General features: G+C 52.8%; 59 protein-coding genes and 2 tRNA genes (1 of these 61 running past the window's edge). 10 read left to right on the top strand and 51 right to left on the bottom strand.

Features of this window, described 5'->3' with window-relative positions; all coding sequences use genetic code 11:
* The first annotated feature begins 38 nt into the window (after positions 1 to 38).
* A complete protein-coding gene (locus BKP64_RS11150; protein ID WP_198402610.1) occupies positions 39 to 503 on the top strand; it encodes a Spy/CpxP family protein refolding chaperone in 465 nt (154 codons plus the stop codon).
* A 98-nt stretch (positions 504 to 601) separates the two neighbouring features.
* On the opposite strand, the gene BKP64_RS11145 is transcribed toward BKP64_RS11150, so the two are convergent.
* The 7 genes from BKP64_RS11145 to BKP64_RS11115 all read right to left on the bottom strand — a co-directional run bounded on the left by BKP64_RS11145 (position 602) and on the right by BKP64_RS11115 (position 9,284).
* Positions 602 to 3,097, bottom strand: a complete 2,496-nt coding sequence (locus BKP64_RS11145; RefSeq protein ID WP_070969873.1) for an efflux RND transporter permease subunit — start codon at positions 3,095 to 3,097, stop codon at positions 602 to 604.
* A 48-nt stretch (positions 3,098 to 3,145) separates the two neighbouring features.
* Positions 3,146 to 4,366 (bottom strand): methyl-accepting chemotaxis protein, encoded by a 1,221-nt coding sequence (locus BKP64_RS11140; protein ID WP_070969870.1) that lies wholly within the window; start codon positions 4,364 to 4,366, stop codon positions 3,146 to 3,148.
* 9 nt (positions 4,367 to 4,375) lie between these two features.
* Complete coding sequence (gene lipA, locus BKP64_RS11135; protein WP_070969867.1) at positions 4,376 to 5,425, bottom strand: lipoyl synthase; 1,050 nt, start codon at positions 5,423 to 5,425, stop codon at positions 4,376 to 4,378.
* Positions 5,426 to 5,553: 128 nt separating this feature from the next.
* Positions 5,554 to 6,831, bottom strand: coding sequence for an O-acetylhomoserine aminocarboxypropyltransferase/cysteine synthase family protein (locus BKP64_RS11130; protein ID WP_070969865.1), 1,278 nt, complete (start codon positions 6,829 to 6,831; stop codon positions 5,554 to 5,556).
* Positions 6,832 to 6,964: 133 nt separating this feature from the next.
* Complete coding sequence (locus tag BKP64_RS11125) at positions 6,965 to 8,179, bottom strand: serine hydrolase domain-containing protein (RefSeq protein ID WP_070969863.1); 1,215 nt, start codon at positions 8,177 to 8,179, stop codon at positions 6,965 to 6,967.
* A 121-nt stretch (positions 8,180 to 8,300) separates the two neighbouring features.
* Positions 8,301 to 8,702, bottom strand: coding sequence for a PACE efflux transporter (locus BKP64_RS11120; protein ID WP_070969860.1), 402 nt, complete (start codon positions 8,700 to 8,702; stop codon positions 8,301 to 8,303).
* A gap of 135 nt (positions 8,703 to 8,837) precedes the next feature.
* Complete coding sequence (locus tag BKP64_RS11115; protein WP_070969857.1) at positions 8,838 to 9,284, bottom strand: PACE efflux transporter; 447 nt, start codon at positions 9,282 to 9,284, stop codon at positions 8,838 to 8,840.
* A 355-nt stretch (positions 9,285 to 9,639) separates the two neighbouring features.
* Here BKP64_RS11115 and BKP64_RS11110 point away from each other — a divergent pair, with 355 nt between their 5' ends.
* Positions 9,640 to 11,280 carry a methyl-accepting chemotaxis protein gene (locus tag BKP64_RS11110; protein WP_070969854.1) on the top strand — a complete coding sequence of 547 codons (1,641 nt, stop codon included), beginning with the start codon at positions 9,640 to 9,642 and terminating at the stop codon, positions 11,278 to 11,280.
* Between the two features lie 365 nt (positions 11,281 to 11,645).
* Here BKP64_RS11110 and BKP64_RS11100 read toward each other — a convergent pair.
* Positions 11,646 to 11,722, bottom strand: a tRNA-Met gene (locus BKP64_RS11100).
* 326 nt (positions 11,723 to 12,048) lie between these two features.
* Here BKP64_RS11100 and BKP64_RS11095 point away from each other — a divergent pair.
* From BKP64_RS11095 to BKP64_RS11085, 3 genes are all read left to right on the top strand, one after another.
* Entirely contained in the window at positions 12,049 to 13,296 is a 1,248-nt protein-coding gene (locus BKP64_RS11095; RefSeq protein ID WP_070969849.1) for a site-specific integrase, read from the top strand.
* A gap of 117 nt (positions 13,297 to 13,413) precedes the next feature.
* The gene (locus tag BKP64_RS11090) at positions 13,414 to 13,896 is read left to right on the top strand and encodes a DUF4468 domain-containing protein (RefSeq protein ID WP_070969846.1); all 483 of its coding nucleotides are present in this window, start codon (positions 13,414 to 13,416) and stop codon (positions 13,894 to 13,896) included.
* A gap of 29 nt (positions 13,897 to 13,925) precedes the next feature.
* Complete coding sequence (locus tag BKP64_RS11085) at positions 13,926 to 14,351, top strand: J517_1871 family lipoprotein (RefSeq protein WP_070969843.1); 426 nt, start codon at positions 13,926 to 13,928, stop codon at positions 14,349 to 14,351.
* Between the two features lie 35 nt (positions 14,352 to 14,386).
* Here BKP64_RS11085 and BKP64_RS11080 read toward each other — a convergent pair whose 3' ends face one another.
* Positions 14,387 to 15,280 carry a hypothetical protein gene (locus BKP64_RS11080; RefSeq protein WP_157755427.1) on the bottom strand — a complete coding sequence of 298 codons (894 nt, stop codon included), beginning with the start codon at positions 15,278 to 15,280 and terminating at the stop codon, positions 14,387 to 14,389.
* A 539-nt stretch (positions 15,281 to 15,819) separates the two neighbouring features.
* Here BKP64_RS11080 and BKP64_RS19330 point away from each other — a divergent pair.
* The gene (locus BKP64_RS19330; protein WP_157755426.1) at positions 15,820 to 16,209 is read left to right on the top strand and encodes a hypothetical protein; all 390 of its coding nucleotides are present in this window, start codon (positions 15,820 to 15,822) and stop codon (positions 16,207 to 16,209) included.
* Positions 16,210 to 16,227: 18 nt separating this feature from the next.
* On the top strand, positions 16,228 to 17,505 hold the full coding sequence (locus BKP64_RS11070; protein WP_070969834.1) for a relaxase/mobilization nuclease domain-containing protein: 1,278 nt from the start codon (positions 16,228 to 16,230) through the stop codon (positions 17,503 to 17,505).
* A 308-nt stretch (positions 17,506 to 17,813) separates the two neighbouring features.
* Here the strand turns inward: BKP64_RS11070 and BKP64_RS11065 are convergent, their stop codons facing one another.
* The 3 genes from BKP64_RS11065 to BKP64_RS11055 form a co-directional block, all read right to left on the bottom strand.
* Positions 17,814 to 20,258 (bottom strand): DEAD/DEAH box helicase, encoded by a 2,445-nt coding sequence (locus BKP64_RS11065; RefSeq protein ID WP_070969831.1) that lies wholly within the window; start codon positions 20,256 to 20,258, stop codon positions 17,814 to 17,816.
* The gene (locus tag BKP64_RS11060; protein ID WP_070969828.1) at positions 20,255 to 21,049 is read right to left on the bottom strand and encodes a Hachiman antiphage defense system protein HamA; all 795 of its coding nucleotides are present in this window, start codon (positions 21,047 to 21,049) and stop codon (positions 20,255 to 20,257) included. The genes BKP64_RS11065 and BKP64_RS11060 overlap by 4 nt, the downstream gene beginning before the upstream one ends.
* Before the next feature lie 189 nt (positions 21,050 to 21,238).
* Positions 21,239 to 21,805, bottom strand: a complete 567-nt coding sequence (locus BKP64_RS11055; RefSeq protein ID WP_008937328.1) for a hypothetical protein — start codon at positions 21,803 to 21,805, stop codon at positions 21,239 to 21,241.
* 755 nt (positions 21,806 to 22,560) lie between these two features.
* Here BKP64_RS11055 and BKP64_RS11050 point away from each other — a divergent pair.
* The gene (locus tag BKP64_RS11050) at positions 22,561 to 23,676 is read left to right on the top strand and encodes a DUF3800 domain-containing protein (protein ID WP_083329207.1); all 1,116 of its coding nucleotides are present in this window, start codon (positions 22,561 to 22,563) and stop codon (positions 23,674 to 23,676) included.
* A 282-nt stretch (positions 23,677 to 23,958) separates the two neighbouring features.
* Here the strand turns inward: BKP64_RS11050 and BKP64_RS19325 are convergent, their stop codons facing one another.
* Entirely contained in the window at positions 23,959 to 24,102 is a 144-nt protein-coding gene (locus BKP64_RS19325) for a hypothetical protein (RefSeq protein ID WP_157755424.1), read from the bottom strand.
* A gap of 551 nt (positions 24,103 to 24,653) precedes the next feature.
* Positions 24,654 to 24,938 carry an MbcA/ParS/Xre antitoxin family protein gene (locus BKP64_RS11045; RefSeq protein ID WP_070969825.1) on the bottom strand — a complete coding sequence of 95 codons (285 nt, stop codon included), beginning with the start codon at positions 24,936 to 24,938 and terminating at the stop codon, positions 24,654 to 24,656.
* A gap of 912 nt (positions 24,939 to 25,850) precedes the next feature.
* Between BKP64_RS11045 and BKP64_RS11040 the strand changes: the two genes are divergently transcribed.
* Together BKP64_RS11040 and BKP64_RS11035 are read left to right on the top strand one after the other, a co-directional pair.
* Positions 25,851 to 28,379 carry an AAA family ATPase gene (locus tag BKP64_RS11040; RefSeq protein WP_070969822.1) on the top strand — a complete coding sequence of 843 codons (2,529 nt, stop codon included), beginning with the start codon at positions 25,851 to 25,853 and terminating at the stop codon, positions 28,377 to 28,379.
* A 469-nt stretch (positions 28,380 to 28,848) separates the two neighbouring features.
* Positions 28,849 to 29,556 carry a hypothetical protein gene (locus BKP64_RS11035; protein ID WP_070969819.1) on the top strand — a complete coding sequence of 236 codons (708 nt, stop codon included), beginning with the start codon at positions 28,849 to 28,851 and terminating at the stop codon, positions 29,554 to 29,556.
* A gap of 661 nt (positions 29,557 to 30,217) precedes the next feature.
* Here BKP64_RS11035 and BKP64_RS19320 read toward each other — a convergent pair.
* The 37 genes from BKP64_RS19320 to BKP64_RS10865 form a co-directional block, all read right to left on the bottom strand.
* Positions 30,218 to 30,319 (bottom strand) — tRNA-OTHER (locus BKP64_RS19320).
* A 231-nt stretch (positions 30,320 to 30,550) separates the two neighbouring features.
* The gene (locus tag BKP64_RS11030; RefSeq protein WP_070969816.1) at positions 30,551 to 32,677 is read right to left on the bottom strand and encodes a hypothetical protein; all 2,127 of its coding nucleotides are present in this window, start codon (positions 32,675 to 32,677) and stop codon (positions 30,551 to 30,553) included.
* Positions 32,678 to 32,738: 61 nt separating this feature from the next.
* Positions 32,739 to 35,396 (bottom strand): MoaD/ThiS family protein, encoded by a 2,658-nt coding sequence (locus tag BKP64_RS11025; protein ID WP_070969813.1) that lies wholly within the window; start codon positions 35,394 to 35,396, stop codon positions 32,739 to 32,741.
* Positions 35,386 to 35,784: a hypothetical protein gene (locus tag BKP64_RS11020; protein ID WP_070969810.1), complete on the bottom strand. Its 399-nt coding sequence runs from the start codon at positions 35,782 to 35,784 to the stop codon at positions 35,386 to 35,388. The genes BKP64_RS11025 and BKP64_RS11020 overlap by 11 nt, the downstream gene beginning before the upstream one ends.
* On the bottom strand, positions 35,784 to 36,263 hold the full coding sequence (locus BKP64_RS11015) for a DUF1833 family protein (RefSeq protein ID WP_070969808.1): 480 nt from the start codon (positions 36,261 to 36,263) through the stop codon (positions 35,784 to 35,786). The genes BKP64_RS11020 and BKP64_RS11015 overlap by 1 nt, the downstream gene beginning before the upstream one ends.
* Positions 36,264 to 36,273: 10 nt before the next feature.
* Positions 36,274 to 36,738 carry a hypothetical protein gene (locus tag BKP64_RS11010; RefSeq protein WP_070969805.1) on the bottom strand — a complete coding sequence of 155 codons (465 nt, stop codon included), beginning with the start codon at positions 36,736 to 36,738 and terminating at the stop codon, positions 36,274 to 36,276.
* On the bottom strand, positions 36,738 to 38,897 hold the full coding sequence (locus tag BKP64_RS11005; protein WP_070969802.1) for a hypothetical protein: 2,160 nt from the start codon (positions 38,895 to 38,897) through the stop codon (positions 36,738 to 36,740). Before BKP64_RS11005 ends, BKP64_RS11010 begins: the two co-directional genes overlap by 1 nt.
* 61 nt (positions 38,898 to 38,958) lie before the next feature.
* On the bottom strand, positions 38,959 to 39,267 hold the full coding sequence (locus BKP64_RS11000) for a hypothetical protein (RefSeq protein WP_070969799.1): 309 nt from the start codon (positions 39,265 to 39,267) through the stop codon (positions 38,959 to 38,961).
* A 40-nt stretch (positions 39,268 to 39,307) separates the two neighbouring features.
* On the bottom strand, positions 39,308 to 39,571 hold the full coding sequence (locus BKP64_RS10995; RefSeq protein ID WP_070969796.1) for a hypothetical protein: 264 nt from the start codon (positions 39,569 to 39,571) through the stop codon (positions 39,308 to 39,310).
* A 32-nt stretch (positions 39,572 to 39,603) separates the two neighbouring features.
* Complete coding sequence (locus tag BKP64_RS10990; protein WP_070969793.1) at positions 39,604 to 39,951, bottom strand: phage tail assembly chaperone family protein, TAC; 348 nt, start codon at positions 39,949 to 39,951, stop codon at positions 39,604 to 39,606.
* On the bottom strand, positions 39,951 to 40,679 hold the full coding sequence (locus BKP64_RS10985) for a phage tail tube protein (protein ID WP_070969791.1): 729 nt from the start codon (positions 40,677 to 40,679) through the stop codon (positions 39,951 to 39,953). Before BKP64_RS10985 ends, BKP64_RS10990 begins: the two co-directional genes overlap by 1 nt.
* 75 nt (positions 40,680 to 40,754) lie before the next feature.
* Positions 40,755 to 41,120, bottom strand: a complete 366-nt coding sequence (locus BKP64_RS10980; RefSeq protein WP_070969788.1) for a DUF3168 domain-containing protein — start codon at positions 41,118 to 41,120, stop codon at positions 40,755 to 40,757.
* Positions 41,117 to 41,401 (bottom strand): hypothetical protein, encoded by a 285-nt coding sequence (locus BKP64_RS10975; protein ID WP_070969785.1) that lies wholly within the window; start codon positions 41,399 to 41,401, stop codon positions 41,117 to 41,119. The genes BKP64_RS10980 and BKP64_RS10975 overlap by 4 nt, the downstream gene beginning before the upstream one ends.
* Positions 41,398 to 41,937 (bottom strand): HK97-gp10 family putative phage morphogenesis protein, encoded by a 540-nt coding sequence (locus BKP64_RS10970; RefSeq protein WP_070969782.1) that lies wholly within the window; start codon positions 41,935 to 41,937, stop codon positions 41,398 to 41,400. The genes BKP64_RS10975 and BKP64_RS10970 overlap by 4 nt, the downstream gene beginning before the upstream one ends.
* Positions 41,927 to 42,268, bottom strand: a complete 342-nt coding sequence (locus tag BKP64_RS10965; protein WP_070969779.1) for a phage head closure protein — start codon at positions 42,266 to 42,268, stop codon at positions 41,927 to 41,929. Before BKP64_RS10965 ends, BKP64_RS10970 begins: the two co-directional genes overlap by 11 nt.
* Positions 42,268 to 42,867, bottom strand: coding sequence for a head-tail connector protein (locus tag BKP64_RS10960; RefSeq protein ID WP_070969777.1), 600 nt, complete (start codon positions 42,865 to 42,867; stop codon positions 42,268 to 42,270). The genes BKP64_RS10965 and BKP64_RS10960 overlap by 1 nt, the downstream gene beginning before the upstream one ends.
* Positions 42,868 to 42,909: 42 nt before the next feature.
* The gene (locus tag BKP64_RS10955; RefSeq protein ID WP_070969774.1) at positions 42,910 to 43,146 is read right to left on the bottom strand and encodes a hypothetical protein; all 237 of its coding nucleotides are present in this window, start codon (positions 43,144 to 43,146) and stop codon (positions 42,910 to 42,912) included.
* Positions 43,147 to 43,575, bottom strand: a complete 429-nt coding sequence (locus BKP64_RS10950; RefSeq protein WP_070969771.1) for a hypothetical protein — start codon at positions 43,573 to 43,575, stop codon at positions 43,147 to 43,149.
* Between the two features lie 68 nt (positions 43,576 to 43,643).
* Positions 43,644 to 44,957, bottom strand: a complete 1,314-nt coding sequence (locus tag BKP64_RS10945) for a phage major capsid protein (RefSeq protein ID WP_070969769.1) — start codon at positions 44,955 to 44,957, stop codon at positions 43,644 to 43,646.
* 55 nt (positions 44,958 to 45,012) lie between these two features.
* Positions 45,013 to 45,882 carry a S49 family peptidase gene (locus BKP64_RS10940; protein WP_070969766.1) on the bottom strand — a complete coding sequence of 290 codons (870 nt, stop codon included), beginning with the start codon at positions 45,880 to 45,882 and terminating at the stop codon, positions 45,013 to 45,015.
* Positions 45,883 to 45,999: 117 nt separating this feature from the next.
* Positions 46,000 to 47,565: a phage portal protein gene (locus tag BKP64_RS10935; RefSeq protein ID WP_070969764.1), complete on the bottom strand. Its 1,566-nt coding sequence runs from the start codon at positions 47,563 to 47,565 to the stop codon at positions 46,000 to 46,002.
* Positions 47,562 to 47,711, bottom strand: a complete 150-nt coding sequence (locus BKP64_RS19315; protein WP_157755423.1) for a hypothetical protein — start codon at positions 47,709 to 47,711, stop codon at positions 47,562 to 47,564. Before BKP64_RS19315 ends, BKP64_RS10935 begins: the two co-directional genes overlap by 4 nt.
* Positions 47,708 to 49,408, bottom strand: coding sequence for a terminase large subunit (locus BKP64_RS10930; protein ID WP_070969761.1), 1,701 nt, complete (start codon positions 49,406 to 49,408; stop codon positions 47,708 to 47,710). The genes BKP64_RS19315 and BKP64_RS10930 overlap by 4 nt, the downstream gene beginning before the upstream one ends.
* A 3-nt stretch (positions 49,409 to 49,411) precedes the next feature.
* Positions 49,412 to 49,876 (bottom strand): P27 family phage terminase small subunit, encoded by a 465-nt coding sequence (locus BKP64_RS10925; RefSeq protein WP_070969758.1) that lies wholly within the window; start codon positions 49,874 to 49,876, stop codon positions 49,412 to 49,414.
* A 76-nt stretch (positions 49,877 to 49,952) separates the two neighbouring features.
* Positions 49,953 to 50,273 (bottom strand): HNH endonuclease, encoded by a 321-nt coding sequence (locus tag BKP64_RS10920; RefSeq protein ID WP_198402609.1) that lies wholly within the window; start codon positions 50,271 to 50,273, stop codon positions 49,953 to 49,955.
* Between the two features lie 86 nt (positions 50,274 to 50,359).
* The gene (locus BKP64_RS19310) at positions 50,360 to 50,530 is read right to left on the bottom strand and encodes a hypothetical protein (protein ID WP_157755422.1); all 171 of its coding nucleotides are present in this window, start codon (positions 50,528 to 50,530) and stop codon (positions 50,360 to 50,362) included.
* 117 nt (positions 50,531 to 50,647) lie between these two features.
* Positions 50,648 to 51,013, bottom strand: coding sequence for a hypothetical protein (locus tag BKP64_RS10915; protein WP_070969751.1), 366 nt, complete (start codon positions 51,011 to 51,013; stop codon positions 50,648 to 50,650).
* Positions 51,010 to 51,258, bottom strand: coding sequence for a hypothetical protein (locus BKP64_RS10910; RefSeq protein ID WP_070969748.1), 249 nt, complete (start codon positions 51,256 to 51,258; stop codon positions 51,010 to 51,012). The genes BKP64_RS10915 and BKP64_RS10910 overlap by 4 nt, the downstream gene beginning before the upstream one ends.
* Complete coding sequence (locus BKP64_RS10905; protein WP_157755421.1) at positions 51,245 to 51,526, bottom strand: hypothetical protein; 282 nt, start codon at positions 51,524 to 51,526, stop codon at positions 51,245 to 51,247. The genes BKP64_RS10910 and BKP64_RS10905 overlap by 14 nt, the downstream gene beginning before the upstream one ends.
* Positions 51,523 to 51,831 carry a hypothetical protein gene (locus tag BKP64_RS10900; protein ID WP_070969742.1) on the bottom strand — a complete coding sequence of 103 codons (309 nt, stop codon included), beginning with the start codon at positions 51,829 to 51,831 and terminating at the stop codon, positions 51,523 to 51,525. The genes BKP64_RS10905 and BKP64_RS10900 overlap by 4 nt, the downstream gene beginning before the upstream one ends.
* 70 nt (positions 51,832 to 51,901) lie before the next feature.
* Positions 51,902 to 52,117 (bottom strand): hypothetical protein, encoded by a 216-nt coding sequence (locus BKP64_RS10895; RefSeq protein ID WP_070969739.1) that lies wholly within the window; start codon positions 52,115 to 52,117, stop codon positions 51,902 to 51,904.
* Positions 52,118 to 52,249: 132 nt separating this feature from the next.
* Positions 52,250 to 52,762 carry a hypothetical protein gene (locus BKP64_RS10890; RefSeq protein WP_070969736.1) on the bottom strand — a complete coding sequence of 171 codons (513 nt, stop codon included), beginning with the start codon at positions 52,760 to 52,762 and terminating at the stop codon, positions 52,250 to 52,252.
* The gene (locus tag BKP64_RS10885; protein ID WP_070969733.1) at positions 52,762 to 53,073 is read right to left on the bottom strand and encodes a Ref family recombination enhancement nuclease; all 312 of its coding nucleotides are present in this window, start codon (positions 53,071 to 53,073) and stop codon (positions 52,762 to 52,764) included. Before BKP64_RS10885 ends, BKP64_RS10890 begins: the two co-directional genes overlap by 1 nt.
* Positions 53,074 to 53,085: 12 nt before the next feature.
* The gene (locus tag BKP64_RS10880) at positions 53,086 to 53,397 is read right to left on the bottom strand and encodes a hypothetical protein (protein WP_070969731.1); all 312 of its coding nucleotides are present in this window, start codon (positions 53,395 to 53,397) and stop codon (positions 53,086 to 53,088) included.
* Positions 53,394 to 54,068, bottom strand: a complete 675-nt coding sequence (locus BKP64_RS10875; RefSeq protein WP_070969728.1) for a DUF6475 domain-containing protein — start codon at positions 54,066 to 54,068, stop codon at positions 53,394 to 53,396. Before BKP64_RS10875 ends, BKP64_RS10880 begins: the two co-directional genes overlap by 4 nt.
* Positions 54,058 to 55,074: a replication protein O gene (locus tag BKP64_RS10870; RefSeq protein WP_070969722.1), complete on the bottom strand. Its 1,017-nt coding sequence runs from the start codon at positions 55,072 to 55,074 to the stop codon at positions 54,058 to 54,060. Before BKP64_RS10870 ends, BKP64_RS10875 begins: the two co-directional genes overlap by 11 nt.
* On the bottom strand, positions 55,071 to 55,321 hold the end of the coding sequence (locus tag BKP64_RS10865; protein WP_070969719.1) for a Rha family transcriptional regulator. The gene runs 493 nt beyond the window's last position; 251 of the gene's 744 nt are visible here — the last part of the coding sequence; its start codon lies beyond the right edge, outside the window; the stop codon is at positions 55,071 to 55,073. The genes BKP64_RS10870 and BKP64_RS10865 overlap by 4 nt, the downstream gene beginning before the upstream one ends.

Genomic DNA, 55,321 nt, shown 5'->3' with positions numbered 1-55,321 from the left:
GTTTTTCAGAACGTGCCACCTTGTTAACGGAGAAGTTTATGAAACTCGCAAAGCTCTTTGGTACTGCTCTTGTCGCAATCAGCCTGTCTGCACCGGCGCTGGCACAACAGGCCGCTGGTGGTCAGCCCGACCAGGTTGATCAGCTGGCACAGATGGTCGGTCTGTCCGACAACCAGCAAACCGAGATCCGGGGTATCATTGATGAGATGCAGGGCAAGATCGGTGAACTGCGTCAGGAAGCCCGAGCTCTTCAGCAGCAGATGCAGGCAGAGATAAAGCCGGATTTTGATGAAGACTCGATCCGTGAAAATGCCGAAGAACTGGGGGATCTGACCGGTGAAATTGCCGCTCTCTCGACCCTGATGCAGGCCAAAGTCGATAAGGTATTTACTCAGGAGCAGCGGGATACCCTGGACAAGCGCATGAAGCAGATGCAGCAACAGCGTCAGATGATGCAACAGCAGCAGATGCAACAGATGCAGCAACAGCAAAAGGGACAGTGATCTAACTCACTCCCTTTGCTGTCCTGGAAAAGGGTCACACCTTCGGGTGTGGCCCTTTTTTGTGTTTATTGCCTTCGGATTCTGGAGGTGAACCGGCACTAAAGGGCATTGCCGGGGCCAAAGGGCCGTATCAGAATGATCAGTCGGGGCAACAGGGTCAGTGCCCCTAACAGAGCCATGAACATGGCGAATCCGGTGAATAGCCCAAAGTAGATGGTCGGGATAAAGTTCGAAAGTACCAGTATCGAGAACCCGGAGATGATTGTCAGGGAGGTGAAGAACATGGCCTGGCCGATACTTTGGTGGCAACGGTGCATGGTGGCCAGGTAGTTGCCATCCTTTTCAAATTCGGTTTTGAAGCGATGGATATAGTGGATCGTATCATCAACCGCTATGCCGACCGTAATCGCCGCGACTGTAATTGTCATCATATCCAGAGGAATACCGAGCCAGCCCATTAGTCCGAGGACAGAGCCTGCTGCGATGAGGTTCGGTGCGATACCAATCAGGGCCAGTTTGATGGACCGGAACAGCAGCAGGAACATGGCCATGATTGAGAGGAAGACCATCCCGATGGTCTTGATCTGGGAATCGAACAGGCTCTGCAGCATGTTGTTGTACATCACCGTCATGCCCGCAAACAATACCTGGTCCTGATCGTAGCCCAGTTCTGTGGTCAGGTGCTTGCGAATACGGTCGAGCAGGGCCTGGCGTCGGAGTTCCGGCTGGGTTTCAAGGATGCGGATGCTGAAGCGGGCCTGGTCATATTCTTCTGATATGTAGGGAGTAAGCAAGATACCCTTTAAGTCATCAGGTACTGCTGCAGGTACGAACGCCAGCTCAAGAGCATCAAGGCGCTTGCCCTGATTGACCTTGGCGAGGATATCCAGCGTGGTGTTGATGGACAGTACCTTGCCGGTTTCCGGGAGGCTATCCAGGTAGCGATGCACTTTCTCCAACCGGTTCATTTTCTGGTAGGTGTACCAGGTATCCCGGTACTCCTCGGCATCACCGCAGTCTTCTACGAAGGGGTCGCAGCTACTGGCAAACGGGTCGCCTTCAGTGGCGCTGTTTTCAGGCGGCCGCTCATCGGTAATGACGACGTCCAACGGGGTGGTGCCGCCCAGCCGGTTGTCTATGGTGATCATCCCTTGATGGATTTCGGTGGAGGATTTGAAGTAGTCGATGAAACTGTTCTCTACCGTCAGCTTGTTCACACCAACCGCGCACAGCACGCCAATCACCGCCGAACCCACCAGCACGGTTTTACCGAATCGCTCAGTGAAACGCGCGAATGCGTCTGTAAACGGAACCCGGTCTGAGTCTGCCCGCTTGTCCAGCGGCGGAGGTAATAGAGCGAGCAGAGCCGGGAAGATGATGAAGGTGATCAGGAAAGCGGCCGTCAGACCAAGGGTCATCATCCAGCCGAAGTCGATCACCGGGCGGATACCGCTGAACGTAAGAGAGCCGAACGCAACGATGGTGGTGATGGCCATATAGAAGCAGGGTTTGATCATGGCCATAACCGTGCGGAGTAATATATCGCGGGAGCTGGCCTCTGGCTCATCAGACTGGAATTCGCGATAGCGGACGATCAGGTGAATCGTCAGCGACAATGTCATGATGAGGAGCAGTGAAATGAAGTTGGAGGAGATCACCGTCACCGGCCATTGAGCCCAGCCCAGGAAACCTACCATTAGCCACACGGTGAAGCTGCAGCATAACAACGGCACTAACACCCAACGCCACTGGCGGAAGATTATTGCAAGCGTCAGAAGCAGGAAGGCCAGTACGCCGAACCCAAACGTGGACAGGTCGTTCTCTATGAAGCGAATCATGTCCGCTACAATCATGGGAACACCGCCGAGATGGATCTCTGCCTGGTCCCGGTATTGGTCAAGAATGCTTCGCACCTGGCGAATGGTGGCATCGCGATCTTCACCGAGGGTTTCGGTGTAGCGGATGAACGATGCCTTCACCGCCTCCAGTTGTTGGAGTTCGGCTTCCGACGCGTTGCCTGCCTCGGCTTTGTCCCGCAGAGTGTTGCGTTCTCTCAGCAGCTCGAAGTAGCGGTCTGGTGTAGGCAGATTGACCTGAATAGCGGTCGTGCCCGCATCTTCACTGATCAGAAGGTTGGGATAGAGCGGGTTGGAGAGCAGCGCCTCACGGGCGGTTTCCGGGGAAACGTCATCGCCGTCCAGCGTCTTGATTTCGCTGTCCACGGTATCCAGGGTCAGCTCCGGGCTATGCAGCAGCGGCACGTTCAGGATGCTGTTGGTGGAACCGACGGCTTCAAGGCCCTGTAGCTCATCACGCAGGCTCCTCAATCGGGAGAGCCCCTGTTTCGAGAATAGTTCACATCCCGGTGAGTAGGTCACTACCAGGAAGTCGTCGGAGGTCGTAAAGCGACGGTTTACCTGTCGGTACTGTTCCAGGGAACGATCATTCTCCAGCACCAGGGATTCAGCGGAGGCATCTAGCCGAAACTGGCCGAATTTAACGGCGGCGAGCGCCAGTAGAAGGCCGAATACGGACAGAACAATGATCGGATGGGGAAGAATCAGGCGATCATACAGGGTGCGGAAACGATTCATGAGGTAAAAACTCTGCTACAAAAACGAGTGCAGAGTGTGCCACAAACCTCAGTGAACTGTGACCTTTGAGGAGGCCTCTTCCAGGGAGTCGATCAGGCGCTTCAGGCGTTGAGCCATGTCTGCGCTTTCGGCCAACTGGGTCACCATGCTCTGGGTCGTCTCCCGGATGCCCTGGACGTTGGCCAGGGCGTCGTCGGTGCCAGCGGTCTGATCGGCGGAGACGTTGGCGATCTCGCGATTCGTCTGGTCGATGCGGGTGACCACTTCATTAATGGCCTCAAGAGCCCGGCGTCCTTCCTCAGACTCCTCCACGCAGCGGGTCGCATCCTCGGAGCTACCGGTCATCTGCTGAACGGCGGTGTCCATGGCATTCAGCAGACGGTCAATGGTGTTCTGAATCTGGTCAGTGGAGTCCTGGACCCGCTGGGCGAGATTACGAACTTCATCAGCGACCACGGCAAAGCCTCGGCCCTGCTCACCGGCACGGGCTGCTTCGATCGCGGCGTTCAGTGCGAGCAGGTTGGTCTGTTCGGCAATGCCCTTGATCTCAGCCACTGCATGGCTGATTTCGTGGCTGTTTTCAGCGAGGGCTTCCACGCTGCGGGCTGAACTGCTTACAACGTCTGCCAGTTTGCGAATGCTGTCTGCGCTTTGGCCAACCCGTTCACCACCAGCTACGGCGGCGTCCCGGGCTTCGTGGGAGAGGGTTTTGGCGATACCGGCCTGTTCGGCAATGCCTGTAAAGCTCTGCAGCATGTTCTCGATCACTTCGACGGAGCGATCGGCTCCCGCCTGTTGGCGGCCCAGATCATCCCGACGAGCCTCTGCAGCCGAGGTCAGCTCATGGACTTCACTGTGCAACCGCTCAACAGCAATTTTCATGCTCCTGACCACGCCAACGGTACGATCCTGCATGGCATTGAATGCGCTGGCCATCTCACCGATCTCGTCGGTGGAATCTACGTCTGCGCGTTGGCTGAGATTGCCTGAGGCCTGAACCGAGACCATGGTGTCCTTCAGGCGGTTAACGTGCCTCTCGATGAAGGATATCAGAAGCTGGGAGCCAGCCATTTCCAGGGCCATCAGCACGGCAACCATCAAGGCAAATCCGGGGGCGGTGTCGGAAAATACCGTACTGAATGTATCGCCGGTCTTTTCCGAGAGAACCTGCATGGCATAGAGAACCAGCAGACAAAGTACTGCGAATACGACAATGTTCAGCAACCAGAATTTGTACTTCAGCCGGGCATTTCGCAACAGTGTCAGCATATAGGGTTCTCAGTCGATGGCCTTCACCGGGATCTGCATGGCGTTGGAGGTGGGTGGTACCTCCGGCACAGCGAGGCCCAGGTTGTTTTGATCAAATACCTTGTCCGCACGGTAACTCGATCGAACCATGGGGCCTGAAGGCACTTCCATGAAGCCTTTCTCCAGACCGATCTCGCGATAACGGTTGAACTCTTCCGGAGTAACGTAGCTTTCCACGGGCAGGTGATTCGGGGTGGGGCGCAGGTACTGGCCAAGGGTAAGGATATCTACGCCAATGGCGCGCAGGTCATCCATGGTTTCGAGAATTTCTTCCTCGGTTTCGCCGAGACCCAGCATCAGGCTGGTTTTGGTGAGCACGTCCGGACGGTGCTTTTTCGCATGCTCCAGCACGCTCAGGGTTTTTTCGTAACCGGCACGCGGGTCCCGTACCCGACTGGTGAGGCGTTTGACCGTTTCCACGTTCTGGGCAAACACATCCAGGCCGGAATCCACCACTTTTTCAACGTGAGGCATTACGGCATCAAAATCCGGAGTGAGGGCTTCAACGGCCACTTCCGGAGTGCGCTGCTTGATCGCGGATACGCAGGCGGCATAATGGGCCGCGCCGCCGTCATCCAGGTCGTCACGGTCTACAGAGGTCAATACGATGTAGCGCAGGCCCATTAACTCAACGGACTTGGCGGTATTTTCCGGTTCTTCGTGATCCAGCCAGCCTTTCGGGTTGCCGGTGTCCACCGCGCAGAACTTGCAGGCCCGGGTGCACACCGAGCCCATTACCATGATGGTGGCAGTGCCGGCGGTCCAGCATTCCCCGATATTGGGGCAATGGGATTCCTGACAGACGGTGCTCAGGCGATGTTCGCTGACATTCTTGCGTACCGCCTCGTATCGCTCGCCCCCGGGCATGCGCGCCCTCAGCCACTTTGGCTTGCGCTCTACCTTGCCGGCTTCCTTACCTCCGCTGGATGATCGCTTGATGCCATCCTTGATGGCTGAAAAACCATGCTCGTTGCGGAATTTGGATCCACTGGTAACACGGGGTTTTGCACTGTCGCTCATTTGAACAGGACTCTCGTTAAATCTCGGGGAACTGTAAAGAGTAAAGGGGCGGAAGGGTAGATACAAGGCGGGTAAGGGCAATCACGGGGATACCGGGCACGACTTTCGTCGCACCCGGTTGACACTCGTCAGGCCTTGGCTGCGTCCAGTGCCTGGGTGACATCGGCAATGATGTCATCCACGTGTTCAATGCCAATGGACAGGCGCACCAGGTCTTCACTCACACCCGCGCTCTTCAGCTCTTCCGGGCTCAGCTGGCGGTGGGTAGTTGTGGCCGGGTGGCACGCCAGGGACTTGGCGTCGCCAATGTTTACCAGGCGATAGATCAATTGCAGCGCATCAATGAATTTCGCGCCGGCGTCCCGGCCACCTTTGATGCCGAAACTGAGAATGCCGGAGGCCTTGCCGCCACAGATTTTGTCGCAGGTTGCCTTGTAAGGGCTGTTGGCCAGTGCCGCGTAATTTACCCATTCAACGGACGGGTGGTCGTGCAGGAAATTCGCGACTTTTTCGGCGTTGGAGCAATGACGCTCCATTCGCAGTGACAGCGTCTCCAGCCCCTGCATGATCAGGAACGAGTTGAACGGTGACAGGGCGGCACCGGTGTTGCGCAGGGGAACGACACGGCAGCGGCCGATAAAGGCAGCAGGGCCGAGGGCTTCCGTATACACCACACCGTGATAGGAAGGGTCGGGCTCGTTCAGCATCGGGAATTTGTCGGCACTGGCTTTCCAGTCGAATTTTCCGGAGTCCACCACGATGCCAGCAACTGTGGTGCCATGCCCTCCAATGTACTTGGTCAGCGAGTGCACAACAATATCGGCGCCATGTTCGAATGGGCGGCACAGGAAAGGTGTGGCCACGGTGTTATCAACAATCAGCGGGATGCCGTGCTTGTGTGCGATATCTGCCCAGCGTTCAATGTCCACCACATTGCCTGCGGGATTACCGATAGACTCACAGAACAACGCTCGAGTGTTGTCATCGATCGCTTTCTCAACGGCATCGAAGTCGTCATGGGGAACCATGCGGCAGTCAATGCCCTGGTTGGGCAGGGAGTGGGCAAACAGGTTGTAGGTGCCGCCATAGAGCTGGCTGGTGCTGACGATGTTGTTGCCCACTTTGCAGATGGTCTGCAGGGCATAGGTAATGGCCGCCATGCCTGATGCCAGTGCCAGCGCACCAACGCCGCCTTCCAGTTGCGCCATCCGTTCTTCAAGAACACCGTTGGTCGGGTTCATGATGCGGGTATAGATATTGCCTTGGACCTTCAGATCAAACAGATCGGCACCGTGCTGGGTGTCATCGAAGGTGTAAGAGGTGGTCTGGTAGATCGGGGTGGTTGCCGCGTGAGTCGTCGGGTCGCCTTTAAAGCCTGCGTGCAGGGCCAGTGTCTCAAGTTTCATCTCAACATCCTTGCCAAAAGGTCATTTGTGTTATTGGTTGTATTTCGCAGTATGCCACAGAGAAAGGGGCGGTAGGACAGGTCCCGAATCGAAAACTGTCCGGGTACCGGGGCTCCATCAGTAGCCTTCGGTATCAGACCAGAGCGCCGTGGACCAGTGCTCGGAGTTCCTGGCGCACGGCGTAGGATGAGGATGGCATCAACTGGGTCATGAATATGACCACCATATCCTCTTCTGGGTCCACGAAGAAATTAGTGCTGGCAAGGCCGCCCCAGCCATATTCGCCCTCCGAACCGTTGGTGAGGGACCTCGCAACGTCGGTTTTCACTGAAAAGCCCAGGCCGAATCCACTTCCCTCATAGGGTGTCTCGCTGAATGCGCCAATGGAGAGCGCAGGCAGATCCTGGTTTCCAGGCAGATGATTACGTCTCATGAATTCCAGAGTTTTGCGACCGATGATGCGCTGCCCGCGGAATTCGCCGCCTTGGCACAGTGCCTGTGCGAAACAGTAGTAATCGTCCACTGTTGACACCAGGCCACCCCCGCCGGAAAGGAAGGAGGGGGTTCTCAGGTATCGGGACCGCTCCGGATCATCCTGCAGCTTCATGGTGTCGCCGGGCTGGTGCAGGTAGCAGGCGGCAAAGCGCGCCAATTGATCTTCCCGCACCTGAAAGCCGGTATCTTCCATGCCTAGTGGACCGAAGATGTGCTCCTGAAAATACTCGTCCAGGGGTTTATCAGCCAGCAGTTGGACCAGGTATCCCAATACATCGGTGGAAACCGAATAGTTCCAGGCGGTGCCCGGGGAAAACTCGAGGGGCAGTTCACTCAGCCGCTCTATCAATTTGTTGAGAGTGAGGTGCCCGCCTCCGTCCAGCTTCAGTTCCCGGTAGGCGGCATCCAGGTTGGTCCGGTTCAGGAACCCGTAAGTCAGGCCCGACATGTGAGTAAACAGGTCCCGGATGGTCATGGTGGTGGCCGACGGCTCAGTTTCAAAGTTTGGCCAGCTACCGGACTTGAGAATTCGCAGATTTTTCCAGGCCGGAATGTATTTGTGCACGGGGTCATCCAACAAGAAGCGGCCTTGCTCATAGAGCTGCATCATGGCGATGGACGTGACCGGTTTGGTCATGGAGTAAATGCGGAAAATGGTGTCCCTTTGTGCCAGCTTGTTGCGCTCCACATCCATAAGGCCCTGTGCCCTGGTCCAAACCACTTTGCCTTGGCGTGCAACCAGTGTAACCGCACAGGGAAGCTTACCTGGGCGGATGTAATTCTCATCGATATGACGGGTGATATTCTCAAGCCGATCGAGGGAGAGACCTGCAACAATGCTTGGTTCGGACATGGACAATTCCTGCAAACAAAAGACGGAGCTTAGTGTATTCCGGGTTTCGTTTCACGCCTCCAAACAGCACCATGGCTTGCCGATCTTGAGGGGGAATGTTTCGAGGGTGTGGATTATCGCCTCAGTCCTGGTAATGGAAAGCCCAGCCGACAACCGCCCAGTAAAGAACATATAAAAAGATCATCAGTGAACTGCAAAGTATTGCGGGAATGAGGGGCATTCCGAGCAAGTGCTGAGCCAAGGGTATAAGCATCAAAAAGGTGATTGTTTCGAATCCCAGGTAATTCATGAATCGGCTGATCCATCCTTTCTTCGAACGTTGCCAGGCATCTTTCGCATTTTGCCCCCATATTGGCTCGTAGATGTAATCCCAGACCCTTGCAGAGACTGTTGCCGAAACGGCAAACAGGAAAGCCTGGGCAACAGTTATTCCGCCAAACAGAAGAATGACAGGGGTGGCCAGCGCTATACCAAAGATATCGAACACGATCGTTCGAAGCTGTGAGGGGAGGCTGTCGAACATGGCTTACGACCAAAGATCGCCACAGGAATTGATGGCTACCTTTTCAGAATAGCATGGTTACACAAGCCTTCTAGTTGTCGCGGGCCGGAAATTCAGGGATTCCACAACCGCCCAACAGGCGGATTCCTCGTCGCTTCATCCAGAATCCGCAGTAACCTGTTCATCTTTGCCATCAGGGTCCGGGAAAATCGTGTCATAAGACCAGGTGAAAACGAACGTGTACACCAGGTAAAAGACGATGAAGGCGAGATCGACAATCAGTGCGTCGACTAATCCGATCCCCATCCACCAAGCAATAATCGGCAGGAACATCACCATCAGACCTAACTCAAAACTGATCGCATGCAGGAGCCGTGTCCTGAGGGATTTTTGGGTAGAGTCATTGAGCTTTTTCAGCCCGAGGTCAAACACTAGATTGAACACATAGTTCCAGATGGTTGCCAGGCTTGCACCTACGATACCCAGAGCACCAGTTTTACCTAGATCAAAGTCGAAGGTAAAGGCTGCCAGGGGAACGGAAAACATAATGCCGATGGCTTCGAAGGAGATTGCCTGCCGGATTCTGTCTTTGGTGGTTCTCATTATCCCGATTCACTAAAGCGGGTCGTCCCGCATAAAAGCCCTCATTCAATGAGGTCGTCCTCAGAGGGGCAGTTGTCCAAGAAAATGGAATTTGCAGTCAATTTTGGGGGCACTATAACAGGATAAGCAGAACGGGGACCTGGTGCGACAACGTGTATCAAGAGAGTGCGCATGTGTCTTTGCCAGCAATAGCGTTTTCACGAAAACCACGGGCTGAACAGAGCCTTTCGATGGCCAGGTTTACAAAATATTGCTGAAACACGCGGTAAATTCATTAAAATATGTCGCCTTTGATTGTATAAAATTCTAAATTTGATTCACCGAAACGGATTTCGAGCACCCGGATTCTTGTCCCATGAAGGCACTGAGCAATTTTTCTTTGAAGTTGCGTCTCGCAGTTCTCGTATTCATCCCTCTTTCTGTCATCGGCGGCCTTTCCATATACGCCCTGAATGTGTTTTCCGAAATAAATCAGGGCGTATCCAGTATCTATAACGACCGCGTGGTTCCGCTTAAGGACCTCAAGAACATATCAGACGACTATGCAGTATTGGTCATAGATGCAATAAACAAGGCCAACTCGGGCATTATCAGCCCTGATGAGGCCCACGCTCAGGTCGTCAAGGCAGAGGCAGCCGTCGAGCGGGGCTGGAAAACCTATACCTCGACGTTTCTGACAGAGAAAGAGGAAAGGCTGGTTGCGGAAGCTGAGTCATTGTTCCGGGAAGCAGATAAAGCGATCAGTAAAGCCAAGAGCGTTTTGAAAAACGCTCCCGCGGATGCGAAGGGGCAGCTCGATGAAATCGATGGTCCTCTATATCAGGTTATCGATCCGGTAACAGCCAAGATCGGAGAGTTGATCAATTTGCAGCTGGACGTTGCGGCGCAAGAACGGGAATCGGTGGGGAACTTGTATGAACAGGTGAAGGTTTTATATCCGGGCGTAGCGCTTGCCGCTGTCGTATTCACGCTGCTTGCAAGTCTTTTGATCATCGCTTCAATTACACGACCGATTTATTCGGCCGTTGCGGTTATGAAAGAGGTGTCAGAGCAGTCGGACTTGAGTCGTCGCCTGAAAGTTGAGGGGTCGGACGAGCTGGCGCAGCTGGGCGAGGCATTGAATCACATGCTGAACGAGTTTGAGCAGGTGATTAGCCGTCTATTGGGCGTTTCCGATGAAGTGGCTACCGCCTCTGAGGAGTTGTCGTCCATCAATGCGAGCACATTGAAAAATATCGAATCACAGTCAGAGCAGACTGACCAGGTTGCGACGGCGATGAATCAGATGAGCGCTGCCTCATCGGATGTAGCCCGAAGTGCAGAGGAAGCGCAGTCCGCAGCTCGATCTGCCAAGGAAATGGGCGTACAGGGACGCGTTAAAGGTGAGCAAGGTCGTGAGGCCCTGCATCGGTTGTCTGAGGTAATGCAGAGGATTGCAGAGAAGATCGAATTACTTGAAACCAAAACGGCAAACATCCAGAAAGTCACGGAAGTCATCAACGGCATTGCGGAACAGACCAATCTCTTGGCACTAAACGCGGCGATCGAGGCAGCCAGGGCGGGCGAACACGGTCGCGGTTTTTCTGTTGTGTCAGACGAAGTCAGGTCGTTGGCACAGAGAACCCAGGCCTCAACTGCCGAGATCGCCAGTGTCATCGACAGCCTGATCGTAGAGAGTAAGGAAACAGTAACTGCGATGCAGTCTGGTCTGGCGCAGGTGGAGAATAGTCGGTCATTGAGTGAAGAGGTTGCGGAAGCGGTTAACTCAATCGGTGATGCCATTGACCATATTCATCAAATGGGTGAGCAGATCGCCAGCGCCTCGGAAGAGCAGTCTGTGGCCGCAGAACAAGTGAGCGGAAACCTCACTCACATCGTCGAGTTGGCTAGCCAGAACTTTTCCGGCTCAAAGCAATCCTCCGAGGCCAGTGACGAACTTGCAAAGCTCGCGTCAGAAATGAAGGGCCGAATTTCGGTCTTCAAAGTCACTGGCTGACAAGTCCAGAAAGCATCCCGGGGGGGGAAGTCTGGCCCTCACAAGATGACGTCTTTCGCTTTGCACCAATTTTTGATCCGTCTCCCTATAAAATGGTTTTTAGGGATCAAACGGTCTCGCGGGACTTTGATAAATGCTTTGATGACTTGTTCGAGGAAGGAGTCATTCCTGGTATCAGCGATAAATATATGAAGAGGCATCAGGGCCAGCTCAGGCACCGGTATCTCGGCAATAGCCAGGGCTTTGACCGACCGCTTCGTCAGGGCTTCATCATTTGCAGGGATAGTTGTGGAAGTTGGCAGCGACTTCAGGGCGGGACTATCAAAAAAAGGGCCACGATGTTAGCCGTGGCCCTTTTCGAATACTGGTAGCAAGGGGCGGAGTCGAACCGCCGACCCCAGCATTATGAGTGCTGTGCTCTAACCAACTGAGCTACCTTGCCATTTCGCTTTTCATATCGATTTTTGGCGTTATTCTCTGAATTCAGAGCATCGCACAGCTCTCAGATCGAAGCTCGGAGTTGTAGTCGGTCGGCGTCCTGCCTCCCAATTTTTAGTATTGCAATCAATGAAATAAGTTATTTTTGGTCGCAATTAAATGACGCTACACAGTATTGGGTAGGCTTCCCTCTATTTCCCTGCAATGCGCTTCCCCTCTCTTTTTCTGATTGATCCCAATATTTCTTTTGCTCGCAAAAATAGAGGTGGTTATTCCCGAAATGTTGAATAAAATGGACCCCATGTGGACCCCAGAAAGGTAAGGGAAACTATGAAGGCAAAACTTACGCAGAAAATCGTCGATAAGTTAGAGGTCACTGGAAAGCGGTATGATTTCAGAGATGAAATTTTGCCAGGGCTCTTGATCCGAGTCGGGTCTACTGGGGGAAAGGTCTACTATCTCGACTATAAGGACACGAGCGGGAGACGTAGCAAGTACAGAATTGGGCCTGCTGACTCTGTCTCACTGTCAGATGCACGTGAAGTGGCTCGAAAAAAATCGGGTGAAGTTGCTCATGGTAAAGACCTGAATGCTGAGAAGAAGGCAACAAAAAGGAAAGCAGAAGTTGAGAGGGTGCGACAGCTTGGCACCTTTATAAAAGACGTCTGGACGCCTTGGAGAAAGGCAGAGCGAAAGCGTGCGGAAGAGGACATCAGCAGACTGGAGCTGCATTTTGGCGGTTGGTACAAGCTGTCGCTATCAAAGATTGATCTTGCAATGGTTGGTAAGTGGAGACAGCAGCGACTTGAATCCGGGATTAGTCCACGAACCATAAACAAAGACATCGCTATCCTTATGTCTGTCTTGAGCAAAGCCGCAGAGCATGAAGTTATCAAAACCAATCCGTTAAAGGGATGGAAGCAACTTAAAGTGGATACTAGGGAAAAGGTTCGCTTCTTGTCAGATGCAGAAGAGCAGCGACTCAGGGCCGTTTTGGAAGCCCGAGAAGCGGATGCCAGGCAGGGTAGAGAGAACCACAATAAATTCCTGAGAGATCGTGGCTACAAGCTAAAGCCAGAAATCACGGAGCAGGTCTACAGCGACCACATCTACCCGCTCGTCATGCTTGCGATCCAAACGGGGCTTAGGCCAGAGGAGCTTTTGGAGATTGAATGGCCAGACATCGACCTCCGACATAGGACTGTGACGGTCAGAGGTGCGATAGCAAAATCAGGAAGGACGAGACATATTCCACTAAGCAGCGAAGCTGTTCAGGTGATAAAGCGATGGCAGCGCTCAAAGGATGGCCAGCAGACCAGCCTAGTCTTCCCAGGTAAGATGGGAGGCGTCATGGATCGATTGCCTCGCGCAGTTACTCGCGCCATCAAGGCTGCGAAGATCTCAAATTTTCGACCCTATGACTTCAGGCACACTTTCGCCAGTCGCCTTGCTTTGGGCGGTGTTGATCTCAACACGATCAGAGAGCTGATGGGGCATGAAGACATCAGTCAGACGCTCATATATGCGCATCTCACACATGATCATCGTAAAGAGGCCGTTTCCAGAGTTTTTGGATAAAACGAATACTTCGGGGAGCGCCAGGGGTATTGTTTTTATTCAGATTGGATGATCGATTGCCCTTGAGGCTGTGGGGCGCTAGGCTGTACCGAAATAAACGACAAGGAAGGGTTAAGCGTGTTTAATCTGCGAGTAATTATTGCACCCCTGCTGTCCGCTGTTTTCCTCTCTGGGTGTGCGAGTTTTGAACAGACTCCGCAATCAGAGCTATCGAAACCCATCACCTACATTTATGAGTTCCCTGGTGAAGATGCGGATGACCTTTACAGTAGGTCGCGTCTTTGGGTGGCGGAAACCTACAATTCAGCAGAAGCGGTAATTACATTTGATGATCAAGAAACCGGCACGTTAAAAGGTACAGGTGTTGGATCCGCAGTGTGGAGTCTGTTTGAGCGGCATTACAAATATAATCTTGGCATCGACGTGAAAGATGGAAAAACTCGCTTGCAGTTTTCTAATTTCCAGCCTCTCCGGATGGGCGATGTGGCTGGCATTGACCCCAGTTACCGCGAGGCCTATGAGATCATGAAGCGTGACTTGGAGCAGACTGCAAAGTCTTATCAGTCATACATGGCTAACGACAAGCAGGATGATTGGTAGGCCTACGGGCAATACCGAAAAGGATTTTCATGAAAACTTTGAAGACTGTTGCTGGATTTACTTGTGCGTTACTCGTTGTCGGCTGCCAAACGCCACTCGATCACATGCAAAACAATAACTTCGTGCAAGTGAAGCCAGAGACTATACCAAAAGAAATGGTAGGGCTGTGGTCTGGCAACATGGGACCTTATCTCGTCAGTATGAGGTGGGAGCAGGATGGATACGGTTTGTTCTGCTATTCGTATGGATCTGCAGACGTATTACAGAGGATCAAGTACAGCTCAGCCCAAATCCATATTCAAGACGGGACGAAATTGGAAGTCGAAGCATTTTCACAAAGCGATCTGACGCTAAGGTCGCCATATTTTGGTAGCACTAAGTCGGTTTTATTGAGTGACCCAACTCTAAAAGAGGCTTCACTATTTTGCTCAGAAAAGCTCCAAAGCAAGCAGTAACCCTGGGCTCTGCCCTGAGCCGAAGGCGAAGGGGACTACATTAAGTCTTTGAGTTTTTTTACATCAATCCCTAGCTCTTTAGCTTTCTCTTCGAGCTGTTGGATTTTAACCTGCTCTTTAATCATGTGGTCGAGTGCTCGTCTGTACTCTTCAAGCCTTTCTGGGCTATCGAGATCCTTGCTTTGCGCCTCGTTGGGTAAAGACATCCCGGCATCTAGCATCTTTATCAAAGCCTCTTGATGGCTAATTTTGGCATTGATGTCTACGAGGGCTTCCATGATCGCATCGATCGTGCCGTACTGTTCCCAAATTCGCTCGCTCTGTGGGTTTTCTGGATCGCTCACCGCAAGACGGAGTTGTCGTCTATCTGATTTGTGATCGTGCATCTCATGCCAGATGCGATCCTTGTCATCCATCTTTTCATGCTCATCAGAAAGCTCTTTCTTGGCCTTCTGAATAAGCTGCTCAAAGTGCTTTATCTTCTGCTCCCTGCTCATCTTTGGTCGGCCCCGGCCTTCACTAGGTTTGAACTCACTATCGGGAGCTTTCTTCGTCTCTTCAACTTGTCTCTGAATTCGACGAACGTATTTTTGCAAAGCTATGGCTCGACCACCGCGCTTTCGACCTTTTTTGTCGTGCCCCTTGGCTTTGACAAATATTTTTATCTCCTCTTCCGGCATGTGTTTGAGGTGCTTATCTCGCTCGTACTCCCGAAGCTCGTTAAGGGCGATTTCGTATCTATGCAGGGCTCGGTCTTTTTGTTTCTGAAGTGGCACTGGAGGTCTTCCGGTGTAGTTGCCTCCAGCGATGAGAATATGTCGGTCCTCCTCGTGCTGCGCATATTCGTCAGAGCATATCCACTGGTAGTGACGCCAAGCTTTTGATGCGTATGCAATCTTGTGCTCATGTTCAGTGTAGCTTTTGGCCATCTCGCGCATCACTCCGTCAAAAAATGTGCCATTTACTTTATATAGAAGCATTGTCTATAGCAAATAAACGAAATACTTATTCCGGTCAGCGGTACCACGTTTTTATTACATTCATTACTTTTCTCTTATTAATTAATTGCGTGCTTGTGTCGTAATACTACTGATCAGATAAATTAGTTGCATTGTACATATAATAAAGTGAAAAAGTTCAGGATATCGTCGTTTCTTGTTTTTTTACTGCTCAAAAAATTCACCAGAAAGATAATTAGCTTTTGCATATTTTTAAGTGTTTTATCTCATTATTCCGTTATTTTTTTAATAATATATGTGTCGCATTCTATGTCACTAATTTATTTGAAATAAATGGGTGTTTATCGATTGAGATTGATATGACTTTGATACACTGAAATTGATAAGAAAAAAGAAAGGCCAGCTATGTTTCAAGTTACTCCAAACCCGTTCCGGTTTGTCGCAATTGAAACGCTGGGTGCTCATACCCTCCGGGTTCTGCGCTAAAAAAATAATACAGCGAGGTGTATATGAATATTGAAGATGAAAACCAGGTAGCTGAAGTACTACCTAAAAAGAAAAAAAGATATGGCGGAAGACCGTGCAAAGATCCAGTGGAAAAACGTGAAGCGACTTTAATGCTTCGGCTAAACGTGGCAGAGAAAAAGAGGCTCCTTAAGATCATTAGAGAGTCCTCATGGACAGGGGATCCTTCCTCCTTTGTAAGAGGCTTGGTTTTGTCTGATAAAGCTCAGGTTAAGGGCAACGGTGTTCTGGTTACGATTGAGCATTACCTGACGATCCTTCACGCCTACCTGACCGAGCTGGAAGATGAGCTGGATGAGGAGCAGGCATCAGGCATTGCCCGGATCAAGGCCGCAATCAATAACGCAGCTCAAGCTATTTACAATAACAAATAAAATAGAGAGAAACTCAAAATGATTCATAAAAAAATGGCTTACAGAAACAGCAGCGGAAAAACTCTCAGATACGTTTTTCGCGGCGACGGACACGAGCACGACGTCGTCGATTGTGTGCAGCACATCCATACCCAAGGCATGTCTCCAGACCCTATCAAGAGGGGGCCTGACGGCATCGTCGAAGAGATCAACACCGACGCCATGGAAGCGGAATTTGACTATCTCGCAGAAAAGAACCAGCGATCAGAAAGCCGCTTCGCTCACTACGTCATTTCCTTGCCCGCGAACGAAAAGCTGACCAATGCTCGGTGGAAAGACGTTGCAAAGATCTACATGTCCGGCATGGGGTATGGATTGGATACAAAATGGACTTGCGCACTGCACGATGAAAAGAGTCATCAGCACATACACATAGTCGCATGCAGAGTCCAAAACAACCCCCAAACGATGGAAAGGAAGCAGGCTAGAGAGAAGGGCGGAAAGGGCAATAAGCCGCAACCCTACAAGCTTGTTGATGACGCTAGTGACCATGCTCGCGGCATGGAGGTTATGCGTGAGCTTGAGCAGAAATATGGTCTGAGCGTGACGCCATCACCTGATATGACATGGGGCTCGGACTTAACGCGAGAAGAATTTGAAGGCACGATTAATCGCTTCGAAAAGACAGGGGAGTCCCAGCCCCCTTGGAAGACCCGCATCATTGCAAGACTAAGCGCAGCGGTCGAGAGGAGCCAGGGCAGGACCTTCACCGAGTTTCTAGATAACGTCCGAGCCGTGGGCGTTGACCCATTAGTGAACATCAACGAGCAAGGCTTTCCAACCGGAATCAGCTTCGCAATGGAGGGCCGCTCTGCGGCAGGCTCAAAGCTCAAATCAACAAGGCTGACTTTTTCCGCTCTGACCGGAGTGAAGTTCGACAGCGCAACTCACACTATGAAGTTTACAGGAAAAAAATCAGAAGGTATCAAATATGAGCAAACGAGAGATATTTCAGCGTGCATCAAAACAGCGGCTATACAGCGAGTCGATGGACGCAAGCCGGAAATTGGCGGCCCACGATCAGCGATTGAGGCAAAGGAAGCAAGAGGAGCTGAAGAGAAAAGTAGCAAGCCAAAAAGCGCAAGGGTAAGGACCATGGGGGCTCCGCTCACTCCATCAATAGCCATGGACTCAAGCAGCAAGAGCGGCATTGATGAGCTTCTCACCTTGCAGAACCTGTTCGCTGATCTGGCTATCCACGCTGCCCACGTTAAAAAAATGGCAAGACTTCAGAAGGGTGACAGCCTTGGACTCTAGACTGCCGGTAAGGACACTACAAAGGTTTCAGCTATCGTTACAATAAGTTGGCCGCTTCCTGAGAACAAGCGTACTTTTCTAAATGATGCTCCACCGGATCCGCTAAACGGAAATATTCTAAGTTGGTCGCAAAGCGGACATTCGGGTTGGGTGATAAAGCAGCGCTCACCGGAAAATTTCGAGCGTAGCGAGTAATTTTTCCGCATGCAGTAGTTTGCATGGACAATTAACTACTGCCATTGAAATCTGGCAAGATTTCGAATCTTGATATTCTCTTGGTTTTTGGTAATTTACGAAGCTCATTGTGATTATCCGCGCGTATTGAATCCTGCCTCGAATATAAAGATTCGGCTCTCGTTATTTCTCTTCATAATCTCTTGGACTTCAGCTCTGAGATTAACAATATTTGCCGCAGAATCAACCTCAACGTAGTTAGAATATTTTTGCAATAAGAGTGAGGCGAGTCCGGCACTGAACCCATTTTTCATCATAGTAATTTTCTTTTCGTCAGCTGTCCCATATTTGATTTTTTTGTAAAAATCTTCATCAAGCATCTCAAGGTCATTCAATATTTCGACAAACTTCATTATCTGATTATCTAAAAAATCTTGCTCTTCCTTAATCCGAACTATTGCTAGTTTCACACGTTCCTTATGGGATTTCTCGCTAATGTTGACCCAGCTCTCACTGTAGCTTCCATCACGTGACGTATCACCCCATTTATCAACATAAACTAACGGGTCGGGTATCTCCGCCCAGTAATCCAGAAAACGCTTGATCATCTCATTAAAAGACGCGTTCCGCATACGCCACGAAAGAAACATTCGATAAAAACGTTTAGCTGACGCCTCTCTTAAACGCTGAAGATTTCTATAGCTGTCATCGGGAATATGGTCAATGAATCCATGATGAATAACATCCAAAAGTTCTTCGAGCCCATCAATCAAATGCTGGTCCACGCGCACTCCGTCCAAATACGCTGAAATCTCAAATTCACAATCCAAGATCGGAAATTCAATTATGTTGTTTAGGTAGCAGGTCTTACCAACAAGCGTTTCAACATACTTAATTTCCCTGCCGGTTACTCCAGGGGAGAGGTTTTCCAATACCTCAACTGCTTTTTCCAAATCTCCCACGTTCTTATCCGTTATCTCGGTATTTTCGAGTAAAACATTTTTCAGCTCATCTTTAATTTTCTTATCGACCTTTACTCGCTCTCTTAGAAAATTCTCTACATTAGCATTTCGATGAACGTATCTGGAGGCAACAACATATATCTCAGGCTCCAATAAATACAGAGAGCCTTCAGAATCATTAAATATTTCACCGAAACGACATACTCGACCCACCAGATTCTTGAATTGAGACGCCGTTAGGTTAGATCGTCCTTTCTTACACTCCAACAAGAAAAGTTTTTCCGCAGGAATGTTCACTCCTTCAAGTAAGGTCGAGCTAGATACAATATATCTGATACTTGGGACAACCGAATAAAGCTCTTCTATGAAAAGCTTAACAACATCTGGAACAGAACCGTGGTGGTAAATCACTCCCTTTCTCAGACAGTCAAGCAAGCCATAGTCGCGATGGAGAAATTCTGAAATATCCTCACAGACAGCATCCAACTCATCGGAATCAATCGGCGACTCTTGAGCCGACAACATGGCCGCGAGTTTTTCAAGCCGCGGAGGAGAGTTCAAATAGACAATATTTTTGTTTCCGGAGTTCTCCTGCAAGAACTGCACTTCATTTTCTTTATGCGAGGCACCCAGCACCGTAAATTCATTCATATACTGATCGTAAAGCTTGAGCAGTCGGTCGCCATCATCCCTAAGATCAATAGCATAATAGCGTTCCGTCTTTAAGTGCTCGCCGATACGGAACTCCGAAAAACTGGGGTCTACAAATCGCGTGTGGAGGTTTCGGGAATTCACAAGGAATGGAGTAAGGAAACTAAACGACGTATCCTTACTTCGTCGCCCCAACAAAGTGATTACCTTTGCTAAAAGTGTATTTCGACTGTCACCAGAAAGGAGGTTGTGCGCCTCATCTACAAAGACATAGTCAAAGACCAAAGCAGCATCATCTTGAAGAATTCGTAACAGCCGCTCTTGGGTCAGAATAGCAATAAACCCTCTATCTCCTTCGTTATACATCTCAGGATGCGTGATAATTTTTCGATCAAGATTCAGCTCGTCAGAACCGTGGAGAACTCGGCGTTTCATCTGAGACAAGAGTGCTTTTGTTGGAACGATAATTGCTATCGTTTTGCCAGCATTACTGTTACAAAAGCGCACGAACAACTCAGACTTTCCATACGATGTCGGAGCGACAACCGCAACACCGCGATCCGCTTCTTCCGAAAAATAGCGCGACAGGCTGGCTTGCTCTGAAGTTTGATAAATTCCATTAGATCGGTAGGTCTCTGAAAAACTCGACAGGAACAGAGAGAAAAAATCGTTCTGGAAATGGTGGGATAATGCCTCCACTTTTTCAATGGATTTAGCGACTGGTATAAACCCCTTATTAATAGCAATATCATATAAAGGTTTGTAATCAGAAAAATGATTGGAATACAGAACGACAATCCTGTACCCAAGCTCTTGACAATTTTCATCGCCAGCATTTAAAAGCAGCAACGCGATCTTAAGTATTGCCTCTTGCTCCCGGTTATCGAGATCTTCTCGTCGCAAGAGTTTAAAGTACAATTTTGAAAGGTTGGTATTACGAAGTGTCTTAAGAGATATCGAACTCACTCTGCTGCCTCCTGCTCAAGGAATGCAACGATATGCTCCCAGGTTTCTTTTTGAATCGAAAAGACGATCGCTTCTTTAAATAATTCCTCATTTATGATCTTTTCAGCTTTCTCATGCGTTGCGTCAATGGATATCGGATCAGCGCATGTTTTATATAGTACGGAAACTAGTATTACGCGCTTAGATTTGCTATCTGGAGACTTATCAGCGACTTCCATGTAACACTCTTCCAATATGCGATTTATTTCGTTTTTAATTTTTCCATCAGATAGTGCAATTTTTGCTCCATTAATCGCATTCATCCAGATGTGGATTTTGTTGTCGTTTAACCTTCCTTTCAAATCATTTTTCGCTGTGTTTAATAGCGCCTTATTCGCTCTATCAGAACCATGCGGTCCCGCACCACCAGATTTCACTTCGACAATTTTCAACTCATTACAAGTTTGGTCGAAGACAATGAGATCAAAGCCTTTTTTTATGCTTGCCTCTTCCATATTGAAGTATGGGTTAGCGGATTCATAATCGGGGAATTCCTTAAGCAGGAGAATGTGAGTTAGTAACTCTCCTATCATTCCCTTTCGGGTATCCTCGGACTTTTTGGCGTAGATATCTAGAAACACTTTCAGCGTTTCTCTGTATGACGCAATTATACTCCCGGCCTCGACCTTGTCTTTGCCATGACATATGGCCGCCAATCTATTTCTGATTTCGGCCTTCAACTCATCAGTGAATATTTCGATCCTGCACACAGTTGCAAGTTCGGTATTCTCCGTTGTTATTCCAGCAATCATCACGCCCCCTGCTTCCCTGGCCCGCGCCGAACAACACAACAGGTTGTAATCTGAAGATTTAGTATTTCATGAGCTTGATAATCAGTCATCAGAAAAGTGATTGACATTCAAAGGTATCATCTCGCGCTATTCTCGTAGCTAAGACGAAGTGCACCGGCACTCTTCTGTGCGTCGGAGGTGTTCGACGAATTAAAAGTTCTTGGTTAGGCAATCTTCGAGTTCTTGAAGTGCCCGACAAGCTTGATTCCAATGCACCGGCAGACCATTACCCTCAATTTCTGGTGTCTCATCTGCGTTCAAATGCACTATATTCCGGTACCGTCGTAGACGGTGTATTTTGTCTGCGAGCGCTTCGTTGATAATTTTATTTGCCTTCAACAACTCAATGTAGCTAAAGAAGTTCTTCTGTTTTGGCCTCAGGCCTTTCTTTTTAATGAATTCGCGACAGAGAACTTCCATCACTGCGACAACCGGTAAGGTGGCATGCCAGACCGATGCAGCCCCAGCAGGACCAGATAAGTCCCAGATGAATAGATTCCAGCGGTTAACATCACAAAGTTGGAGCACCTGACATACCAGTGTCTTGTGCGCATCATCCAGATAGGGCCAACGAGGGCGAAGTTCAGAATAGGACCGGATATATCCCCTCGGAAAGCGTGCGTTGACAGGTTTTCCAGTGTCCTGCCAAGCCTCAGTCAGCGTCTTGGCATGATCCTGAAACTCGTCCCTGACCTTCTTGAAAGCATGAAATTCCATAGATACCAACCCGAGTCTTAACAGCTTATTAGTTTGAATTCTTTTTAAAGCGTAACGCCAGCACCTCGTTCGGAACCGCTTTACAGTCCCAATACAGCCTACTTTTCAGGCCGTTAGGGGTCAATCCAAAACAAAATTCGGACTACGGGTATTGTGAAGAGTTTGCACGCGGCTTTATCCCGTCAGGTTTAGCTAGTCAGATCAAAACCACAACAGCTTTTCCAATTTGAAACATCCACCTACAGAGTTGCCTTGTCAAAGTATGTGCAGCGACTGGCTAATTAGAGTCAGTGAATTTGGCGTACGGCTGGGCATTTCCATTAGACTTCCAGAAAAGCAAAGGACTTTAACGCCAGACTAGTTGCCAAATGAAAACGAGGTTTCTGGCCCGAGTTTATAAGATCGCAAGGATAAATTTCGGTCCGTCGCGGGGACAGGGAAATAGGGTTGCAAGACACGGTGCGAATGTTCGCTTCTGTTTATAAAGCGGACGATCTGCGGCTGGCCGGAGCCTGGTAAGCGCAGACTTTTTTGGTCCTTTAAACCCCACCTCTCGGGCTCCGGAGACGCTGGAATTCTCTCAGGATTTTTAGTGCACTAATGGCATACCTAAACTAACGTTATGTTTTAAATCGATTGGATCGAATTTTGATTCTGCGTTCGTGCTGAATAGCGAGGATGTCCGCGATGCGCAGTTAAGTAGGTTTTGATCTAGTTGCGGTTACAGGGCATAACAGTCAGGTAGGGATGTAGGCATGTGGGAAGAAGAAAATGAAGAAAAAAACGATATGCCCAGCGAGGAAGAGCAGGCTGAGCGAGAAGCAAAGCTGGCAAAGCTGGAAAAAGAAAAGAAAGAGCTTTTGGCATCGTTGGCCGGAGGTGATTTCTCCACGCTGAAGACAAAAGTCGCCTACATTCTGAACCTATACCCGCAGGCCCGCAACAGCGATATCACTCTATCAATAAAGTACTGGGAAACCTTTCAGCCTGATATTTATAACGAATCGGGCATTCTCCCGAAAGACCTTTTTAAACTAGAAAGGTTGCACTACATTGTGCGCGCGAGAGCGAAAATTCAAAATGAATATGGGCTCTTTACCTCTGACTCACCTGTGAAAAAGTTTCGAAAGAAACGTGAAGAGGAAATGCAGGACGAGGTTCTGAAAGACGCCAGCCCTCGGAAGGTGATTACCGTCTTTGCCGACGAAACTGGTAAGAACCAAAACTATGTCATTGTGGCCTCAGTTTGGGTTCTCACAGGACGCGCTGTGTATACAATAAGCAAAAGTATCTTGGACTGGCAAAGCTCATCACTGTGGGCCAACAGAGAAATTCACTTCACAAAATTTGGCAAAAGAGACAGTGACACGCTCGCCGAATACCTGAACATAATCCAGGCAAATCGTGAGTTCTTAAGCTTTAAGGCCATAGCAGTAGAGCGCAGTCGCACAAAGCGAAAAATTGAAGATGTTGTAGAAAAGCTGCACGAGCATATGCTCCTAAATGGCTTGGAGCACGAAGTCGAGCACCATCGCATTAGCCCACCTCAAACTATCAACGTAACTTTGGACGAGGAGCAGTCTTTGGATGCAATTACACTCGCTGAGGTTAAACGCAGGGTTAACTCCCATTTTGAAGATAGATTTAGTGGTGAGATGTTGTTGGGCACTCTGGAGTCCGTATCGTCGCGAAAAAGCCCTATGGTTCAGCTTGCCGATCTAATCGCAGGTGCGATTAACCGAAGGCTCAACCACGATGGTGACAAAAACTACAAAGATGAGATGGCTGACAGGGTAATTCACGCGCTAGATCTTCAGCTCGGTGCAGACGAGGTAGACGGAATTGATGTCACAACCCTTTTTAAAATATGACAACTGTAATTAATGCGTGAAAAGGACCGATTTCCCATATCGCTCCAAACTAGCCTATAACGCAGACGTGACGAAAGACGCCCCAACATGGCGTCTGCGGCCAATTGAAGGCGGCGTGACCAACAACTATAGAGCACAGGTATCAGTATGGAGGATGCCCTAAAGATGAGGACGTCCATGAGATCTATTGAGGCTGAGGGTCAGATCTATTGCGCGCTGACACGTTGGTTAGGCATTAAACCAGGGGAGTTGCGGGCTGGTAAGCGCGAACCTGCTGAATAGTTACGAATGACCAAGGTTCTTGGGCCATTTGTTAAACTTTTCCAAACTCTCCCACTGCTCTTTCTTCTCTTTTTCCAGCCGCTCGATTTTTTTTCGATTTTCGGTGATTTCGTCAGCGAGCTTTTGGGTTGCTGGTGATTTCATAATATTTTCCTTTGTTTAATTTTCGATTATTCATTAGCTTTTTTCCCTATTGTATAGGTTTTTAAAATAATAACAAGCCATATAAAGTAAAAAAAATAATAAACGGTACAGTAAATGCGGCCAATTATAGAGCGGGATATCCCATTTCCAGGGCCTTTTAATCGTCTCTCGATTCCACCTGAAGTCGGCGATTACTGAATAAAACCATTTGACTGAAAAGCTAGCAAATGGTGGAAAAATCGTTAATTATTGCAAAAATTATAAGAACCCTTAAGTTGCATTAAATCAATGGCTTACGGCAAAAAAAGTGTCAGCGTTAACCGGTTAACAAAGTTGGGTAAAAGAGGTATTTTTTGCAAAAAATAGAAACGGCATTTTCCTACTACTAAACAACGGGTTACGGGGTGAAAGTGGTGCTTGATTACCGGTAATCATAAATGGGGAAAGCGGTATTTTTTCGAAAAATAAAAGAACCGATTTCGATACTAAAAACAGCGAATTACAGGGTTTTTGGCTCGAAATTTCCTAGGAAATTGCTGAGGGAAATCGGATTAGAGGTGTTTTTCTAAATATTTCCGGACACGCTCTGGATCGTCTTGCATAGCTTCGAGGGCTGACTTTCCATTGAATGATTTATTGGGCTTGCGAGGCCAGGCATTAGCACGAACTGGCGAAGGCAAAATGGTATGAAGGTATCTATATATGGTCATTAGATTAGATATGCGATCAAAATCCAACTGATCTCCAAAAAGCCTATCTTTATCTTCTTCGCTAACTTCCCAATTCTTACAAATCTCATGGAATACTTTGAGCGCAACTTCTTCTTTCTTAGTCATATGTAAACCTCTTTTGATCATGGGTAACTTTATCAAACAAGATCTTCTAGCTCCATCTCTAACGATTTTAGATCAGTGTCGTCATACTCGAGAAAAGATTCTGACTTTTGAGGGTACTGTCGCTTTAGAAGCTGAGAGAGCGCCTCCTCTTAGTCATCATGCTTTGATTTTAGGAAATGGATAATTTCTTGTTCGAAATAGTATAGTTAATGAGCTTTTACGCGGGTACGATCGCCTTTACGGATGACTTTAATGGCTTCGGACGCAATCGCAATGATTGGAGCCTTACTTCTCCAGCTCTGTGGACGGAGCCACTATGGGGTAAGAGCGAGTAGCAACTATCTGAAGCAGAGATGAAAGGTGGAGCCTAGAAATATTAGCTCTTATCGGACCTGAAGGGGCACATACTGGGTATTCACAAATTGACCATTCTTATCGAAAACAGCGATTGCTCCTGCTGTTCTTGTTTATTTTCCTGCCATATGAAGAGCTTTGCTGGTTATATTTCTGTATTCTCGAGCGCCATTGCGGATAGGCTGCAATTTTTTAAATGCTTAAAAATCTGCAAATAGGAGAAAGCCACCATTGGGGATTTTAAGCCCGAAGGGCGTGACTATAAAAAGTCTTGGAGATAGATCTGTATGCAGCATTTTCAGTGGTATGGCACTTTTTCCTTAGAATTCAAGTCTTATATATTAAGAAAATAATTTTCATTAAAAAACTGCCCGTTGATGACTGCTGAGAAGGCCCTGATTTATTCTATTTACTTTCAATCCTGGAAGGATGATTTGCGCTTTTAAAAAATCGAACAACGTTATCTGTAATTCGGATATATAGTGTCCTTCCATGTTGGAAAAGTGTGGTAAAATAGAAATGTGAGAAGAAAAATTAATCAGAATAGAAGGTAAGAAGATGTCGAAGTTAGTTAAACATGTAGTTGTTGATAAAGATTACAAAGAGGAACTCCAGCAGTTAAGACAAGAAGTCGATTACGAAAACGAGATTCTTTCAGTTACTCTCAAAGCTCCCTCTGATAAATCAGCAGAATACCGCGATTACGAACTGGCCAAGCTGGCCTTTAAGACCCCTTGCGTTAAAGCAATTGCATTTTCCGAAGATGACATTGTCTCGTTTGAGAAACTGAGCAAGCTCGAAAAAGCGCTGTTACTCGTCAAGTATGCTGACGGTACTAATCTCCAGTCGGAGGCTCGCAAAATTGTGGGTGGAGTTGTCGCAGATACGTGGCAAGTTAGCTTTTTTTCTGATGACCTGGAGCAGCTAAGAGAAAGTTTGGGCGAAGAGGGCGAGCAGACCATCAAGACCATCGAGTGGGCAATCGCTGAAAGAGAGCAGCGGATCAAGTCGTATCACACGACCTTCTACACCGCGGAAGTCGCACCAAAATACAATGTCATATATAAAGAAATATTGGCGTTTAGTCAGAAACTAATAGTTTTGAACGGTAAAATGGGATCTGGAAAGACCGAAGCCATCAGATCTGTCTACAACGACGCAAGGGAGCAAGGCCTTTTCCCGGTCATGATCACAGGAAAACGCACGATCGCGTCAAATTTCTTTTCGGCTGATCATGCTGACCACTACCAGAGTGAGTCCAAGGAAGAAAAGAAAGGTCTGATCGGTGTTATCAACTCTGTCGTTATGAGCAAAAACGAGAAAGCGAGGAGAGCGGCAAAGATCGTTATCATCGACGAGATTGAGGACTTTTTTGATCACATGTCGAGCGGCACATTTGGCAAGACCTACAAGGAGCGCGTTGCTGGCATGGATACTTTTGCTGACCTGCTTAAGCAATCGGATAAGGTTATCGTCGCTGACGCCACGATCACGGACAAGACAATCGAAAAGCTCTACAGCATTACTGGCTCCCAGGCTCGCATCATCACCGCAGGTCAGGAAAATAAAAATACCATATATTTGAAAAAAGAGTCCGAAATAATATCAAAAATGATTGACGAAGCGATCGCCGGTCAAAAGGTCGCTGGCTTCTGCGATTACAATGTCGAGGACTTCTCCTTGATCGTTAAAACTTTGGAAGAGGCAACGAGCAAAAAAGTAATTGGCATCAATTCGGCGTATTTCGAAGAGACCGGACAGAGCCTCGACGACCTCCCTGCCATTCTTGAGAAAGCTGACGTTGCTTTAATCAGCCCGGTTATCAACGCGGGCGCTTCTATTGTCGATGAGCGCTTCAAGAGCGTGTATGTGATGTCGGGATATACGCTTAACCCCATCTCCCAATTACAGGCTATGAGGCGCTTCCGTTGCGCCGACACCATCTACCTGTCTTTTAGACAAGGCACGCCAAGCCGCAGACAGACCGAGGCCCAGACCATTATTCACCAGAGCCTCATTAAGTCCTCAGAGCATCCGTTCAAGGACACCGTCGCGCTCTATGAGACAGAGTCTGGAAAGTTTCTTTCTGATCACGCCGCCCGCAAAAATCAGCAGTTCAGGAATTTCAGGCAGACTGTTCTGATCGCGGCTCAACAGCTCGGCTTTGAGGTCGTCCGTGAATATGCTGACCTGGACAAAGTAAAACAGGGAAGGGAAGCTAAAAAGGTTGGTCGCGTATCCAATCGCGAGATCAGTAGAAAAGCCGCTCAGGAAGCCTCTGACCTTCGCGCAGCCGGAAGGTTAGCGGACGTAGACCTCGGCAAGAAAGACGCTCAGACCTACTCGCAAGAGCAAGCAGCGCGGACTATCGAGGCTCTTGACCTCCTTCAGCTGCTAGAGATCTCTGATGAGTCATATGAAGAAATCTTTGAACTGGATATCGACAAGATCACGCTTAACCGCAAGGTCCTGGCGAAGCGAGTATCAGGCAGCCCTGAAGTTTCCAGAATGGATATCGCCGCAGACGTTGCAGCTCAGTTCCTGATCGAGGCTGGCGTTGATTTCGACAACCTGAAGAAGTCAGAGATCACGAAAGAAAAGGCCGACGAAGCTTTCGAGAACCTGCTCAAACCAGTAGCCCTTGAGAACGGCAAAGCATCAGCTGGGATGGCGCTCATCTGTCTTGTGTTCCCACTTGCGAACTTCGGCAAGGTAAACAAGGTCCAGATCGTCAAAGACTGTCTTAAGGCGCTCGGACATACGCTGATTAATGTTTCAAAGAACAACTCTGCGCGAATCTACAGCGTTGGCGCACTGACGAAAAAAGTCAGGAAAGATAAAAAGACCATTGAGCACAACCTCTCGGAGATTGCGGACAAATACTTTGCTGTTGAGGTCAGCCCGGGAGCGGTTGAAGCAGTCGAGTCAGAGGATATCTTGATCACTGATATCGAGAAGCGTGCCCGGAAGTCTATTGACGCCGAAAAGGCCAGAGAAGAAAGAAAGCGGATTGAAAAGGAGCTGGAAGTTCAAAAGCAGGCAACTGAAGAAAGGGAGAGGGAGTTCGCTGGAATGCTAAGCGCCTGACCCAGCTAATAGCCAAGGACGGTTCCCCATCGATTGAGACGAAACGATTATTCGTTTGTGGTCAAAAAAAAGCCCCGTCCGTGGGGCGTCGTGTCTGGGAGGTAAGACTAAGATTTGATGTGTGAGAAGAAATCAAAATCAACCAGCCACTTTCAAATCCAATAGGTTACTGTGCAGGCAGCAAAACAAGAACCTGTATTGATAAATAAGTATATCATAAAAGAATATTTATAAAAATATATAGAATAAAAAATGACTCTTTTTTGCAAGTGGGGAGGGCATTGAAAGGGGGTGCCTCCACTTCATCGACATTCTGCCGATCCAGTTATCGCTCTTTTAGTCTTCAGATCTCAAATCAGGCTCATCCAACTAGAATAGAGAAAGTGTGTTATCGCTCGAATGCGTTTAAATATAGCAGAGAGGCTTTCTGGTGATAATAAATGTTATAGAAAAAGGATTGCCTGTGAGTATGTATGATCGTGTCATGAAAAAGTTTTCTGATTCTTATCCGCTTTTGATGCATCAGAGAGACGACAACTCTTTTAATCGATTTGGCTTGGAAGTTGGGCCAGGATGGTATCCGCTTATCTTTGAGCTTTTTGGTTTTGTAGATGACATGCAAAGAGCGACTGGCAAAGCTGCTGGTATAAGTCAGGTCAAAGAAAAATTCGGGACTCTGCGCATCTACTGCAATCTTCCATGCGCTGCTGATGAGCAGGAGATTCTAGAAACGATATTTGCCTCTCTCTCAGTTCGTACATGCGATTTTTGTGGAGCGCCTGGGCGTCTTAGTGATGCAGCCGGTTGGTGGGCTACTCGATGCGATCAGCACAGGGAAATTAGCGATTTTGTAGAATCAAATCGGTTGAGAGAGCGATACGCTGAGCAGTTCCTTAATTACGAGAGGCAGGGCATTGTCACTGAGGGACTGGTCTACGCTTTTGCTTCGAGGTCTAGCATCCAGGGTTGCGCTTGTCTCAAGTTGTATGAGCTTCCTAGGCGGCTTACGAGTCTGAGTGATGGTCTCATGAGTCAGCTGACTGTTTCGGAGTGCGCTGATCGAGATCCTGCAGAGCTTGAGAAGATGATTAAAGGCATGAAGGATCGCGGAAAGAGGGTTGCAGCGGTTTGTGATGCATCCGACGAAGGGCGGACTGCTATTGGCAGTCGATGGTAATCCTTCGAATCCGATGAGGCGCTGCATGGACTCGTTGGGCCCAACAATTAAATGCCGCCAACTAGGCAACTCCATTGTTTTTGGTAGGTAGTGTGCTGTATTTATATACAGTATTATCTTGCCGCATGAGATCTATTAACCGGTTTATTACTCGAACGCAGCTGAGGCTAAGTCGTGAATATTTGCCTGGGTACCCTGAGGCAGTTCCTGGTCATCTGTTGATCGGAGATGTTCTCGGGATGTCTGTGCCGTCTGACATTGACTGTATCATTGAAATCTATGGGCCAGGTCAAGTTAGGGGTGTTCTTGGCTCATTGGTGGAAAAGGGCAGGATAGGGCCAGAGCAGCGCAAGGCGGCTGAGTCGATACTTCAAGAGCATGATGGCGAGCCCAATCTTTTCCGGACGCTCTGACGGCGTCTCTGTTTGCAATCAAAAAGCCTTTGGTTTCAAAAAAGATTTGATCACAAATACTGGGCCCCATAGGAACCCAGCAAAAATCCAAGCTGATTGGACCCCATGAGGACCCCAGCTAGCTTTGCTCGCAAAAAGGAAAACTCTTCAGGCAATAAAAAAGCCCCACAGTTTCCTGAAGGGCTCATTAACTTCCTGATATTGGTAGCAAATTTACCAGTTTTCGGAGACAGGAAGTCGGAGAATACTGGTAGCAAGGGGCGGAGTCGAACCGCCGACCCCAGCATTATGAGTGCTGTCAGCAATTATAAGTGTTTGATTTCAAAAAGGTGAAGCCGGACGCCCTCGCCCACATTACCGTATCAATGCGCATCCGTGTTGATGGCATGCCCACAAAATGCCCACACTGGATTTTTCAGGATCCGCATAATGGCCTGGCTTCGTGTAATCGCTGAGCGAGTTAGGTGACTTGGTGCGGGCTTAAGTTAACCGCTAAAACACTTGCATTGGGTGCTTGGCATAATATACAGATTTCAACGATAAGCTTTAACGCTTTCGACTCTTAACGCTGCAGCTTGGTATTATTTGGCGACCCATCCTGTGCTTCCAAGGTTGACCGATTCCTTGACGTACAGCGTGGTGCCCGCGCCCCCGTCGGTGTCTACGTATACTCGCCCCAGGGCGGCCGCAACCACCCCCTCCGGGCTTCCGCTGCCGTAGATAATGTTTCGATCGAAGGCGCTGCCCCCCTCGGTTTTTTCCACGTCCCACAATGCCGCGTTGGCCACCGTGACCGAAAACAGGGTGGTCACGTTCTCCGGTTTGGCTTCAGTGACGATTGCCCGGGTGCCGCTGGCCGTGGTGGTTACGCCCTTATCCAGCGTTGTGGCATCGGTCGCGGCTCCGAAGGTTGGCCGCTTCATCCGGACCACGCCGCCGGTGACCAGCTCCACCCCCGCCGCCGACACGCCCGCCGGGCTGCTGAATACCGGGTCAGTCAGGCTGATCTCCATATCCGCCCTTATTCCATCGGTCTGGAAGTCGCGGAACTTTGGCGCATCGAACACAATTACTCCGGGCCGATACGGCCCGCCGGTAAGACTCGATTGCTCGGTTCGGATGCAGGAAACCCCGCCGATCAGCACCGGCCCCGTGCACTTCACGTTGCAGCCCTCCTTGATTTTCAGGTTAATGCCGGTCGGTTCATCCTGGATAAATTTGCACACGCCCGACAAGGTTACGTCCAGGTCTTGCTGCGCTTCGTAGTTCGGCGCTGTGGATTGCTCATTGATGCACTTGAACTCGGCGCACGGGTTATTGCCGGTTTCCGGGGTCATTCGGAAGGTGGCGCTCTGGATATCGCCTTTGGTCACCGCGTGCCCGTCACCGGTGTAGACCACCAACGCCCGAAGGCGTTTAGCCTGGTAATATCCGCCGATCACCTTAAATTCACCGCCCGCAACGTATAGCCCATAGTTGCAAAGAATTGCCCGGCAATTTCGGTATTCGGTATAGCCCGGCCCTTCCGGCGTCACAACAGTTCCTTGGACAATTTCTTGGCCAAAACCAAGCCCTGAGTTTTCACTTACGCAGTTATCAAAAATGACGTTTTTGCTTTGCGTGTAGGCACCACCGGAAAAATGGATAAACGCATTGGCTTGCACGTTGTCCGCTCTGCAGGATCGAAACGTGACGTTGTCACACCCACCAATTACCGCAAACCCGCGCACTGGATCTCCGACAAATACCGGAGTCAGTCCACCTAACGCGCTTTCGTTACCATCCAGTCGCAGTCCTTCTACTTGCACATCACTGGCGTTTTCGCTCGAAATTGCTTCCCGAAAACCCGTACCACCGTCAAAATCCGTTCTTACTTTCAGTGTCACGTTTTTGCACAGTAGATTCAGGTTTGATGGCGTATTGAGTTTGTCGGCAATGCCGACAGTCATATCCCATGCGACACCCATGGATTGCGTCGCCGCGAGATCCCAAAAGCTTTTAACCCGTGCGGTTTGGTCGATGTCAATTAATGGGTTGTCCACGATTCCGAACCAGCTTTGGTGCACGACAGCTTTATCTATTCTCTCAAACACACCGCTTCCACCTGTCGGATCCCCCGCGCGCGCGATATAGAACGCCCCGAACGGGTCAGCAGTCACTTCACTGGCATAATTACCGGCCCTGAAGACAAACATCCCCGATAGACCAGCTGCCTCAAGATTGAATTGAGTGTTAGCGGGCACATTATAGGCTTTCATTTCCGCCACACTTGAAACCCAAATGACGCTACCGTTTACCAGAGAGGCGCCCAAGCCATCAGCCGGATCACCGGCAAGCTCCTGCCTGAGTACGGCATCCCCGATATCAACGAACGCGCCGCCCTCGGGCATTCCTGCGCCAGTCGTTGTGTAAGGCAGGCCAGTGCTTGCCGCCAGCCTCCATGCAGTGCCGCCTACAAATACCGTTTGGTTATAGGCGGTGAACTCTATCCCAGCCCCATAGGTACCCATGTTTTGATATCCACTGGACGCCAGGAAATCATCAAACGCTTTCTCCATCCCGTGCCAAGTTTTACGCTGAACCCCTAAACGGTCCGGAGCCATTTCTTTTTCTTTCGAAAGCACCCACACGTCAGTGTTTTCTGCGTTGTCATACAGATCTCTCGGATCAGCGGAGCCAACCGGGTTGCCAGTGTTGTACTTCGTCATATCTCAATCTCCGGGCAATAAAAAAGCCCGCTTAGTGGCGGGCTTGTTTTGACAGTCGTTTTTAGGTGGGCGCGTTGTCGTCATCGGCGTAAACGCGGCCATCATAGTTTGTGGCTTGGACGCCTACCCCCAGGCCACTGCCGGGACTGATCTCGGTCACCAGGGCCGGAAAGCTCCAGCGCTCGGCGGTGCCAAAGTATACATGCGGCGGCTCCTGCCTGGGTGAAAGCTCCGGCAGCGGATCCACATCGGCAATGATCTCGAAATCGTCATCACCCCGGGTTGCGGGAAAAGGTCCGACGAGATCCCCGTAAACGTCTCGGTAGGCGACCACATAGGTTTCGCCGGCCTGCCAGTCCATCGGCTCGCTGACAATCAGCTTCGGGGTGGCGCCGCTGCTGTCCACGCCTCTCAAGACGCACGCCTTTCCATAGTCCGGGATATCATCGACCAACGGCACATAGCTCAGATAGTTGGAGTTGAGGGCGTCTAGTTCGGTGTTAAAGCTGTAACTCCATCGCCGATACCGTTTCGCTCTGCGACGGCGCATCCCGATACGCCAGGACCGGGTCCGATCGGTCACACCATCGAGCTTGATCTTGTCGAGCTTGACGCCAGGATCTCCGGGCAGAAGGCAAAGCACGGTCTCCCTGGTCCAGGTGCGACTGTCGAAGAACTCCACCTCAACGCCGTCAAACTCCTCCGGGTCTACGCTTTTAAAGCTGCGCTTTAGCGGGCCGGTCATGTTCTCGGGTGAGTAGGGCTGCTCGAACTGCGTGCGCGGCTCATCCCGAACTGGCGTCAATACGCCATCCGGCGCGGTAAGCTCTGCAAAGCCGGCCCGGAGCGCGGTGTTGATTGCTTCCTCCAGGGTGGTTTCCTGAAATACGTGGTCGAAGTAGTCCCCACGAGGCTGCCAGATGGCATCCAGTCGCTGCAGCTCGGCAATGTCAATGCGGCTGTCGTCATACCCGGAGGACTTGGCCATGTGGTACACGGCATCGGCAATGCTGCGGGTGGGGCGAATCGGGCCGCCCCCGCAGGGCGCAAGCTTGCGAGTGCCGACCAGATTTACGCGGTTCTCTGACTGACTGGCGATTTCCTCAGAGCCGACGATGGTCACCGCCATGGTGGTCAGATCGGGGTAGCTTGTGCGCGTCGGCAACTTGGCACGGAGGCCTGTGACCTCCAGCCGGTCCAGCGAGGTCACAGACACGTCCTCACCGCCTACACGGTCAAATCGAAACTCCGGCCGCATGGCGCTGGGCAGGGTAATCGGGAAGGTCCAGCCCAACTGGTCCCGGGTCGCGCCGGAAACAGTTTTAGAAACTGCAGTCCAGGCCGCGCCTCCTTGCTCCCGGTACTCGATGGTGATGGTTCGGCTGCGAGCGTTGATAGACTCGCCATCCACGGTGCCCAGCCCTTGCGAGGCGAGGATATCTACCTCGACAACACTGGTCGTCTCGCCTTCAGGGCATGCGGTATACGGGCCGATCTTGCTGGCAGTGAAGGTATCTGCCTGCCAGTCAATGTCAGCAGTGACGCTGGCCGTTGGCAGCTCCACCCAGTCCGGGTCAGCCGCGCCACTTGCAAGGATTCGCTTTACGTCCACGCTGGTCGGGCTGTTAATCGCCGTGATTTCGTATTTCGTGCCGGCCTTGTCTATGGCCATTGTTCCCGAGATTCCGGTACCGTCCACCAAATCCGACAGGGGAGTGCCGCCGGTGGTCTCCAGGGTGATCTCGGTTTTTCCAGCATTGATCGAGGTAACAACATAGGTTCCGCTCACCCCCACATCGGAAATGGCGTTCACGGTCATGCCAGCCAGCAGGTGCTGAAAGTTACCGGTAATCGGGTCGGCAACCCCGGCGCCAGAACCGTCAGCGACCGACACAGATTGCGTCAGCAATACCGCTCCAGACACGCCCGCACTCCATGGTTCATCAACCTCTATCCCGGAGAGTGTCGAGCCTGAGGCAGTGGCGGGGCCATCATAAGTGCGCTCATCGAAGGTTATGCCGCGAAGGCGGATTCCGTTTCCCGACTGGGTGCCGCCCACCTCCGGTGAATTGAACCAGTTTTCGTGATTGCTGACGCCCGACACATCGGCCCCGGGCGGAAAAATCTGATAGGTGACGCCATTCAGCTCGCTCATCGGCGTCTCGCCAATCTTTACCAGGTCCGCCTCCGGCTCAATCTCTCCTGGCGTCACAGACAAGAACAGCTCAAGCACCTGGGTTCTGGTGTCCTGGTAATAGCGCCTGGTCTGGTTCAGGTAATCGGGGAACCGTATGTGGCGACCGAAAAGCTGCGGAATGACCGCGCCGGGGCGGGCAGTGTTGGCCTTGGCGGTGGCGGGATCAATCTGCGCACCTTGCTGACCGCCACCGTTCTGGCCCGGAAGGTCAGGCGCAAGATATTTCAACGCCGCCTGGCCGGCCTTGACCGAGAAGTAAGCAACCGGGTTAATGAAAGCTTGAACCACATCCCCGAACGGCTTCACTCGGATATCGACCGAATCCCGCGGGCCAATGACTTTATCCTGCCAGTACCGAGGGTCGATGATTTCGCCGTTGACGGCGCACGATACCCGCTGCACCGGGCCGCGCCTATAGCCTTCGGCGTGCCCGGCAATAAAGTCCTCGATGGTCAGGCCATGGTCGTGATAGATCTCCTCCGGCGCTCCGGGCATCACTGACGGATAGACCTTAATCGTCATAGTAGACCACCCTCAGAAAGCGCTGTTCAAACGGCCGCAGGCCGACCAGGCGCGGACCGTGGTCGGCGCCCCCGGGCTCGTTGGTTTCCAGGATCATCGGCTTGCCGTCTACCTCGACCACGATAGCGATGTGCGTACAGAGGTTGCCGCGCCACGCGGCCGCAATCGCGCCGGCATGGGGTCGGCTTTCATAGAAGTTCGCCGCTTCCTGACGCACCGCATTTGTAAGCGCCTTCTTGTCGCTGCCACTTACTTCGCCATAGGCGGGCATCCAGGGTTTTCCGAACAGATGCACCCGTGCGAGGCGGGTCAGGCCGTAACAGTCTGCGCCATGCTGGCTGCGTCCATCCTCCTCATACGGCACGGCAAGAAGGTCGTCCAGTGTCATCAGATATACCTCAGCCCGGGGGCTACATCGTTGGTGTATTGATCGCGGGGATAGGCTCGATTCAGCGGGTCCATGTAGCTGGCCTCGATGGTCAGCATCAGACCGTTAAAGCTGCCGCCCACCAGGACCATCTCAACCGGTAAGGCAGCCGGGGCGGAAAGGTCCGCATTAACATACTTGCGATAGGTAACCGGCACCTGGGCGCCGGATTCCAGCGCCTGCTCGACAGCCTCCTGAGCCACGCTGGTCACATTAGCGATGGCAAAGCGCAAGATCTGCCGACCACCTGTCGTCTTCTTTGGCTCCTTAATATCCACGGGGCCCGCCACAAAGTCCGCCTCGCTGCCGTTTTCAAGCGTCAGAGTCAGATCTTCATAGCCGGTGCAGACGCGAATCGGATCGGCTCCGGCTGGGCTGATTTCCAGCGTGCGGATGATCTCACTGTCGGCGCTGGCGTAGGCCTTACGTAAAATTGACATCACTGCCCCTTCAGGCGCTTGGCCACTCTCGGTTTATGGCAAGGTCAAAGATTTTTGAATGCTCGATGAACTCCAGGCCGTACAGATACCAGTCTTCGGAGAAGATCGGACGCTCGAAGATTTCCAGCGTGGCCTCATAGCGCCAGTGCCGCTTGCCGACAAGCGTCGGGCCGTCATACATATCGGTGAACCGGCACTCATAGGGCTTCAGGCCCATTGGTGAGTCGAGCTTGCAGTTGAACCAGGCAGAGCCGGCGTTGATGCCATGACTGAACCAGGCTTCAAAGATCTGCGCCTGAATCTCCGTCAGCAGGAAACTGACTTGTACCATTGTCGGAACAGTGCGCCACATGGGTCGCTGTTTCGCTCGACCGCTGGCCATCGTTGTGCGCGCAAAGGTGGAGACCGGGTTCAGCCCATACCCAGAGCGCAGAGGCGTCGGCAGTTGGCTCGGGAAATCAATAGTCGTGGCCATTAGTACCCCTGCCTTTTGAGTCCAAATGCGGCTTGAGCGGCCTCTGAGCCAGGCCCGTGGGTGTTAAATTGCTCGACCATAATGTCAATCACGAAGCGGCCATCCTCATTTCGGCGCGATTGAATATCGCCACCCCGCCCGGGTGCCTCGGTTACGTTTATGATTGGCGCACCGCCATTGCCTCCGCCGTTGTTTTTCTTCTGAGAGGCTAGGAAAGCGTCGAGGTCATCGGCTTGCGGCGAGGACATAACGCGCTCGCCCTTATCCAGTAACCAGGTCCCTTCATTGGGAATCGCGTCGATGCCTTCGTGAGCCATGCCCGCCAATGACAACCCTTTAGCCAGTGACGTGGTGCTGACAATGGCCGCTGATGCCGGTATTGCGTTCGCGCCTGCGGTCGCCAGAGAAGCCAGGGCTGCGGGAGTCGACCATGCGGCTGATGCGGCTGCGGCCTGGCCTACGGTGGCCGCCGTGGCGCTTGTCCCGACAACAGCCTGAACCGCTTGCAGGGCAATCCATTGCGCGGCCATCTGGCCAATGGCGTTTACGATAGATCGAAGGATGGTTTCGCCAATACCTTTCAGTGCATCGTCCAGGCTCTGTGCGTCGAAGATCACGGATTCAAAGGCGTTGCCGAAACCGGTGGCGAAGTTATCAATGACCGTCCTGCTTAGCTCGTCAAAGTTTTCGAGGTTCTTTTCAGCGGCTTCCATCCACTGTTCCCAGTAGCTGGCTTCCTGCTCAAACATTTCTTGCCGGGATTCGCCGGCAATCTCGATCATCCGGTTTTGGTGTTCAGCAAACGCCGCTTCGCGTAGCTTTTCTTTCTCCGCTGCCGTGATGTTGAACTGCTCAATCTGGTCGATCTGGTTGGCGTAGCGGTCGAACTCAGCCATCGCTGGGTCCAACTCTGCCCGCATCTCTGCCAGCGACTTCTCAAGCTCGGTAATGCCCTCGGCGGCATCCCGGGCAGCCTTGCCGGTCCGGGATATGCCGTTAGAGCTGGGCGCGTTCGGGGTGTCGGGAGTATCAACCAGATCAATCACCGGGCCGGCCCGGCTTCCGCTCTTTAGTCGGTTTCGGAAATCAACGATCTTGTTTTCTGTGTCGGCAATCATCTGCCAGATTTCGTCTTTGTCGTAGTAGGCGACGACGCCATCCTTGCCAAAGAAACGCACCCGGTTGGTCGGGTTGTCGAGCATGGAGTACAACGTCTCCAGCTCGTCCTCCAGCCGCACAATGTCATCGGCGGCCGCGCCCGCAGTCATGGCGGCTAATTCTTCCGCCAGAAACTGCGTGACCTTGATGGCTCCATCGACCGCTTCGACGGCCTTGTTCATGGCCGAGACAACCGCCGTGCCTAGTGCCTGCGCTGACTTAAGCGTGGACTCGTCGGAGAGGATGCTGGTCAGGTCGTTGATTGCCGGGATGGCCGCAAGCACCACCTCGTTACTGATACCCTTGAGCGATGCCTGAAGCTCGTCAGTGCTGGCCGTGATTTTCTCAAGGTCGGCAAAGTCGGCATCCGAAAACACATTGCCGGTGCGCTCGGCCTCGTCTCCAAGATCCTTCATGGCCTTGCCGTTGTCGCGCAGCAGCGGGATCAGCTTGGCAGCATCGCCGGCAATGGCCTCCATGTAGAAGGTCATATCCTTCTGGGAGACACCGGCCTTTTCGAGACTGTCCACGTAAAGCTGCAGGGCTTCCGGGCCAGACAGTCGGGCGAACTGGTCCGCAGTCACGCCGACCAGGGGCGCGATGTTCTCAAAGAAGTCAGCCATCGGGCCGCCACCGGTCTGGATGAAATCGCCAATCCGGTCGTTGGTGTCCTTGAGAATGTCCGAAACCTTGTCCTGCTCTACCCCGTAGCGGGAGGCAGCAAAGGCCATTTTCTGGAACTGTTGCGTCGAGGCGTTCGACAGCGCAGAGAGGTTCTTGATCTCCCTGGCCGACTCGGCGGTGCTTGTGACCATCGCCGTCAGACCACCCACGGCAGCCACCGACATGCCGGCCACTGCCTTGGCGATGCTGTTGGCGTGCTTCTCGATCTGGGTGGAAGTCTTCTTGGACTTACGGGCGGCCTTGTCCATGCCCGCCTCAAACCCGCCTACCTTCGCAATCAGATCCAGCGTCAGCGTGCCAAGTGACTTAGAGGCCATGCGTTTCTCCAGACATTAAAAAACCCGCCAGCTGGGGCGGGTTCCATATAGTTTTTTTGCTTTACCGGTTGGGAGGCTCCATGTTTGACGAAAAGTAACTTTCCAGGACGCCATCCTCGTCAAATGTAATGCTCAAACTTTGACTTTTTTGAGCGCCCCAGATTCCGGCATTCCCGTGCATCCACATAAGAATCTGCTTTCCGTTCGACCCCTGAACTAAATTCATGGGCGGACCGAAGGCGGCTATAGCCTGCTCTTTAGTGGTTTCACCCTCCTCAAGCTCAACCATCTTCTGCTGATCTATTGGCTGGCCCATTTGTGTAACGCACCCAGAAAGAGCCAGCAATGCTAAGAGTATAAGTTGCTTCATTTTCAGTCCTTTAAATTGAGTCAGACCAGAGTGTAGCAACCTATTTCCATGTTTCCATCGCTTCGCTCAGCGTGAGCTCGGGCTCGTCGTGGTGGGGCGCGAATCTGTAGAAGCTGACCGGGGACGCGTCCTTGGCACTGTGGATGTTCGCGAGTAGACTGGCCACCAGTCCGCCAGCGCGCTCGGTGCGCATCCCCAGATTGAGCGTGCCACGCTTGCGCCGGTACTCTACCCAATGGAAGAACTCGACATAGCTGATGTTGCGGCGGGCCTCGGCAATGGTCTTGCCACCGATCCCGCACATCACCAGCTCATGCCAAACCTCGTCCTCCTCGGTCAGCTCCCCTTCTTTTTTCCGTTCACCTCGCCGATGACGCGCAACAGCTCCATGGTGATTTCACGGTTCAGGGCTCCGCGCTCCGGGTCGGACTCGCCGGTAATGTCTCCCGGCTGAAAAACGGGTGTTCCGTCCTTCTTGCAGATGGCCGAGGCAATGCGTCCGGCCACGGCGTCCGATTTCGCGTTGATGGATTTAATGTCTGACACGGCAGCATGGTAGGACAGACGCCGCACGTACACGGTCGCCTTTTTTTCCTTGTCGCCATCGGCTAGGGTGATTTCCTTCTCGACCGGGGCGCCTGTGAAGGCACCCATGTCTTTCAGTGAATCAAGTGTCAGATCCATTACGGCGTGACCTTCTTCTGCCAAGTTGCGCCACCGGTGCGGCGAATGCTGATCTGCGCCTCAACCAGTGCGTTGGTCTGGAAGTCGAACGGGAAGTCCGAGATATACCCGCCCATAGTGAACCAGGTACGTGTGTCCGGCAGGACCAGTCCGTAATCGCCCAGGGTGGCGGTCGCGGTTGCGCCGACGCCCGTTCCGGAATCGGCAATGGTTACATCCGGCGCGGTAGCGTAGCCGGAACCGGGATTGGTGATGACGATATCGGTCACCACGCCACCCACAATGGTTGGGGTGCCGGTGGCGGTGATGCCATCCGCGTCCGCGGGGGCGGCGAAAGTGACGGTGGTGGTGCCAGCCGTGTAACCAGTGCCGCCAGCACCCACGGACACAGAGCCAACCTGCTGACCGAAGCGCGGCTTCACGGTGCCATCGGACCAGCCGACAGCCCACTTGACCGACGGCGATGGGTCCATTCGAGACAGATCCCACATCGCCATGTGACTGGCCTGCTCAGGGTCCGGTCGGATGCCGAGGGTTGCATTTCCAGGATTACGCATGCCGGCGATGTACTCCATCTCGTCGCTTTCGAGGCTGGTATCGTCGAGCTCGCCAGCGGGGTCCCCGCCCGGGTTAAAGGCCGTGGCCTTCATTACCTGGACAATCGCCGGCGCACCGCCGGTTTCATCCAGGAAGTATACATGGGTGCCTTGTGTCAGCTTAGATGGCATATCAATTTCCTCTCGCGGGCTTTCGTGCAATAAAAAACCCGCTCGGTGGCGGGTTGTCTCCGGGGTTGGGTTCGTTTATCGGGGGGCGAACCAGTCCACATCGAATCCGTATCGTTTGTGGCCGGTGTCTGGATCGGTACTCTCTCCGTTCCAGCCAACAATGTGAGCATGAGGCTCAATCGCGTTGCGCAGCACCTTAGCGACATCCCGGGCGGTGCTGCCCCGGTCGGCGTAAACATCCACCTGGATGGTGTATTGGTCGATGTCAGGTGTCTGTCCGAGGTAGTTCTCTGGCCGACCGGTGATGGTCTGCCAGACTGCGTAGGGCAGAGCCACACCCTGGGGCGCTTCACCGAATGGGAACAGACGGACCGGGCCGCTACCAAGCAGGGCGGTGACGTTGGTATCCGCAGCGCACACCTGGAAGATTGGTGGGTTCATGTCTTATCGCTCGGTCGCAGCTGGTTAATGCGGTCAACTGCTTCCTCGTGAGAACACTCTTCTGGATAGATGCCGCCGATGTAAACATGGCCGGCTACCTGTTCAAGATTTTCAATCTCCCGCACATGAACTACCAAGTGAGCGGTGACAACGTCATTCGGTTCAACGTCGATGATGCAGCGCGTCACACCTTTAATCTCGGTACCGTCCTCAGTGAGGATCCGGGTTCCTTGGCCTGCCTTAGGAGCTTTGCCGTCAGGAAGAATGATCTTGATGCTCATTTTGTTGCCTTCTTTTTCGCTTGCCGGAGAACCCGGTCAATCTTCTTGCTGTACTGCCTGACAAACTCATCCGCCGCCGCTTGGCCGGCCTGAGCTGGAACCGGTCGAAAAATTGGCTGTGCACCCATATTCTCGGTGCCGAACTCAAGCAGACGCCAATACCAGGTGTCGCCGCCCGGGTTACTTTTGTCGCCATCGGTACGGTAGGACTGGCCAGCTCGCCCCTTGCGGACGTTCTCTCGCGTGTTGGCGTACTGCCTGGCCCCACCCAGAACACCAACTCGGAATTTCATGTTGCCGGTCCGCTTGAAGGTGCGGCCAGACCAGCGCTCAACAATATTCTCAGCGATGCTCTCTGGCGTCTGGGGATCGTCGACGCGTTCGGCATTTTCCCGGCCCTGATCTCTCAGCACCTGAGCAGCTTTGCGAAGGGCGAACCGGCCACCCTTGCGCTTCATGTCGAACTCTAGGCCTTCAAGCTTACCGAGAAGCTCCGGCAGACCGTTGAGCTCATAGCTGATGCCATCAGTTGCCATCGTTAACACCCTGGCTGTATGGGAGGGTCAGCCACTCCATACCGCTTTCGTTGTCCTCGAGGACGCCTTCGATGTTGTAAACCTTCCCTTTGTGCAAGATGCGCATGGTGGCGTCTACGTCATCGCGGTACCGGATCTGGAATTCGCCGGTGATTTCTGACTGGCCGGCCTGGGACTGCTTGAATTCTCGGGCACTGGATGGGCGCTTGGCCGCCCACACTTCATCTACCAGTTGCCAACCATCGATCATTTCTCCGGTTGCCGGATCCTGAGTCTGTCCCGGCTTCTCAATGGTGATTCTGTGGCGGAGTTTTCCGGGGTTCAGCGGCATCAGTAATTCCAGCCCTTGCGGTTGACGGCAATCAGGGACTGAGCCGCCATCGGTATTTCAGTTGCGATCGTGCCGGTATCTACCGCTGAACGGTTTATGTACCAATGGGTCACCAGCAGCCGGACAACTTGGCGGATTGTTTCGGGCACAAAGGATTCAGCAGCGCCAAAGCCGGCAGTGAACGTAACGGTGATGGCGTCCAACCGATCGAATAGATCCGGCCACTCGACGTCGTTCTTGGGCGTGATATACGCCCAGTTCTCATCCCCGTACAGGTGGAAATCGGTGACAGTGAGCGACTGCTCGACATTGTCGGAATCAAAATAACTGATCGCATCAATGGCCTGCACGGGCGTAACCGGCAGATAAATACGACAGTCATCGTCTGGCCCGCGGGTGGACATTTCCCATACCTGGGTAATGAATGCTTTCCCCAGCACGCCCGAGGGTGCTTCCAGGTATTGGACAGCCGCATCAATCAACGACTGAATAAGGGTGTCCTCGAAGGTATGGTCAACACGTAGATCGAGCTTCACATCCGCCAGCGATACTACGGGCGCAGAGGGCTTTACTGTCCTTTTGAGGATTTCGTCCTGCATTACGTTTGCCCTCTGCTATTCAGGTCAGTGCAACTTCGCCAGTCATGGCGCTGCGCGTTTAGTCCGCTTTGATCCGGAGTTCGGTGCCTTATCACTGCTCGGCTGCTCTCCCTCGGGTTGCTTGGATTTTGAGCCACCGGCCTCGACATAGACGGCAACGTTGCGGTTTACGAAGTGCTGCTCGGACGCGGGAGAGAGGTCGTCCCTGACCTCATCCTGGACGTATTTCACGCCCTCCCGATCCTGCACGGTGTAATTACGCAGGAATCGGATCGCCATTTACACCACCTCGTCAGCCTGGTTGTTGGCCGGCTTCTCGTAGCGAGCGTCGGCCGCAAACACAGAGGCCGATGTCTGGCTGGCCGCGGTACCGACCGTGACCGTCAATCGGATGTGAGTAAATCCGTTGGTGGTGTCCATGTCGTTGTGTCCCAAGCTGATGGCTGCGGTTTTGTTGCTGGCAGCAATCTGTGTGGCGGCCTTGCTGGTAACATCCTTTGCACCGGTACCGGCGGCGTCCTGTGCTTGCTCAATCTTGGCGTCCACGGTACCGGAAGCACCGAGGGCGCCAGCCTGAACCAGCGCCATGAAGGAGAAGTACTCCGACACGGATAGCCAGCCAGTGGATCGTGCGCCAACGGCCTGGCTGGATGGAGCGAGTGTGGCCACCAGCGGGGTGCGGGTGGTCATCGGTACGTTCGAGTTCATATCGAACCTCCTGAATGAAAAGGGAAGATGCGGGGACCGTTGGCCCCGCGTCGGTTAACTGTTAAGGCTTACGCCCGCTCGTCCAGCACCACAAAGTGGGACTTGGTGTTGTTGCCCTTTGCCGGTGCCACCGGTGCAGACAGATAAGTCTGACCGCCACAACGGAACGTCCAGCGGAAAGCCTGGATGCCGTAGTCGAAGTACAGGTGGATGGAGCTGTCGAACTTCACGCCACCCTGCTTGGTCGGCATGTAGTAACCCAGGGGATCGATGAACTGGAGATCGCCTTTGTCACCAAGAGTGGTGGCATGCTCGCTGAAGATGATCGGCCGGCCCAACAGGAAGCCACCCGGTGCGCCCTGGAAACCAGAGCTCGGCGGAGTCCAGATCAGGTTGTCCCCGATCTTTAGGGTCATCAGCTGGGGCAGGATATCGCTGTTCGCCAGCCATACGGCGCGGGACAGAGAAGACGGCAGCATGCGGCTGTACATCTTGGCGACGTTCTCAGCCAGGATTGTGTCAGCAGCTTGAGAGCCTTCCTTTGCCACAGATACCAGTGCGCCGCTCTTCATGTAGCCCAGAGGCTGACCAGAGCCGGTACCGGTCATGATGGCCTCGCTCCGCTTCCACTGGATGGCGCGGGCAGCACCGCGAGTAACGCGCTGGTTAAGGCGTGGGGCATCTTCAAGCAGCTCGTCGGACGCCAGCACGAAAGCGTAAAGCTTGTGCAGCTTGACGCCTCGGCCTTCAGTTTCCAGGCGGGAGGGGTCCATTTTCTGGCCTTCCGCAGCCCAGCTGGCCTGAATTCCCTGAGCACCCCAAGGGGTGGTCTCGTCCGCCAGCAGGGTGACCTGGTTACTCGAGGTTGGTTCGGTGTCGACCATGTTGGCCAGGTCATCGGTACCGGCCATTACTTCGATGATCTCGTTCCGGAACTGCGGCGGCACTTCATAGCCGTCAGAACTTCCGTTTTCCTGGTGGAAGTTGGACGGAGCGCCGAGAATGTTCAGGCGATCGTCACGGTCACCGCCGGGCATGCAGGCGCCCTGTACTGCCAGCGCGAAGTCACCCAGGCCGGTGAAGCCGGCAGTGGGGTCATCCTCGCGGTTATCACGAACCCGGGCCTGGCTGCCGGCAACGTTGGGTGCCGCACGGCGACCAGAGCTCGACTCCAGTTCGTCAACGGTGTCATCCACTGCATCGAGTTTCTGGAGGCGATCGATAGAGGCCTTAACCTTACCAATCTCGTCCATCTTCGCGTCGTACTGTGCTTCCTGCTCCTGGGTCAGTTCGCCTTCGTTGCTCTTGTCCGCCTCATCCAGGATGGCGGTTGCCTCGGTTTTCAGCGCCTTGAGACGCGCAATCAGCTCTTTGAGAGTCATGTGAATGCTCCAACAAGTATCTTTGTTTCGGGGTTGAGGTAACCGACTCGGCGGTTCAGCGGATCTGGCTCGGCAGGTCCGCGGTTTCTGCAGCAAGTCGACGGCGGGCATTAGAGGTGCGTCGCCCCTGCCGGACTTGAATCAAACTTGAAAGGGTGGTCTCGCTGTTCTGAATGCCGTCAATAAGACCCAGTTCCAGGGCCTCGCTGGCGAAAAACATACGTCCATCGGCCACGGCATCAAACTGGCTTTTACTTAAACCGCGGCCGCCCATGACGGCCTGACGGAAATCATCGAAGAAGCCATCAACAATTTTCTGGAATTCGGCAATCTGGGCTTCTGAGATTTCGGTACCCATCTCCCCGGCGCTCTTGAATTCACCGGTGTCGATCGGGATCGCCTTGATGCCAGCCTCTTCGAACGCCTTGCTGTAGTCGTACAGCGTCATCCGAACACCAATAGAACCAACCAGGTCCATGCGGCCGGCGTAGATCTGGGTGGTCTGGGCAGCCACGTAATACGCTGCGGATGCCGCCATGCTGTCGACTTGGGAAATGATTGGCTTCTGGGTTTTGGCCAGGGCAACCGTGTCTCCAAGCTCAGAGAGTGCAGCCGTGGATCCGCCCGGGGAATCAATGAGCAGCACGATGTTTTCAATACTGTCATCAGCAACAGCAGCATTGATGGCCGCCCGGATGGCGAGGGTAGAGCTCATTCCCAGGAACCGAGTGAACCAGTTTTCCGCCTTCACCATTGGTCCCGTAATCGGGATGATCGCGGTGTTTCCCCGGCGGGTTACCGGGAGACCTTCCCGTTCCGCGTCATCCGTCGGGCCTGCGCCGATACGGATGGCCATCTGAATCTTTGCCTGGAGCTGGGCCACCGCGTGAGGGTGCATCAGCCAAAGCATGTCTGAATTGAACATTTCAGCTCCTAAGGTTTCATTCGGACTTTACAGCCACCGACAATGCAGATTGCCTTGCAGGCGGATTGAACACGGCTGTTTCCATAAAGACGGAAAATGCGGTACCAGAAGGCCAGTTTAGACATTCGGATCGCCCATGAATTGACGGAGAGTTTCAGACCGAGACAAGCGCCAATCCGCCAGCAGATCCAGCGTGTATTGCTGCTCGTTAATCCCCTTGCAGGAATCAAGAACGTAATCACGGGCCCTGGCTTCTAAGTCCTGGACACCATCGAATGTCGCAATACTGGAGAAAGCCTCAACCAGGTGTTTTTGGTGCGACTCGTAAAAATCCGCCAGCTTGCCGGCTTCGATTCCCTTATCCGCCATTCTGGAAAGTGCGTTGATTTCCTTGCGAACCATTCTGTTGGCCGGATCTTCCCAAAGTGCGGAGGTACCCCGGCGGTCGGAGGCGCGAGCATTCGCTTCGGTTCCACCTTCCTGGATGGCGCGCTCAACACTCATCATGTTGGCTTGAACCAGACGTAGTTGGCCCTGGTTCTGGGGCAAAGGATTCATGTCTTCGCGGGCCCGAACTTCGTCGATATCGAACACCCCGCGATCTAGCATGGCCGTGTAGAAGCTCTGGCGTGCTGCGGTATCGCCGCGAAGCAGGGCGTTAACGTTAAGCTTGGTGAACAGCTCGGATTCGTCTTCGTCGAAGAGCTTGAAATCTGCTTCCTGCTCCAGCCGTGTGGCCCAGGGCACGACAACGTCAGTAACGAATTCGATGTTCTGAGACTCGATGTTGTTGTGCGTTGCGCGATCCAGTTCAGCCAGCTTGTGAGGCGGAACCCGAAACCAGCGACACATATCCAGAGTCTGGAAGCGGCGAGTCTCCAGGAACTGCGCATCTTCGGGAGGTATACCGATCGGATCGTATTTGAGTCCGGCGTCGAGATAGTGAACCTTGTTGCTGTTGGCTGCCCCTCGATGCTTTTTGTTGAAGGAGGAAAGCAGGTTCTTAATCGCAGGCTGGCTCAAATCGCCAGAACCAGGCTCTTTCGTGATCACGCCGCCGAGGTGGGCGCCATTACCAAAAAATGCTGCGCCGAACTGTTCGGTGGCGATGCCAAGACTGATAGCCTGCTTCGCTTGGTTAACGACTGAGTATCCTTTCAGCCCATCGAACGCCAGGCAGGGCAGGTGGAACATATCCCGCGCCGGGATCTCGCTATCCTCTTCTTGGTCGTTGGTGACCTTGTAGATGATATTGCCTCGAGCATCCCGGTCCGGCGTTACCCTGTCTGGCGTAATGATCCATAAGGCGATCGGTTCGCCAACCCGGTTTCTCTCGATTTCTGCATAGCCGTTGCCCCAGGTAAGCGCGTGAGCAACCAGAGTCTCCTTGAAGCGGAACGGAATGGTCTCGGGATTTGGGCGCCGATGCAGCAACCGGTAAATATGGTGATCGGTCACTGCCTCCCGTACGTTGCCTTTCTTGCGGTGTACGCCCCACGGCAGTGAGGCCATGGTTTCTGAGATAACCCGTACACAGGCCCAGAGTGGGCCATAGGTCATAGCTTCCTGTTCATCCACCCTCACACCGGCAACCGGTGGCTTGAACAGAGACATTGCGCCCCCGGACTGGCCGGGAGTCGCCGGCGCGGTCTGGCGCTTTGCAAGCAGGCTTTCAAAAATCATGCGCTACGAACCACGCCGATGCCGGTTACTACGAGGCCGACACCAATAACCATAAGGCCATAGGGCATACCGAGCTCAAGCCAGACGCCGCTCGCACCGACTCCGATACCGCCCAGGATGAATGCATCTCCGATCAGCGCCTTCATAGCTCGGTTTCCTCGTAAATGGATTTCTCTCGCTTGGTGCCACTTTGCGCCCGACCAATAGCCATGATCAGCGCAACCGCTCCATCGATTTTATTGTGATCGCCCTGTTTGATGGGGCGTACCACATCGTCATTGCCTGGCAGGAACTTGCCAACCACGTTGCCCACGCACCAGGTCATGATCGGATTGCCGTCATGGTGAAAACGACCAGACACGATCGCCGCCTCAAGTTCCTTCATGGGATCCGACATGTTCGTGTAGTTCTGGACGATCGTGATCGGAGTGAGGCCTTCGTCGTCTAGCTGGTGCGAAAGGTTAGTAGCACCGTGTGGGTCAATCGGTGATTCCTGCGCCGGCGTTTCCAGGTTGGCTTCCTTGGCGCATTCCAGGATCTCCCGGTAATCCACCTCGCTGCCATCGGTCGCGTCCAGGTGCTTTGAGGCAATCCAGCCCTGGTAGCGCTCGCTGAGTCTCCGATCCTCACCGTCAAAGGCGGTGTCTTCCGGTACCCAGAATCTGGGGCTAACACAGTAGTAGTGTGTCTTGTCATCAATGACCCGCTTGAATAATCGGGCCATGCTGTTCATGTCCAGCTTGCGCGCCAGGTCGAAGGAAAGGATGCAGTCTTCGCCACGGAACTGGTCGACGGTCAAAGACCGGTCTTCGCATTTCTTCCAGTCCTCCATGTTGAAGAATCCCTCTTTCGAGGAAACCCACACATTGAGGTGCTTGGTCTTGTACTTGTTCGCCAGCCTGGCCCGAGCGACCGCCTTATCGCGCTGGCTTTTCAGATAGTCGAGCTTTACCGATACGCCGGCGTTGGGGTTGGCTTTGAGAATGGCGTCATCAGTTGTCCAGTCATCACCTACATCGATGGTGTAGATGATGGCAAATAGCTCGTCGTCCTGGCTGGTTCCTTCCAGCATCTCGATGGCACGTTCGCGCATCTCGTAGCAGGGCCCGGCTATATCGAACCCCGCAGTGGTAATAACCCACATCAGCGGCTGGGATCGGGCGCCCATGCCGGTGATCATGGTGTCGTAGAGCCGTGAGTCCGGGTGCTCGTGGTACTCGTCAACGATGGACATCGAGGGGCTAGAACCATCACCCGGGTCACCGATCACTGGCTCGAACACGCTGCCATCGGTGCGCTCAAGCTTCTTGGCCCAGGGCACAATGCCGAAACGCTTGCGCAGGCTGGGCAATCGGCGGGCCATCTTCAGGGCAGGGCGGAACACCTCCCAAGCCTGCTTCTCGCTGGTAGCGCCGCAGAACACTTCGGCGCCGTATTCGTTATCAGCGCAGAACGAATATAGGCCGGCGCCGGCCACCTTGATGGACTTCCCATTCTTTCTTGGGACCTCTTCGTACACCTCTCGGAAGCGGCGGAAGCCGTCTTTCTTCCGGACCCAGCCAAACACCATGGCGAAGCTGAACAGCTGCCAGGGCTCCAGCTTTATTCTCTGGTTGCCCCGGGCCCACTCGCCCTTGGTGTGTGGCAGTAGCTGGACGAACTTGCAGGCCCGCTCTGCCTTGTCGCGGTCGAACCGGTAAGGGTAGCTTTTGGCCTTGGCGGATTTCAGGTTGTCGAGGTGGCGGGCACAAGCCGCCTTCACGTAGCTGCAGGCCACGATCCGGCCACCTACCACGTCGCGGGCGTACTTCTGCGCCGCGTTCACATTCGGGTAGGCGGCCATAGATCAGAACTCGTCGAATTCGTTGCCCTCGCTATTGCCGTTGTCATTGCCCCCGCCGGCTCCCAGCATCCTCAAGCGGGTAAGCGGATCCAGTCCCAGCAGAGAGCCGGTGCGGGTCAGCTGCGCAATGCAATCGTTTCTCACATTGACGTAGGGTGATTTCTTTATGCTGCCGTCCGAAGTCGGAACCACCATGCCGCCGTCCTTTGCAGCCCAGTCGGTAATTTTGATCTCAGCCTTGAGCATCAGTGCGAACGAGTTGCAATAGGCAACCAGGAGAGGCGCGTCCTCGATCTCAAACGTCCCGCGCTCGATCAGAATCTTGGATTGGGTTTTCCAGATCTTTATGGCCATCTCATCGACCAACTCGGGCGGGGGTGCAATGCGAGTCAGCGAGCTCTTGTGCTGATTCTGTGTCTTCTGTTTGCGGCCTCCGCCAGAGGCTCGAACCGGTGCTGCGTTGGTCATCGGGCCTCTCTGGAAAAAGTTCGTTATTTCTCACGCGTAAAAAAGTGACTGAGGGCGCGGTCTAGAGCGCGAAGGGTCAGAAACTTTGACCCGCCCCCCGGTATGCGCGCGTGCCGTTTCCGAAGCCTGAGTCCTCGCTGGCGGTCTTTTCCGAGTGATGGCTGTGGCACAGCGCCTGCCAGTTCGACTCATCCCAGAACAGCTTCCTGTCGCCTCTGTGGGGCACGATGTGATCGACATCTGTGGCCGCTTTTACGACACCTTTTGCATGACATTTCACGCACAACGGATGCGATTGGAGGAATCTTTCACGGGCTTTCTGCCACTTATAGCCGTAGCCGCGCTTTGCACTGCTGTCGCGTCGGCGATCATGCTGGCGCTTATGCTGATCTGCCATGCCAACATGCTTTTCACAGTAGCGCTGGCCTCTTACCAGAGCATGGCAACCAGGTGCAGAACAGGGTTTCGATGGTCGTTGAGGCATCAGGCTCTGGTGCCATCCAGATAGGTCTCAGGATCCCGGTCGTCCTCATCCAGCCCTTCAGCCTCTGCCATTGCCTGAACCAGCGCGGCATTGCTGCTTGCCAATCGATTGATGGCTTCCGTCTGCTGGCGGATGGCCTCAATGAGCTCAGCAGTTTGCTTTTCGTTCACTGGAATACCTCGTTGACCGCATCAACCAAGCCGTTATGCCGGGTTTTGCAATCGTGGTAGATGCTGGCGGTTTGAGTGGTCACTGAAGCCGCGGTGTCTGCGTTCCCATCACGGAACTCAGGGAGTGTCTCTGGACACTTCACCATCAGGTTTGCTGGTATCTCCACGCTGGGCATCGTTAAGCAGCCGGACAAGTTCAGGCTCAAAGCACACGCGCTTATAAATCGGCTTCTGAATCTCACGGATAACTCCACGGTCAATGATGCGCTCGTTGGCTCTCAGCTCACCAAGTCGATCTTCCACTTGCGTGGATATCCCGCCAATGTCCTTGCGGATTTCCTCAGCCAGCGCCTGCTGGGCCTCCATGGCTGCAAGGTCTTTGCTGTCTTCAAACCAACCCCGGGCCATCCATCCCGCATATCCGATCGCCACGACAGTCGCTGCCAGGCCTGCCAGCTTTGCTTTGGGTCCGAATGGAATCATTTCTTCACCTTGCCTGCCCAGGCCTCAGCGATGTTGTTGCCAAAGTAGCTCAAGATCAGAGTGGCGCTGATTCCGTATGACCAGCCGACAACGACCGCCAGAGCAGCAACTGAGCCCGGTCTATGTAGCTCCAGAGCAACCCAGCCAGGCGTCTGCAAGATTGCCCACCACTTCCCGGTGTAGTACCCGCGCCGGCGATGCTTCCACCAGCGATTTGGATCCGGGTGGCTTTCAGTTGCGTCCATATTGGCTTTCAAGCAGGCGGTCGAGCTTTTCGTTCATCCGGCGAATGTCGACCTTGAGCTCGTCATAAGTCTTCTGAGTGCGCTCCTGGTCATTGATTCTGGCTTGCTGCAGTGTCTGCACGGAGCTCTCAACTAATGAGATCCGTTCATCCTGCTTGGACTGATCCCTGGCAATAGAAACCGCCAGCAGTACCACTGTGACCAAGACGGCAATGGGGATGCCCTTGTCGATGTGCCAGCCTCTCCGATCCCGATCCATCTCACTCATCGCTTTGGCTGATACTCAACGTGGATGTGGTCGGACTCGAGTACTACGTCATAGTCAGCACCAAGGCAGTCACCGAGATCCCGGGCAACAGACTCAGCAACAGAGGTGCTTTCGAAAATTCTCGTTCTAAGGTCGACGGCATTCCCGCTGTAGTGAAGACTTGTTGAGCTGTGGGTTCCGTCCAGTAGAGAGGTGATCACGCAATCATGGCCATAGCTTGCGTATACGGACTGGGCAACGCAGACCGCCAGCATGATTTCCGTGCTCAGGCCTTGAGCGACGACACCGGCCTTGAGTTTGAGCATGGTGAATCCTCATAAAAAAGCCCGCTCAGTGGCGGGTTACGATGAAAATACTTGGCGACAGTGGGCGGGCTTAGGCTTTGGTGAAATCCACGTAAAACTCAGCGCCTGGGGTAAAGTCCGCGGCTGCATTTTCGTTGATCGTTCCAATCTCGATGGTTCCGAAAGGCGTGTAGTGGAAAAAGCTCTCGTTTTCCTCGCTGCCTGATGTGACCGGGCTCAGTTTCACGCTGTTGCCATTATCAAACTTTGTAACACTTTCAACTTTGAACTTCGCTCGTACCGACATCACACAACCCTCATCTTAAATTTCATCCATAAAAAAACCGCCAGCTCCGGGAGGAGGGCGGTTTCTTTCGAGGTCAGTTTGACCAGCTACCAAATAGTGTATCTGCTGGACCCCTGAAGTCAACATCTAGTGTTAGGCAGCTGCAGATTCCCGGAAACCTAGTAGGCATTCAAGCTGGCCATACCCCTTGGCAACCCTTCGCTGGAAAACTTTCACCGAACAACCAAGCAGCTGAGCACACGCAGGATCATTCCAGTAGATCTCATGGCGCTGTTCAGTGAACGGATCTATAGCCACCTTGGTTCGACCACGATAGAAGCGATCAATACAGAGAGCGTCCACTTGCTTTGGGGCCTTGCTCGCCATCTTGCTTAACCGGTCATACGCCCGCGAAAATTCCTCGGGCATCTGACGGAGCCTGATCTTTTCCAGCTTACCCGCCAGCAGACAAAAGCCACTGAAGCCGGATCCTGACGGCGGCTTTCCCTCGAACTCCGCCCACATCCCCATAATGCTTCGGCCCTGGTGCGCAATTTGGTCGATAGTATCCATGCCCTGCAGGTAGGCAATGAACCGGTCAACTTCTCTTTGGGCAGCCTCCCGAGCTCGGCGCTGCTCATGTGTCCTTCGGTTTTGTTCGGCCATCACGCAACGCTCTCCCGTTCCAATAATTCGTGGCACAGTTGCAGAATCTCCATCTGCCGGCCATACAGCTTTTCAAAGCGCGCTTTCCATGGGTGCACAGCAACGAGGCCTGGGATACCGGTACCGTCCTGATGATGGCCGGCACAGAGCGGTAATACCTTCATGTGCGCCCCAGGCTTTGTTCTTCCATCGATGTGGTGAATGCTGACCTCTGTATTGCGGCGGTTATCCAGGTAGCAGGCAATACACCCCAGATCCGCCAGCCTTTTGTGGAATTCTTTTTCTGACTTGTTGGGAGTTTTACCTTTCATTACGTCTCCTGGTCAGTCCCCGTGGTACCGTGATCCGCCAGCGCCATAGCCCCGGCCATTGCTTTCGGCTCTCATGGCCGCCATCTGCCTTCTGACCTCGACCAGCTCCTGGTTGCGCTCGGTCAACCGGATGCGGAGCTGAATGATAAGGTCTGCCATTGCCAGGCTATCGCCGGTCTCCTTGCAAACTACTCCGGACGCTTCACAGCGATCGCAGGGCATCTGGTGAAACATCGGTTTTACGAAGCCGCCGCCATGGCATATCGGACAGGGCTTAAGTGGTCGCTTTTCCTGTTTCAGGGCCGGGCCGGATCTCTTCTTCAAGCCGCACCCCCAATCCGTTTTGAGTCGTTGTCCACCGTCAGCTCGAGGAACTGCTCGGTTTTCTCGTGCTGGATCTTAACCACGCCCGGTTCACCGCCGCCCTGGTAAACCAGCCGGGCCCTTTCCTTATCGCCTACCAAAGCCGGCTGTTCTTTGACTCGACCACGCATGAACTCTGATTGCTGGCTGTTCTCATGCTCGCTGGTTCCGATAAGCTTGCGAGGAAAGCTATCTGGTGGGGTGACGGTGAAGCCCTGATAAAGCTTTAGGAAGTTGTTTCGTAGGAATGGGTATTCCTTGTTGTCCGTGAGGGCAATCTTCTGCCAGCCGCCCAGGCGTTCGATGGCGGCGTGTATCTTCGGGTCATCGAAAACTACAGACCGGTAATTGCCAACGCAGCGGATAGCGTAATCAACCTTTGCCCAGGCCTCACCGCTTGCGGACTGGCTGCTGCCTTGGAGAAGTCGGACAATATCGGCTGGCTTGGGCGGATACTGGCCGGTATCTGGGTTGGTAATGTGCCGGGAGAGGGCGCGCTCAATGTCAGCCAGCGAGAAGGCGACCAGCGACTGGAATACCATGTAAACCACCCTCGGTTCGGGGCTCTTGCCGTAGATCTCGTGGGCCTGTGCCCACATGTCACCAAATGCCTCCAGGTCATCAGTGTTCATAGGTCACTCCTTGCTGGCTGTTCGAGCGCTGTTCGTGGATGCGGCGAAGCTCGGCGGCTCGGTCGATACCAGCCTGTTCCGTGGGTTTCCGGCGTTCGGACCTCCGTTGCATGGCAAGCTGGGACCACTTTTCGCGCAGCTTGTCCGGGGATTGGACGTTTGCAGCCCAGAACTTCTCGTGCTGGCGGGCCCAGTCCCACAAAACGCGAATGTGGCGATGCTCTCGGCCGTCCTGTTCACGCATCAGCCGGATGGTGTTTGCCCAGCGGGAGAAATTGGGCGCCCGGGGCTTGTCGGGGCCCAGCTGCTCCGCCAGTTGATCCCACATCCACACGGCCAGGTCGAGATCATCCTGGTTCCCCCAGAACCGACCGCTCTGGATCGCTGCGTCTGGTCGGTCAGGCTCCGTGCCAGGTTCTGGATTGGTTTCGCTGGAAGGAGGCAAGGGGGCGTCCGGCCGATCAGGTCCGGACGTTCTTTCTGCCGTAGTCTCTGTTGTAGTCTCTGAAGTAATCTCTGTAATAGATTGGCGTTTTCCGCCATCCCTGTTTGGCGCTTCCGTGCATTCTTGATTGGCGCTTTCCGCCATACTAGTTGCACCATCTGTACAAACTTGATTGGCGCTTTCCGCCAAACTGCTGTTTTCATTGGGCGCACAATCTTGATTGGCGGTTTGCGCCATTCTGGATGACACGTCCTCCAGAGCGGCCTCGACCGCTTCGATGTTCACCCTGAAGTGGAGGCGAGCAGGAACCCCTTTCCGCTGCTCTTCGAGGAAGCCGGCTGCAGTGAGTCTTCTGCGGGCTGTTTCTTGCTCGCGCCTGGTCATCCCAGTCTCTTCCTGCCACTCCTTCTGGGATTTATAGAACCATCCATCGGGGTTCCTGGTCCTCGCTCGCCAGTAGAGAGATTGTGAAAGCATCATGGCGCCACACATGCCAAGGCCGAGATCCACAAAGGCACGGTTGAATGCGATGGGCCTCGCCATCAAGTCGATAATGCTCATGCAGCACCCTGAAGGTTTTTGTCATGGGTGAACTGCCCGTTCCAGGTCTGCTTCATGGGCAGCTCTCCTGCCAGATAAAACTTGTGAATTTGAATAGCGCCCTTGCGCAGTAGAACCGGCGTGCAGCACACCATCACTTGGCCGCTGTTGCGCTGGACGTTGCTCTGGCGTTCCGTGAGGTATCGATCACGGGCGTAGGACGTAACCCTCCAGCCGCCAGCAAAGTCCTGGTAGAGCCACTTACGGG

This window comes from Marinobacter salinus (assembly GCF_001854125.1).
GTDB lineage: Bacteria > Pseudomonadota > Gammaproteobacteria > Pseudomonadales > Oleiphilaceae > Marinobacter > Marinobacter salinus.
This window is presented reverse-complemented; position numbering and strand designations above follow the sequence as displayed.

Excerpts from the sequence above, each read along its gene's own strand:
- BKP64_RS11150 (WP_198402610.1), top strand. The coding sequence starts at position 39 with ATGAAACTCGCAAAGCTCTTTGGTACTGCTCTTGTCGCAATCAGCCTG.
- BKP64_RS10915 (WP_070969751.1), bottom strand. The coding sequence starts at position 51,013 with ATGATTCCATTCGGACCCAAAGCAAAGCTGGCAGGCCTGGCAGCGACT.
- BKP64_RS10905 (WP_157755421.1), bottom strand. The coding sequence starts at position 51,526 with ATGAGTGAGATGGATCGGGATCGGAGAGGCTGGCACATCGACAAGGGC.
- BKP64_RS10960 (WP_070969777.1), bottom strand. The coding sequence starts at position 42,867 with ATGCAGGACGAAATCCTCAAAAGGACAGTAAAGCCCTCTGCGCCCGTA.
- BKP64_RS10995 (WP_070969796.1), bottom strand. The coding sequence starts at position 39,571 with ATGTGCGGGATCGGTGGCAAGACCATTGCCGAGGCCCGCCGCAACATC.
- BKP64_RS10975 (WP_070969785.1), bottom strand. The coding sequence starts at position 41,401 with ATGAGCATCAAGATCATTCTTCCTGACGGCAAAGCTCCTAAGGCAGGC.
- BKP64_RS11125 (WP_070969863.1), bottom strand. The coding sequence starts at position 8,179 with ATGTCCGAACCAAGCATTGTTGCAGGTCTCTCCCTCGATCGGCTTGAG.
- BKP64_RS11130 (WP_070969865.1), bottom strand. The coding sequence starts at position 6,831 with ATGAAACTTGAGACACTGGCCCTGCACGCAGGCTTTAAAGGCGACCCG.
- BKP64_RS11045 (WP_070969825.1), bottom strand. The coding sequence starts at position 24,938 with ATGACTAAGAAAGAAGAAGTTGCGCTCAAAGTATTCCATGAGATTTGT.
- BKP64_RS10885 (WP_070969733.1), bottom strand. The coding sequence starts at position 53,073 with ATGAAAGGTAAAACTCCCAACAAGTCAGAAAAAGAATTCCACAAAAGG.
- BKP64_RS11050 (WP_083329207.1), top strand. The coding sequence starts at position 22,561 with ATGTGGGAAGAAGAAAATGAAGAAAAAAACGATATGCCCAGCGAGGAA.
- BKP64_RS11080 (WP_157755427.1), bottom strand. The coding sequence starts at position 15,280 with ATGGCCAAAAGCTACACTGAACATGAGCACAAGATTGCATACGCATCA.
- BKP64_RS10930 (WP_070969761.1), bottom strand. The coding sequence starts at position 49,408 with ATGGCCGCCTACCCGAATGTGAACGCGGCGCAGAAGTACGCCCGCGAC.
- BKP64_RS11070 (WP_070969834.1), top strand. The coding sequence starts at position 16,228 with ATGATTCATAAAAAAATGGCTTACAGAAACAGCAGCGGAAAAACTCTC.
- BKP64_RS10985 (WP_070969791.1), bottom strand. The coding sequence starts at position 40,679 with ATGCCATCTAAGCTGACACAAGGCACCCATGTATACTTCCTGGATGAA.
- BKP64_RS19315 (WP_157755423.1), bottom strand. The coding sequence starts at position 47,711 with ATGAAGGCGCTGATCGGAGATGCATTCATCCTGGGCGGTATCGGAGTC.
- BKP64_RS11020 (WP_070969810.1), bottom strand. The coding sequence starts at position 35,784 with ATGACACTGGACGACCTTCTTGCCGTGCCGTATGAGGAGGATGGACGC.
- BKP64_RS11145 (WP_070969873.1), bottom strand. The coding sequence starts at position 3,097 with ATGAATCGTTTCCGCACCCTGTATGATCGCCTGATTCTTCCCCATCCG.
- BKP64_RS11015 (WP_070969808.1), bottom strand. The coding sequence starts at position 36,263 with ATGTCAATTTTACGTAAGGCCTACGCCAGCGCCGACAGTGAGATCATC.
- BKP64_RS11010 (WP_070969805.1), bottom strand. The coding sequence starts at position 36,738 with ATGGCCACGACTATTGATTTCCCGAGCCAACTGCCGACGCCTCTGCGC.
- BKP64_RS11005 (WP_070969802.1), bottom strand. The coding sequence starts at position 38,897 with ATGGCCTCTAAGTCACTTGGCACGCTGACGCTGGATCTGATTGCGAAG.
- BKP64_RS10935 (WP_070969764.1), bottom strand. The coding sequence starts at position 47,565 with ATGATTTTTGAAAGCCTGCTTGCAAAGCGCCAGACCGCGCCGGCGACT.
- BKP64_RS11040 (WP_070969822.1), top strand. The coding sequence starts at position 25,851 with ATGTCGAAGTTAGTTAAACATGTAGTTGTTGATAAAGATTACAAAGAG.
- BKP64_RS11120 (WP_070969860.1), bottom strand. The coding sequence starts at position 8,702 with ATGTTCGACAGCCTCCCCTCACAGCTTCGAACGATCGTGTTCGATATC.
- BKP64_RS11035 (WP_070969819.1), top strand. The coding sequence starts at position 28,849 with ATGTATGATCGTGTCATGAAAAAGTTTTCTGATTCTTATCCGCTTTTG.
- BKP64_RS10965 (WP_070969779.1), bottom strand. The coding sequence starts at position 42,268 with ATGCCGCTGAACCCCGGAAAACTCCGCCACAGAATCACCATTGAGAAG.
- BKP64_RS11140 (WP_070969870.1), bottom strand. The coding sequence starts at position 4,366 with ATGCTGACACTGTTGCGAAATGCCCGGCTGAAGTACAAATTCTGGTTG.
- BKP64_RS10870 (WP_070969722.1), bottom strand. The coding sequence starts at position 55,074 with ATGAGCATTATCGACTTGATGGCGAGGCCCATCGCATTCAACCGTGCC.
- BKP64_RS11055 (WP_008937328.1), bottom strand. The coding sequence starts at position 21,805 with ATGGAATTTCATGCTTTCAAGAAGGTCAGGGACGAGTTTCAGGATCAT.
- BKP64_RS11060 (WP_070969828.1), bottom strand. The coding sequence starts at position 21,049 with ATGATTGCTGGAATAACAACGGAGAATACCGAACTTGCAACTGTGTGC.
- BKP64_RS11095 (WP_070969849.1), top strand. The coding sequence starts at position 12,049 with ATGAAGGCAAAACTTACGCAGAAAATCGTCGATAAGTTAGAGGTCACT.
- BKP64_RS10950 (WP_070969771.1), bottom strand. The coding sequence starts at position 43,575 with ATGAACTCGAACGTACCGATGACCACCCGCACCCCGCTGGTGGCCACA.
- BKP64_RS10920 (WP_198402609.1), bottom strand. The coding sequence starts at position 50,273 with ATGGCAGATCAGCATAAGCGCCAGCATGATCGCCGACGCGACAGCAGT.
- BKP64_RS11110 (WP_070969854.1), top strand. The coding sequence starts at position 9,640 with ATGAAGGCACTGAGCAATTTTTCTTTGAAGTTGCGTCTCGCAGTTCTC.
- BKP64_RS11030 (WP_070969816.1), bottom strand. The coding sequence starts at position 32,677 with ATGACGAAGTACAACACTGGCAACCCGGTTGGCTCCGCTGATCCGAGA.
- BKP64_RS10945 (WP_070969769.1), bottom strand. The coding sequence starts at position 44,957 with ATGACTCTCAAAGAGCTGATTGCGCGTCTCAAGGCGCTGAAAACCGAG.
- BKP64_RS10955 (WP_070969774.1), bottom strand. The coding sequence starts at position 43,146 with ATGGCGATCCGATTCCTGCGTAATTACACCGTGCAGGATCGGGAGGGC.
- BKP64_RS10940 (WP_070969766.1), bottom strand. The coding sequence starts at position 45,882 with ATGTTCAATTCAGACATGCTTTGGCTGATGCACCCTCACGCGGTGGCC.
- lipA (WP_070969867.1), bottom strand. The coding sequence starts at position 5,425 with ATGAGCGACAGTGCAAAACCCCGTGTTACCAGTGGATCCAAATTCCGC.
- BKP64_RS10970 (WP_070969782.1), bottom strand. The coding sequence starts at position 41,937 with ATGGCAACTGATGGCATCAGCTATGAGCTCAACGGTCTGCCGGAGCTT.
- BKP64_RS10910 (WP_070969748.1), bottom strand. The coding sequence starts at position 51,258 with ATGGACGCAACTGAAAGCCACCCGGATCCAAATCGCTGGTGGAAGCAT.
- BKP64_RS11085 (WP_070969843.1), top strand. The coding sequence starts at position 13,926 with ATGAAAACTTTGAAGACTGTTGCTGGATTTACTTGTGCGTTACTCGTT.
- BKP64_RS10900 (WP_070969742.1), bottom strand. The coding sequence starts at position 51,831 with ATGCTCAAACTCAAGGCCGGTGTCGTCGCTCAAGGCCTGAGCACGGAA.
- BKP64_RS11025 (WP_070969813.1), bottom strand. The coding sequence starts at position 35,396 with ATGACGATTAAGGTCTATCCGTCAGTGATGCCCGGAGCGCCGGAGGAG.
- BKP64_RS10890 (WP_070969736.1), bottom strand. The coding sequence starts at position 52,762 with ATGGCCGAACAAAACCGAAGGACACATGAGCAGCGCCGAGCTCGGGAG.
- BKP64_RS11115 (WP_070969857.1), bottom strand. The coding sequence starts at position 9,284 with ATGAGAACCACCAAAGACAGAATCCGGCAGGCAATCTCCTTCGAAGCC.
- BKP64_RS10875 (WP_070969728.1), bottom strand. The coding sequence starts at position 54,068 with ATGAACACTGATGACCTGGAGGCATTTGGTGACATGTGGGCACAGGCC.
- BKP64_RS11000 (WP_070969799.1), bottom strand. The coding sequence starts at position 39,267 with ATGAAGCAACTTATACTCTTAGCATTGCTGGCTCTTTCTGGGTGCGTT.
- BKP64_RS19330 (WP_157755426.1), top strand. The coding sequence starts at position 15,820 with ATGAATATTGAAGATGAAAACCAGGTAGCTGAAGTACTACCTAAAAAG.
- BKP64_RS10980 (WP_070969788.1), bottom strand. The coding sequence starts at position 41,120 with ATGAACCCACCAATCTTCCAGGTGTGCGCTGCGGATACCAACGTCACC.
- BKP64_RS10895 (WP_070969739.1), bottom strand. The coding sequence starts at position 52,117 with ATGTCGGTACGAGCGAAGTTCAAAGTTGAAAGTGTTACAAAGTTTGAT.
- BKP64_RS10990 (WP_070969793.1), bottom strand. The coding sequence starts at position 39,951 with ATGGATCTGACACTTGATTCACTGAAAGACATGGGTGCCTTCACAGGC.
- BKP64_RS19325 (WP_157755424.1), bottom strand. The coding sequence starts at position 24,102 with ATGAAATCACCAGCAACCCAAAAGCTCGCTGACGAAATCACCGAAAAT.
- BKP64_RS10925 (WP_070969758.1), bottom strand. The coding sequence starts at position 49,876 with ATGACCAACGCAGCACCGGTTCGAGCCTCTGGCGGAGGCCGCAAACAG.